At 67.0% G+C, this 57,671-nt stretch carries 29 protein-coding genes (1 of these 29 running past the window's edge); 12 read left to right on the forward strand and 17 right to left on the reverse strand.

Going from position 1 to position 57,671, the window contains the following annotated elements; genetic code table 11:
• Nucleotides 1-2,758: amino acid adenylation domain-containing protein (locus tag EGT50_RS10210; protein ID WP_235870684.1), on the reverse strand; the 2,758-nt coding region annotated here is incomplete at its 3' end.
• A 358-nt stretch (nt 2,759-3,116) separates the two neighbouring features.
• Here EGT50_RS10210 and EGT50_RS10220 point away from each other — a divergent pair.
• A complete protein-coding gene (locus tag EGT50_RS10220; protein WP_127953995.1) occupies nt 3,117-3,986 on the forward strand; it encodes a class II glutamine amidotransferase in 870 nt (289 codons plus the stop codon).
• A gap of 55 nt (nt 3,987-4,041) precedes the next feature.
• Here the strand turns inward: EGT50_RS10220 and shbA are convergent, their stop codons facing one another.
• Nucleotides 4,042-4,698, reverse strand: a complete 657-nt coding sequence (gene shbA / locus EGT50_RS10225) for an RNA polymerase sigma factor ShbA (RefSeq protein WP_328590643.1) — start codon at nt 4,696-4,698, stop codon at nt 4,042-4,044.
• A gap of 749 nt (nt 4,699-5,447) precedes the next feature.
• Here shbA and EGT50_RS10230 point away from each other — a divergent pair.
• Nucleotides 5,448-5,693, forward strand: coding sequence for a hypothetical protein (locus tag EGT50_RS10230; protein WP_127953998.1), 246 nt, complete (start codon nt 5,448-5,450; stop codon nt 5,691-5,693).
• A gap of 18 nt (nt 5,694-5,711) precedes the next feature.
• Here the strand turns inward: EGT50_RS10230 and EGT50_RS10235 are convergent, their stop codons facing one another.
• Nucleotides 5,712-5,999, reverse strand: coding sequence for a hypothetical protein (locus tag EGT50_RS10235; protein ID WP_164873386.1), 288 nt, complete (start codon nt 5,997-5,999; stop codon nt 5,712-5,714).
• 272 nt (nt 6,000-6,271) lie between these two features.
• On the opposite strand from EGT50_RS10235, the gene EGT50_RS10240 reads away from it, so the two are divergent.
• The 4 genes from EGT50_RS10240 to EGT50_RS10255 all read left to right on the forward strand — a co-directional run bounded on the left by EGT50_RS10240 (nt 6,272) and on the right by EGT50_RS10255 (nt 13,086).
• Complete coding sequence (locus EGT50_RS10240; RefSeq protein ID WP_127954001.1) at nt 6,272-7,186, forward strand: alpha/beta fold hydrolase; 915 nt, start codon at nt 6,272-6,274, stop codon at nt 7,184-7,186.
• Nucleotides 7,187-7,326: 140 nt separating this feature from the next.
• The gene (locus EGT50_RS10245; protein WP_235870685.1) at nt 7,327-9,873 is read left to right on the forward strand and encodes a LuxR C-terminal-related transcriptional regulator; all 2,547 of its coding nucleotides are present in this window, start codon (nt 7,327-7,329) and stop codon (nt 9,871-9,873) included.
• A 382-nt stretch (nt 9,874-10,255) separates the two neighbouring features.
• Entirely contained in the window at nt 10,256-11,020 is a 765-nt protein-coding gene (locus tag EGT50_RS10250; protein ID WP_127954004.1) for a pirin family protein, read from the forward strand.
• Between the two features lie 107 nt (nt 11,021-11,127).
• Nucleotides 11,128-13,086 carry a M13 family metallopeptidase gene (locus tag EGT50_RS10255; protein WP_127954008.1) on the forward strand — a complete coding sequence of 653 codons (1,959 nt, stop codon included), beginning with the start codon at nt 11,128-11,130 and terminating at the stop codon, nt 13,084-13,086.
• 79 nt (nt 13,087-13,165) lie between these two features.
• On the opposite strand, the gene EGT50_RS10260 is transcribed toward EGT50_RS10255, so the two are convergent.
• Complete coding sequence (locus EGT50_RS10260; RefSeq protein ID WP_127954011.1) at nt 13,166-13,540, reverse strand: nitroreductase family deazaflavin-dependent oxidoreductase; 375 nt, start codon at nt 13,538-13,540, stop codon at nt 13,166-13,168.
• Nucleotides 13,541-13,649: 109 nt separating this feature from the next.
• On the opposite strand from EGT50_RS10260, the gene EGT50_RS10265 reads away from it, so the two are divergent.
• Entirely contained in the window at nt 13,650-14,309 is a 660-nt protein-coding gene (locus EGT50_RS10265; protein WP_206615794.1) for a TetR/AcrR family transcriptional regulator, read from the forward strand.
• 46 nt (nt 14,310-14,355) lie between these two features.
• On the opposite strand, the gene EGT50_RS10270 is transcribed toward EGT50_RS10265, so the two are convergent.
• Both EGT50_RS10270 and EGT50_RS10275 read right to left on the reverse strand, forming a co-directional pair.
• Complete coding sequence (locus tag EGT50_RS10270; RefSeq protein ID WP_127954013.1) at nt 14,356-15,786, reverse strand: FAD-dependent oxidoreductase; 1,431 nt, start codon at nt 15,784-15,786, stop codon at nt 14,356-14,358.
• A 159-nt stretch (nt 15,787-15,945) separates the two neighbouring features.
• Nucleotides 15,946-16,536: a sigma-70 family RNA polymerase sigma factor gene (locus tag EGT50_RS10275; protein ID WP_127954016.1), complete on the reverse strand. Its 591-nt coding sequence runs from the start codon at nt 16,534-16,536 to the stop codon at nt 15,946-15,948.
• 117 nt (nt 16,537-16,653) lie between these two features.
• Between EGT50_RS10275 and EGT50_RS10280 the strand changes: the two genes are divergently transcribed.
• Nucleotides 16,654-17,946: an MFS transporter gene (locus EGT50_RS10280; RefSeq protein WP_127954018.1), complete on the forward strand. Its 1,293-nt coding sequence runs from the start codon at nt 16,654-16,656 to the stop codon at nt 17,944-17,946.
• Nucleotides 17,947-17,979: 33 nt separating this feature from the next.
• On the opposite strand, the gene EGT50_RS10285 is transcribed toward EGT50_RS10280, so the two are convergent.
• The 10 genes from EGT50_RS10285 to EGT50_RS10330 form a co-directional block, all read right to left on the reverse strand.
• Nucleotides 17,980-18,879, reverse strand: coding sequence for a L,D-transpeptidase (locus EGT50_RS10285; RefSeq protein WP_127954021.1), 900 nt, complete (start codon nt 18,877-18,879; stop codon nt 17,980-17,982).
• Nucleotides 18,880-18,980: 101 nt separating this feature from the next.
• On the reverse strand, nt 18,981-20,672 hold the full coding sequence (locus EGT50_RS10290) for an FAD-dependent oxidoreductase (RefSeq protein WP_164873388.1): 1,692 nt from the start codon (nt 20,670-20,672) through the stop codon (nt 18,981-18,983).
• A 122-nt stretch (nt 20,673-20,794) separates the two neighbouring features.
• The gene (locus tag EGT50_RS10295; RefSeq protein WP_127947684.1) at nt 20,795-21,001 is read right to left on the reverse strand and encodes a dodecin; all 207 of its coding nucleotides are present in this window, start codon (nt 20,999-21,001) and stop codon (nt 20,795-20,797) included.
• Between the two features lie 12 nt (nt 21,002-21,013).
• Nucleotides 21,014-22,159, reverse strand: coding sequence for a serine hydrolase domain-containing protein (locus EGT50_RS10300; RefSeq protein ID WP_235870720.1), 1,146 nt, complete (start codon nt 22,157-22,159; stop codon nt 21,014-21,016).
• 221 nt (nt 22,160-22,380) lie between these two features.
• Nucleotides 22,381-23,427: a DNA polymerase domain-containing protein gene (locus tag EGT50_RS10305; RefSeq protein ID WP_127954030.1), complete on the reverse strand. Its 1,047-nt coding sequence runs from the start codon at nt 23,425-23,427 to the stop codon at nt 22,381-22,383.
• A 2-nt stretch (nt 23,428-23,429) separates the two neighbouring features.
• A complete protein-coding gene (locus EGT50_RS10310; protein WP_127954871.1) occupies nt 23,430-24,503 on the reverse strand; it encodes an ATP-dependent DNA ligase in 1,074 nt (357 codons plus the stop codon).
• 212 nt (nt 24,504-24,715) lie between these two features.
• Nucleotides 24,716-25,249 (reverse strand): CAP domain-containing protein, encoded by a 534-nt coding sequence (locus tag EGT50_RS10315; RefSeq protein WP_127954034.1) that lies wholly within the window; start codon nt 25,247-25,249, stop codon nt 24,716-24,718.
• 172 nt (nt 25,250-25,421) lie between these two features.
• On the reverse strand, nt 25,422-26,492 hold the full coding sequence (locus EGT50_RS10320) for a magnesium and cobalt transport protein CorA (protein ID WP_408014636.1): 1,071 nt from the start codon (nt 26,490-26,492) through the stop codon (nt 25,422-25,424).
• Nucleotides 26,493-26,837: 345 nt separating this feature from the next.
• A complete protein-coding gene (locus tag EGT50_RS10325; RefSeq protein WP_206615795.1) occupies nt 26,838-51,305 on the reverse strand; it encodes a non-ribosomal peptide synthase/polyketide synthase in 24,468 nt (8,155 codons plus the stop codon).
• Nucleotides 51,306-51,657: 352 nt separating this feature from the next.
• Nucleotides 51,658-52,809 (reverse strand): RNA-guided endonuclease InsQ/TnpB family protein, encoded by a 1,152-nt coding sequence (locus EGT50_RS10330; RefSeq protein ID WP_127954043.1) that lies wholly within the window; start codon nt 52,807-52,809, stop codon nt 51,658-51,660.
• A gap of 115 nt (nt 52,810-52,924) precedes the next feature.
• On the opposite strand from EGT50_RS10330, the gene EGT50_RS10335 reads away from it, so the two are divergent.
• The 3 genes from EGT50_RS10335 (at nt 52,925) to EGT50_RS10345 (ending at nt 55,934) form a co-directional block, all read left to right on the forward strand.
• Nucleotides 52,925-53,653: a TetR family transcriptional regulator gene (locus EGT50_RS10335; RefSeq protein ID WP_127954046.1), complete on the forward strand. Its 729-nt coding sequence runs from the start codon at nt 52,925-52,927 to the stop codon at nt 53,651-53,653.
• A gap of 182 nt (nt 53,654-53,835) precedes the next feature.
• Nucleotides 53,836-54,993: an acyl-CoA dehydrogenase gene (locus EGT50_RS10340; protein WP_127954049.1), complete on the forward strand. Its 1,158-nt coding sequence runs from the start codon at nt 53,836-53,838 to the stop codon at nt 54,991-54,993.
• Between the two features lie 92 nt (nt 54,994-55,085).
• Entirely contained in the window at nt 55,086-55,934 is an 849-nt protein-coding gene (locus tag EGT50_RS10345) for a 3-hydroxybutyryl-CoA dehydrogenase (RefSeq protein ID WP_127954053.1), read from the forward strand.
• 282 nt (nt 55,935-56,216) lie between these two features.
• Here the strand turns inward: EGT50_RS10345 and EGT50_RS10350 are convergent, their stop codons facing one another.
• Entirely contained in the window at nt 56,217-57,092 is an 876-nt protein-coding gene (locus tag EGT50_RS10350; RefSeq protein ID WP_127954056.1) for a cyclopropane mycolic acid synthase family methyltransferase, read from the reverse strand.
• Nucleotides 57,093-57,469: 377 nt separating this feature from the next.
• Here EGT50_RS10350 and EGT50_RS10355 point away from each other — a divergent pair, with 377 nt between their 5' ends.
• Nucleotides 57,470-57,671 carry the 5' portion of an MFS transporter gene (locus EGT50_RS10355; RefSeq protein WP_127954059.1) on the forward strand. Its footprint extends 1,286 nt past the window's final position, so only the first 202 of its 1,488 coding nucleotides appear in the window; the start codon lies at nt 57,470-57,472; the stop codon falls past the right edge of the window.

The raw sequence follows: 57,671 nt of genomic DNA on the forward strand, positions 1-57,671 counted from the left end.
GACCCACCGTCACCGAAGACACCGCGAACTCGACACAACCACCCACACCCGACCGCACCGCAGGCCGCGGCCGATCCGTCGGCAACGCCAACACATCCGGCAACCCCGCCAACACACCCGCCCAATAGTCGGATCGGCCGATGAGCTCGAGCGAGTACCCCTCGGCGCCGAGCGAAGGGACCCAGCGCACCTCGTCACCAGTACGGTAGAGGCGCTGTCCCGGTTCCCCGAATGGGTTGGCTACGAAACGCTCCGCCGTCAACCCCCGACGGTCGTGATACCCGCGCGCCAGGCCCTGCCCGCCCAGGTAGAGTTCGCCCACGACCCCCGCCGGGACCGGCTGCAGCCTGCGGTCCAACACGACGGCGCTCACCCCCCGGAGGGGTCGGCCGACGGTAATCGGGCTACCCCGCGACAGCGGTTCGCCGACGGTCGCAACGATCGTCGTTTCGGTCGGCCCGTAGCTGTTGGTGAACCGGCACACCATTCCGAACCGGTCAACGAGATCTGGTGTGCACACATCCCCGCCCACCACCACCGCTTCGAGATGCTCGAGTGTCCGCGGGTCGACGGTGTTCAGCGCCGCAGGAGCCGAAATGATGTGTGTCACCATCTCGTTTCGCAGGAGGTCGATCAGTTCGTTCCCGCCGCGCACTTCCGGTGGGACAACGACCATGGTGGCACCGGCACTGAATGCCGGGATCATCTCGAACACAGAGGCATCGAAGCTCGCCGACGAGAAGCACAACACCCGCGATTGCGCGGTGACACCGAGTTCCGAGCGGGCGGCGGCCGCGAAATTCGCTAGCCCGGCGTGTGTGACCAGGACGCCTTTCGGGACACCGGTCGAGCCCGACGAGTAGATCAGGTACGCCGTGTTGTCCGGTCGCAACACCGAAGTGCGCTCCCCATCCATGATCTGCGCGTCCGTCAGACCCGCACACTGCCTGATAGTTGCATCGGCGTCGAGCGTGATCCAGTGTGTGGTATCGGGCAGATACGCGACCATCTCACTCAGCGTGATACCCACGAGCGCAACCGAATCGGAGAGTATGTGCGCGATCAGGTCGGTCGGCAGAGTCGGGTCGATCGGCACGAAGGCGGCGCCCGCCTTGGCAACTGCCCAGAACGCGACCAACGAATTCGTCGATCGCGGCAGGCTCAATGCGACAGAGGTCTCCGGGCCGGCACCACGCTCGATCAGCAACCGCGCCAATCGGTTGGAACGGGCGTCGAGATCCCGGTAAGTGATCTCGGTTCCCGATGCACGGATCGCGATACCGTCCGGGGCGGCGGCCACACCATCGGCCAGCAGATCGGGCATCAGACACACCGGTTCAGGCTCCGGCCCGTGCGCGGGGACCAGGTGCGCGACCTCATCCTCGTACAGGATCTCGAGGTCGACGACCCTACGATCGGGCGGAGCAACGGCGAAGGCGGCCAGGAATTCGAGGAATCGCTCGTGGTGTCCGCGCAACTGCTCCTCGGTGTACAGGTTCGGATTGGCCTCGAAGTCGATCTGCGCCACCCGGCCCGCGACGCTGGGGTACAGATTCACGGTCAGATCCTCGACAGGACCGGTGCCCAAAACGTTGTAGCGGCCGACCGAGTCACGGACCCGAAACTCGTTCTGGAACAGCATGATGTTGATCGACGGACCGAAGAGGCCCAGATGACCCCCGCCGATCCCGGCGTCCCGTCGAATGTCCTCGGACCGGTACCGCTGGTGGCGCAGCGCACCCGCCAACTCGAGTTGCGCAGACCGCATCAAGTCGGCAACGGTCGTCTCGTCCCGTACAGCTAGACGGACCGGCACGACGTTCGCAACCATGCCACCGGAGTTGCGCAGTCGCGCGGTGGTTCGGGCCGAGACCGGAAGACTCAGCACGACATCGTCCTCACCGGTCAGGCGGGACAAGAACGCCGCCACTGCGGCCACTGTCACGGCAGCGAACATCGAGCCCGGTTGCCTGGCCAGTAGCCGCTGCACCGCGACTTCGGTGGCGCGCGGCAGTGGTGCGCTGATCACCAGGGCAGGCAATCTGGGGGCTGCCGACCGTCCTGCAAGACTGCTCGGGTCCGGGAAGTCGCGGCTGCGCTCGGACCAATATCGGCGATCCTTCTCGAATCTGCTGGATGTGCGGTATCGAGCCTCGTCCTCGACGATTTCGCGGAGTGAACTTGCCAGGAACCTCGCCGGATCGCGTTCCTCTACCGTTGCCGCATACAGTTCCGCGGCCCGGTTCATGAACGTCATTGCGCCGAAGCCGTCGAGCGCGATGTGGTGGATCCGCGAGTACAAGTAGTAGTGGTTGTCGGCAAGGCGCAGCGTTGCGGCGCGGGCCAGCCGATCGCTCAGCAGGTCGATCGGGGTGCTGTTGTCGGCCCGCATCCAGGCGTGGGCGGCCGCGCGTGGATCTTCTTCGGCCCGGAAGTCGTGGTGAATCCACTCGAGGCCGAGCGACTCATCGATCAGCTGGAACGGTTCACCGTCTCTCTCGACGATCCGCAGCATGCCGGTTCCGAGTTCGCGCGCCGCGGTGAGCGCGCTCTCCACCAGCAAGTCGACGTCGAGATCGAGATCGGTGAACTCAATGTACTGGGAGATCAGGATCGGAACATCATCGAGGAGATGCTGAGCGAACCAGATACCGCGTTGAGCAGCAGAAAGAGGAAACAGACCTGACTGCGTCGGGATGTCAGCGCTCGACACTCCCCATAGGGCGTAGCCGAAATCGAGATCGTCCGACGATGACACTGATTTGTTCCCCACCGCTACGTATGCGCGAGCCTGGGAACCTGGGTTGTGCCCCGGCGGACCCAGTACCGCCTGATTTACTCGTGCGAGGACCTACACCTGCGTACCCCCTAGCCAAGCGAGATCGTTTTCAGGTCGGGGTGTAACAGAGCATACCAACTAGCCCCTTTGACGGTGCCGCCGCTCCGTCGTACGTGGACGAAGGCTCCGGCAGCCCCGAGCACGACTTTCCCAACCGCAACACGACTTTCATGACCTAGAATTCGATGCACACCGAATCCGATGCACACCGCTGCGATGTTGAAGAACGCAGGCGGGTCAGGCCAACCGTTGCTTCACCGATCGACGGGAAATTCACTTGTGCCGATTGTTCGGGCTGTCCGCCTCCCCGTACCGCGTCCGCGCGTCCTTCTGGCTGCTCGATGCACCGGACAGCCTGGTTGAGCAAAGTTGGCGAGAACCGGACGGAACGGGACTCGGGACGTTTGCGGCGGACGGAGCACCAGTGGTGGAGAAGCGACCACTCGCCGCGCACGAAGACAAGCAGTTTGCCACTGAGGCGAAAGATCGGTACTCGACGACGTTCGTCGCCCACATCCGGTTCGCGACAACAGGTGATCTGCGTCCACGAAACACCCATCCGTTCGCTCAGTGCGGCCGCCTCTTCGCCCACAACGGTGTCGTTCAGAACTTGCCCCGGCTCGAGGCCGAACTAGGGTCCGACCTCGGCCTGGTCCGAGGCGACACCGACTCCGAGCGCATCTTCGCCCTCATCACCCGACACATCGAGAGAAGCAGCGGCGACGTGACCGCAGGGATCACCGCGGCGGTTGACTGGTTGGCCGACAACGTGCCGACTCACGCCCTCAACTTCATCCTGACTACCCCTGACGAACTGTGGGCGCTGCGCTACCCGGATACACACGACCTGCTGTTTCTCGAACGTCACCCAGGCGGTCCGAGCGGCAGCCGTCATCTTCAGCAGACGAGCGGGACCGGTAGGATTCGCGCCCGGTCCGAAAACCTCGCTGAGCGCCCGGCGGTCGTGGTGGCAAGTGAGCAGATGGATGAGGACCCTGGGTGGACACCGTTGCGGTCAGGTGAACTCCTCCACGTCGATCGAGAACTCCGTACGAGCCGAGAAGTGATACTCGATCGCCCACCGCGCTACCCGATCCTCCTCGACGATCTGAGCGCACACGCGAAGGCTGCGGTGGCGCAAAAGTAGCGTTCCCTTGACCGTCACCGCCGAATGACACAGCGCTGCAGTCGAACTGAACGAGTCAGGCCGCGGCATCCGACGCCGGTCGCGCCCGGGTCCGCAACCGGCCGAGTGCACGATGCTGGGCGATCCGGACCGCACCCGGTGTCGTGCCGAGCGCGTCTGCCGTCTCGGCCGCGGACATCCCCCACGCCAACCGCATCACCACGATCTGCCGATGGCGCGGCGACAGGGACTCGACGAGTTCCCGCGCCTGCTCGCCGCTCTCGATCGCGATGGCCCGATCCTCCGGGCCAGAATTCGGGCAGACCGGCTCGCCGGCATCCTCGAGCGGCGCGCACGCGCGACGAGTCGCGCGCCGTGCGTCCACGACCTTGTGCCCGGCGATCGCGTACACGTAGGTCAGGAACGACGAACCCTGGTCGCTGTACCGAGGCAGTGCCGTCATCAAGGCAAGGCACGTTTCGTGGGCAACGTCCTCGGCGACGGACCGGAGCTCACCAGGCCCCAACCGCGCGAAACAGTAGCGCCGCACGAGCGGGTACACCAGGGCGAGAACCCTTTCGCTCGCGTCACGGTCACCCGCGACCGCTCGGGGCACCCATTCGTCGAGCACCTCCCGGGCGCGCGCCGGCGACATCTCGTCAGGTCGCGTTGCGGTGCACATGTTCCCGTACATGTCGGTCTCCTCGCCGGGCGGCACGCTCGGCCATCCCATTGACATCGATCCTCGGCCCGGATCGGAAGGTCCGCCAGGCACCCTCGGGTGGGTGACGCGCACCCCCGCGCCAGCCTCCTGCTTCTCCTAGCCGCCGCGTGCGCGAAGGTACGGTTGACGTTTTGCACGAATCTGCCGTCTTCACCGGGAGTCCGACAGTATGAGAAACACACTGCTATTGATCTGCCAACTTGCTGCATCCTTGATGTGTCTGCTGGGGATCATGACGTTCGTCTACGGGTTCTTCCCTGCAGGAAATTTCTATCGGGGATTGATCTACGGAGCGCTCTCCGTACTCTTCGGGATTGTTGCGATGAAGTGCGACGCTCGCCGGAAACTTGGTAATCGGCAACCACAATAGGCTGCACGGCCCGTTCCGAGGTGTCCTGCCGAGCGGCAGAAGGTTCTCGCGTACCCTCTCGACCTGGCCAACCAACCTTCAGATTTCAAAGCCAGAAGACGTCATCCGCCAGCTGGAACACCTCCGTGTGACGGCGATCGGCGCTCTCGGCAAGGAAGAGGTCCGAGCGTTGTGCACCATGCTGACCCTAGGGACGCCTCCATCTCTCTTGCGAAGTGTGGAACCCGTCGCTCCCGCACCGGCGTCGACTGTCGCCGCAAGATGACGTAACGACCCCGTCGAAGGTGCCTGCTTCAACAGGCGGTCCCCCCTCCGGCGAACGGCGTCCGAATCTGCCTCACGCCGATCAGGGGTAGGCACGCGGGCCGTCCGGTGGTGTCATTAACTCATGAGTGAGGACAAGCGACACTTCGTGGCGAGCCGCCTCGACGGACTCATCCACACGCTCGAACTGAACGCACCAACAGCGGACGAGCCGTCTCCGGTGCCCACCGCGCACGGGTTCACCGGTTCGCTCGCCGAGGCACAGCGGCACCGCGCCGAACTGGAGTCGGCGACGCCCGCCCGCATCGACGAGATCGCGGCGGGCTACCCGGAGATCGAGAAGGACTGGGCGCAGCGGCAACCGACCTGACGACCGGTCGCCGGGACGTCAGTGCCCGTACGGGTAGAGCACACCTGCGGCGTCCAGCCGCTTGACCCGGCGATGTTCGATGAGGACCCACGTGGTTCCCAGCACGAGGCTGACCGCGCAGATCACCCCGGTGATCAGTGCCCAGCCCCGGAACCCGTAGCCGGCCGCGACAAGTGTCATGCCAAGGGTCACGATCGCGATCCCGATCAGCCCGTACCCGGGCCAGTTACGGCTGTCTTCTATGGCCTCACCCGGATGGTCCCGCGGGATGTTGACCGGATGGTGTCCATCGTCGAAGTAGCTCACAAAAGCTCCCGGTTGATTCCGTTTGCGCTCTCGTCGTACTGCGTCGACTCGTCGCCAGACGAGACGGGCGACGGCCTCCTCCGCATTGTCTCCCACTGGGGGCTTTCCCGCACGTATATGGCATTCGCGTCGACCCCCTGGGGTGGCGAAATCAGCACCCTCGGTGATCTGCCGCGACTCCGTGGGGCGCTGGTGACGGGCTCCGCGGGCGACGAGATTGGGACGTGCGGTACCGAAACCGCACTTCCCGTCTCGATCACCTGGAGGGTGTCATGCCGACCACTGTGCGCATCCACCAGCAGGGCCGCCCCCGGGTGGTCGAGGCCGACGACGGTGTCACTCTGGCCGTCCGCGAGTACGGTGACCCTGACGCCTCGGTGACGGTGGTGTTCGTCCACGGTCACTGCCTGCACACCCACTCGTGGGCGCGATTGCGTTCGCACCTGACCCGCGAGTGGGGGCCGTCGATCCGGATGGTGTTCTACGACCACCGTGGGCACGGCGAATCCGACAGCGCGCCCGCGCACACGTACACGATCGACCAATTGGGCCGCGACCTCGACACCGTCATCCAGGCGGTCGCACCCGACGGACCGATAGTTCTCGTCGGGCACTCGATGGGTGGCATGGCCACACTGGCCTACACGCGTCAGCATCCCGAGGTCGTCGGCAACCGCGTCGTGGGAGTGGGTCTGCTGTCCACGGCCGCGAGCGGCATTACCCGCTCGGGGCTCGGCCGGTTCCTCCGACATCCCCTCGTCTCGGCGCTGCGGTTCGGCGCCGAGCGCATGCCTCGATTCGCTCAGCGCGTCGCCTCGATTGCGCTCGACAATCACACGTCCGTGGTCACGATGTACGGATTCCTCCGGTCGCTCGCCGGGTTCGACGAGTCCGAGTCGCTCGCCGCACTCGGCGACATCCCGTCCCTCGTACTTGGCGGCACCGCCGACCTGCTGACGCCGTTCGAACACTCCGTCGCGATCGCGGCCAACCTGCACTCCGCCGAATTGGTCCGTCTCCACGACGCCGGGCACTCGGTGATCCTGGACCAGGCAGCCGAGGTGGCGCACGCGTTGGTGCGTCTCGTCACCCGAGCCGGCCTCCACCACCCGATCGCGTCGACGACCGACCCGGTCTCGGAGGTCGCACAGCTGCGGGCCGACAATCTCGGATACGCCCTCGCATAGTCCGCAAATGCCCCTCGCACGACATGGATGTTGTGCCAGACTTTGCTGTTCGTGCACGTGACCTCAGTGAGTCACGATGTGCGCCGGGGTTTCATGGGGCAGTACCGCCTAGGCCGACGGTGTCGGTGGACGAGGGGAGCGTGGTTGTGGAGCCTGACCGGGGACCCGAACGCGATGGCCCGCCAGCGAGCAGGCGCCGAAAACTGTTCGACCGGCCGAGACTGTTCGCGATGCTGTCCGAGTGCGCTGCACTCACCGTCATTCGAGGGCCTCGGGGTTCCGGCAAGACCAGCCTGCTCAGGACGTGGATCGCGTCGGCCCGGGGAGGACCGGAACCGATCGTCACGATGCCGACACCGCAGCCGACCTCCGATTCGGACTCCTACTGGGCCGAGGTGGAAAGGCGGATCGATGCCGCCCTCACGTCGCCCGGCGAACGCGCGGTCGTGACCCTCGACGACGTCGACCGGTTGGGTGATCCCACGACCGAGGAACGCATCCTCGCATCTCTGCACCATCACGAACGTCTGCACGTGGTCGTCACCACCCGTTCCGCCGAGGTGTTCAGCGGCACGGGACTGCTCGACCTCGATCACGTGGCCGTCCCTCCCGACGATTTGCTGTTCACGGCCCAGGAGTGCCGAGCGGCACTGCTCGCACGCGGCATCGAGCTACCGCCACATCTGTGGAAGACCGTGCACGACGTCACCTCTGGTTTCCCGCCCATGGTTCAGGCGGCGATCGCCGTCATCCGTTCGTTCGGCGAACTCGACCACGGCCAGGAACTGACACGCCCCGCTCTCGAAAGGGCCATCGATCGCTACGTCGAGCACGCGATCCTGGACGATCCGGAACTCACCGATCTACGAGAGTTCATCCACACGATCGCCGCAGCCCGTACCGTCACCGCCACAGCCGCCGAGGTGCTGACCAGCGCCGACGATGTCGCGCGGCTGCGTGAACTCGAGACCGCGGGTGTGCTGATCAGGTCGCCGTGGCCCAGGGACGACGAGTGGACCTTCGTTGCGCCAGTCCGCGACTCGCTGATGCGCGCGGTTCGCCGCGCCGCACCGGAAGGACCCCTGCGGGCTTCGAGTGACCTCGCGAAGTGGTTCCGCGACGGGGGGAACCCCACCGCCGCGCTCGAGCACGCGGTCGAGGCACAGGACTGGGATCTGGCGGTCGGGATTCTCAAGGCGAATTGGGTGGAGTTGGTCGCGCGCCGGTTTCACCTCGTCCGCGAAACCCTCACCTCGATCCCCGCGGCCGCGGCCGAAGCGGACCTGTCGATCCGAGCCGGGCGCGAACTCTTCCTCCGGCTCGGTTCCGATGCGACACAGCTCCCCGATCCGGTACCGCTGCCGGTGACCGGTGCACGGTCTTCCGACCCAGGCGGGGCCGCCGACGCGCTGGCGGTCGGCACCGTTCAGTCGCTGATTCAGCGCGTCGACGGTAACTACGCGGACGCCGCGGACATCAGCTCGAGGATGTCGGCGCTGGGTGACCGTTTGATGGCGACACAGTACGACGAGGTCGCCTGGTGCCTCCCACTGCTGCGCGTGCAGTGGGGAGTCACCCACCAGTTGCACGGCGACCTGGGAGGTGCGTCCGTACAGTTCCGCCGCGCCTTCAACAGCAACCGGTCGATTGGATCGGACTTCGTCGCACGAAACGCCGCGGGAAACCTGGCATTGAACTACGCCCTGTCCGGCGAACTGGGCCATGCCGAAGCCTGGCTCGACAAGGAACGCCGGTACAACGACGAGTCCGCCTGGGTCACCAAGATGGTCCGCGTCGGCGGTCTTGTGGCGTCCGCCCTGGTCGCGATCGACCGTATGGAGCTCGACGCCGCTGCGAAAGTCCTCGCCGTGCTCGGCGACCTGCCCGACGACGAGGAGTTGTGGGCGTTCGCGCTTTACGCGCAGTGCCAGTTGGCACTCGTCACCTGCCAGCCCGAGACGGGGCTGGACAGAATCCGTCGGACGACCGCGGTATACGACCGCTGGCTCACCACGAGTTCGCTTGCGGCACCACTGCTCGCTGCCGCCGAGGCCGAGCTGCACTTGGCCCTCGGTCACGGCAACGAGACATGGATGACGCTCGAGAACGCGCGGGGACGCGGCCCGTGGACGACGATCGCCCACGCACGTATGGAACTGTCGAGCGATCGTCCCAACGAGGTGCTTGCGGACTGCGCACGTCCGGCTGTCTCGGAGTGCCCGTACCCGCACATCCGAATGGAGTCCGCACTGCTCCAGGCCGCCGCACACCTTCATCTCACGAACGAGATACAGGCACGGACCATGCTGCGCCGGGCCGTCGCGTTGTTCGACCAGACCGGGATGGTCCGCCCGTTCGTGTCGATGCCCGCCGGTTGGATAGCCCGACTGTCGGAGTTGGATGTCGAACTCCCTCCCGCCTGGACGTCAGCGGTGCCTGCTCCCGGCGCGGCGGTGTATCCGGACCGGATTCAGCTCGTCAACCTCAGCGACCGAGAATCGGCGGTGCTGGATGCTCTCGTGGCGACCCCGTCAGTTGCCGCGATCGCGGAGCAACTCTTCGTTTCCCAGAACACGGTCAAGACTCAGCTTCGTAGTCTCTATCGCAAGCTGGGGGTCCATTCGCGGGCGGACGCGCTGCTCACGGCCACTCATTTGGGTTTGATCACTCGGGAACCGGAGGCTTGACGACACGGAACCGGATGGGGCGGGAATAGGTTCGCGCGCCTCGCGTTGACTACGGTAGCTTTGATTGAATTCTCAACTAGTTGGATGATCGGGAGAACCCCATGCCCGACTCGACCGTAGACAACGCACAGGTGTCCGGCCCGGACGGCTTCGTCGGCCCGAGCGTCAGCCGACGCCGACTGGCCAGACCGCGGTGTTCGCCCGCGGCGGTACGATCGCTGTCGCGGCCGCGGACAATCAGAAATCGCGCACCGAGTCGGTCGATCCCCGCTGCGCACGATGTACTCGGCTGATGTCGATGTCGTTGCCGGACAACCGATCGCATCTGTATTTGGACGGCGATGCGGACACCCTGCCCGCGACTGCCACCGAGGAGGACCACATGCCAGCTCTCACCACCCCGCACATCGACATCCACCGTGCCGGCGACCGATTGAAGACCCGGATCCAGTGGCTGGATTCGAAGCACTCGTTCTCGTTCGGTCACAACTACGACCCGGACAACACTCACCACGGACTGCTGCTGGTGAACAACGACGACATCGTCCAGCCGGGTCAGGGCTTCGACACCCACCCCCACAAGGACATGGAAATCGTCACCTGGGTGCTGCGCGGGTCCCTTGTGCATCAGGACTCCATCGGCCACTCCGGCGTCATCTATCCGGGACTCGCTCAACGGATGAGTGCCGGCACCGGGATCCTTCACTCCGAGAAGAACGACTCGTGGCGTATGCAGGGCGACGAGCATCGTGACCCTGTCCGCTTCATCCAGATGTGGGTGATGCCTGACGAGGCCGGCATCACCCCCGGATACGAGCAGCTCGAGATCGAGGACGAACTACTGGCCGGCGGGCTGGTTCCGGTCGCGTCGGGCATGGCGGAGCACCGGGATCACGCCGCCATCCGCATCAAGAACAAGTACGCGTCGCTGCACGCGGCACGCCTACAGCCAGGCAAAGCGGTGCAGATCCCCGAGGCGCCGTTCGTGCACGTGTTCCTCGCTCGAGGCAGCGCCGAGATGGCAGGCGTCGGAACCCTGTACGAGGGGGATGCGGTCCGGTTGAGCGCTTCGGGCGGCCAGACGATCACCTCCGAGACCGGCGCCGAAATCCTCATCTGGGAGATGCACGCACGGCTCGGGGGGTGAGGTCCGAATCGGAGTGAACCGGTTCCTCGGGTTCGGGCCCCGCTCGGCATCCGAGACGAGATTTCGAGGACGGGCCCGCGCCGCCGAGTCGGTGTAAAGATGGAACGATGACGACTGCGCAGCATTCCGGCATCGACCTCACCCATCTCGATCCGGGCACCCGACCACAGGATGATCTGTTCGTACACGTCAACGGCCAGTGGCTCGACGAGTACGAGATCCCCGCCGACCGTGCGGTGGACGGTGCGTTCCGGACCCTGTACGACAAAGCCGAGGAGGACGTCAAGACGCTCATCCAGGAGGCGGCCCGGTCCGGCGCGGCCCACGGTACGGACGCGCAGAAGATCGGCGACCTGTACTCGAGTTTCATGGACGCGGACGCGGTCGAGACGGCGGGACTGTCCCCGATCGCCGAGGAACTGTCGGCGATCGCGAACGCCGCGGACCTGACCGTGCTCGCCGAGATCATGGGGCGTCTGCAGCGCACCGGTGTCGGCGGCGCGGTCGGCCAGTACGTCGACACCGACGCCAAGAATTCGGCGCGCTATCTGGTGCACTTCACACAGTCCGGGATCGGCCTGCCCGACGAGTCGTACTACCGCGAGGACGAGTACGCCGGGATCCGCGAGGCGTACATCACGCACATCCGCAACATGTTCGAACTGGCAGGAATCCGCTACGACGCCCAGCGCGTGTTCGACCTCGAGACCGCGGTCGCCGCGGGCCACTGGGACGTCGTCAAGCGCCGCGACGCGGAGCTGAGTTACAACCTGACAACGCTCGACGACCTGCAATCGCGTCACACCGGGTTCGACTGGGCTGCCTGGATTTCCGGCCTGCAGGCCACGGAGGAGCAGCTGGCCGAGATCGTCGTGCGTCAGCCGAGCTTCGTCGAGTCGTTCACGCAGCTGTGGACCTCGCGTCCGATCGAGGACTGGAAGGCGTGGGCCACGTGGCGGATCCTGCACGCTCGGGCCCCGTATCTGACGGAGGCGATCGTCGCCGAGGACTTCGCGTTCTACGGCAAGACCCTCAGCGGTACCGAGAAGAACCGGGAGCGGTGGAAGCGGGGGGTCTCGCTGGTGCAAGACCTGCTGGGCGAGGCGGTCGGCAAGCTGTACGTCGATCGGCACTTCCCGCCGGAGTCCAAGGCACGTATGCAGGTGCTGGTTGCGAACCTGCAGGAGGCGTACCGGCGCAACATCTCTGACCTCGAGTGGATGAGCCCACAGACCAGACAGGCCGCCCTGGCGAAGCTCGAGAAGTTCACCCCGAAGATCGGCTACCCGGACAAGTGGCGTGACTACTCGGCCGTCGTGATCGACCCGACCGACGTGGTGGGCAACTATCGCAGCGGCTACGCCGCCGAGCACGACCGCGACATCGCCAAGCTCGGCGGCCCGGTCGACCGCGATGAGTGGTTCATGACCCCGCAGACGGTCAATGCCTACTACAACCCGGGTATGAACGAGATCGTCTTCCCCGCAGCGATTCTGCAGCCGCCCTTCTTCGACCCGGACGCCGACGACGCCGCCAACTACGGTGGTATCGGCGCGGTCATCGGCCACGAGATCGGGCACGGCTTCGACGATCAGGGCGCCAAGTACGACGGCGACGGCAACATGGTCGACTGGTGGACAGACGACGACCGCACCGAGTTCGGCAAGCGCACCAAGGCCCTGATCGAGCAGTACAACGAGTTCGAGCCCAAGGACCTGCCGGGCCATCACGTCAACGGCGAGTTCACGATCGGCGAGAACATCGGCGACCTGGGTGGGTTGTCGATCGCACTCGAGGCCTACCGCATCGCCACCGATGACACCGAGGCCCCGGTACTCGACGAGTTGACCGGCCTGCAGCGGGTCTTCTTCGGCTGGGCTCAGGTGTGGCGGACGAAGGCACGCAAGGAAGAAGCACTGCGGCGATTGGCGGTCGACCCGCACTCACCGCCGGAGTTCCGGTGCAACGGCGTGATCCGCAATCTCGACAGCTTCCACGAGGCCTTCGGGGTCGAGCCGGGTGACACCCTGTACCTGGAGCCGGAGAAGCGCGTCAAGATCTGGTAGTGACGACCGGGCGGTTCGCCGGTCCCACAGCCGGCGAACCGCCCAAGTGCCGAAGGGTGCCGCGCCGGCCGTCCGATCGTCAGCCAGCGACCAGATCCATCCGGAGGAACTCGTTGACGCGAAGCAGTTTCGGCGGAAGTGTCACATCGTCCGGGAGGGCCTCGACCGCCTCGCTCCTTCCGACCACGCGTGGGGCCGCGAGTTCGACCTCTCGCCCGTCGACGCGTAGCCGTGCACTGCCGGCCGCCAGGACGTTCTGCACCCAGTCCGCGCCTGATCCGTACACCAGCACGAACATGTAGCCGGCGTCGACTGGATGCACCCCGAGCGGAGTGTGGTACGTCGCGCCGGACGCGCGACCGACGTGGATGAGCACAGGCCATTTCCCGCCCGCGATCGCGCGATTGTTGAATACCCGCTTGTTCACGTGTCCCCACCACTTCGGCATGGCCATCACGGTCTCCTTCCGTCACCTGAACTCCCTTACACCGGTAAGGTTGTCTTACGGATGTAAGTTTGTCAATGGGTCAGCATCTTTGTCAGCACGTCCATAGGGGAGCCCTGTGTCACCATCACAGCCGCCACGACCGCCACTGAGCAGGGATCGCGTGCTCGCGGCCGCGATCGAGGTCGCAGATCGTGGCGGCGTGGAGGCGATCACGATGCGCAAGGTGGCGCAGGAACTCGGCGTCGAAGCGATGTCGCTCTATCACCACGTACCGAACAAGGACGCGATCCTCGATGGTGTGGTCGACGCGGTGTTCGCGGCAATCGAGCTGCCCAGCCCGGGGTGCGACGACTGGCGTGATGCGATACGCACCCGCGCTTCCTCCGCGCGCGCAGTGCTGTCGCAGCACCGTTGGGCCCTCGGGCTCATGGACTCCCGTCGCAACCCGGGACCGGCGACGCTGCGCCACCACAACGCCGCCCTCGGAGTCCTCCGAGAGGCCGGATTCCCACTGTCGATGGCCGCGCACGCAGTTTCGCTCATCGACAGCTACATCAGCGGGTTCGTCCTCCAGGAAGCAAACCTCCCGGTGACGACACCGGACGATGTCGAGGAGCTGGCCGGTGACATCCTCGAGCAGCTACCGGCGAACGAGTTGCCGTACCTCCGTGAGTTGATCACCGACCACGCCCTGCGACCCGGCTACGACCACACCGGCGAGTTCGGCTACGGCCTGGACGTGATCCTCGACGCGCTCGAAGCTCGCCGCACCTAGAGCCCGTAGCCGATCAGGGTCGAATATGCCGGTAGGAGTGCAGCTATCAGCAGCAGCTGGCGGCGGCCGCGGCTGTCGCCCCCGCTGGGGCGGTACCGCAGCAAGCACTTGCCGTCTCGGCGACCTTTGCGGGGACGCCACAACCACCTAGGTCGACGTCGTCGAAGAGCTCGATCTCGCTGGGGCCGCCACTGCTGGACTCGACTCGAGGGGCCTCGCCGACGGACGTGCTGGAGCAGACGCCTGTTTCGGGCAAAATCAACTCGATGCGTCGAGCGCCCTCGTGGTCGCCCGCGATCTCTGCCACGACGGAGCGGGCCTGCTCGTAGCCAGTCATCAGCAGGAACGTCGGGGCCCGCCCGTAGGACTTCATGCCGATCGGGTAGTAACCAGTGTCAGGATGGGCAAGCTCGTCGACGCCGTGGGGCCGGACGCTGCCGCAAGAGTGGATGTTCGGATCGATGAGCGGCGCCATCGTGGTCGTGGACTCGATGCCGGCATCGATGTCCAATCGCAGCTCGCGTGAAATCGCGAAGTCCGGTCGGGCGCCGGTATTGGCGACGATGTAGTCGAATGGGCCGGCCTTCACGCCATCGGTCGATATCAAATAGACGCCGTCGCCCTTGTTGATCACTTCCTCGACTCGGAACCCGGTCACGAAGTCGACCGCTCCGCCGGTCGCGAGTCGTTCGGCGTCGGCACCGAGAGCGCCGCGGGCAGCTAGTTGGTCACTCGAGCCGCCACCGAACATCTGACCAGCCTCGGCCCGGCGAACCAGCCAAGTCGTCCGGGTGTCCGGAGCTTCCGTTCCGAGAGTGGCGAGATCGCGAACAACGTTCTGAGCCGAATGGCCCGAGCCGATCACGGCAACTCGTTTGTTGGCGAACTTCGCCTTGTCAGAACCCAACAGGTCCGGCATGCCGTAGCGGATCGCGCCGTCAGTCGCGGCTCGTTCCTCGCCAACGGCGGGAACTCCACCAGCACCGATCGGGTTCGGCTGATTCCAGGTGCCGCTGGCATCAACCACGGCCTGGGCGACGAAACGGACCTCTCCGTCAGGGGTGTCAGCGACAACGACGAACGGACGACCGTCTCGACCGTCGCTCTTGACCTTGTCCACGCCCTGGCGGGTCACGTGCTTCACCCGGTGGCTGAATCGAATCACTTCAGCCATCTGAGGTAACTCGGCGAGCGGCTCGAGGAACTCCTCGATGAGTTCTCCGCCAGTTGGGTGCCCGCCGTCGGCGGGACGCTTCCAACCAGCTGCGTCGAGCATCTTTTCAGCGACTGGGTCGACCAGGTACCGCCAGGGTGAGAACAACCGCACGTGAGCCCAGTCCCGGATGTTCGCTGCGATCGCGTCGCCTGCTTCCAGGACGATCGGGGTCATGCCCTGATCGAGAACGTTTGCTGCGGCTGAGAGTCCGATCGGACCGGCGCCGACTACTACTACCGGAAGATTGCTGTTCTGTTCCATGGTGTGGTTCCTTGCGTCACTCGTGAGGTTCTCGTCTCTACAGACGACGCTCACCGAACATGGACGCAGAATCTTCCGAGGAATCTTCGAGGCGGTCCCGGCGCGGCTTCGGGATCTGACGGCTATGGCGCTGAGATTACGTCTTCGGGTCAGTAAGAGTCAGCACGGAGACTCGCCATCGGGACGACGAGTCATCCCGATCGGACGGCCCCTGGCGTCAATCTCGATCTCGCAGCATTCTTCGAGGGCGCTCAACATCTTTCGGCGGGCGCGCTGGACCCGAGACTTCATCCCCGACACGCTCAACCCCAGCTCGCCCGCAACCTCGGTCTGTGAGTGACCTTGCATGTCAACCAACGACACGGCCTCGCGATCGGCATCGCTCAGGCCGCTCAGGAGCGGGTCCACACAGGCCACGAACTCCTGCCATACATCATCGTCGTTGGTTGCGTCGTCCAACTCGGGCAACAGATCGATTGTCACCGCCGGATCGGACGGGACCTCGCGGCGGCGTGGTGCAGATCGGTAGAAGTCGATGATCGAGTTTCGCGCAACCCTGTAGATCCAACGAGCGGGGTCGTCGATGTCGTCGATCTTTGCGTGCAGCCGGAGAAAGGTCTCCTGCACGATCTCATCGACATCGTCGGCGTTGTTGACGCGGCGGGCCACGAACTGGCGTAGAGAAGCCCCGAAATCGCGCCACAGATCCCCGGCAGTCGCCTTCCCGTCTGCCGAACCGTTCGACACCACGCGCTGACCTTATCAAGAAGCGACCAACGAACGATCAGCAAAATCTGTGCGTCCAACGGCCGACTGCTACGTCAAAAGAAAAAAGACATCGCCCATCCGCTACCCCGGTTGGAGACCATGACGACCAACGCACCTACCCCTGCCGTCAACGGCGAACACAATGACGGCTCGTGGCGACGAACCACCTCAGTCCTGTCGGTCAGCCAACTCATCACCTGGGGCATTCTGTACTACTCCTTCGCCGTATACATGCCCCAAATGCATGCCGACCTCGGCTGGTCCATCCCGGCCATTTCCGCTGGCTTCGCGATCGCCACCCTCGTCTCAGGCATCACCGCTCCGCTCGTCGGCCGTATCATCGATCGCTCGGGTTCGCGGACAATCATGGCTCTCGGCGCCGCGGTCGGCATCGCCGGGCTTGGCCTCTGGTCAGCAGCTCATCATCTCGCGGTTTTCTACCTGGCACTCGCCATCATCGGCCTTGCCCAGGCCGCCACCCTCTACGCCCCGGCGTTCGCCACCGTCATTCGCCATCACCCCACGAACAGCCGCTCGGCAATCATCACCATCACCCTCGCGGGCGGACTGGCCTCGACCATATTCTCGCCGCTCGCCCAGATCCTGTCCGATCAAGGCACCTGGCGTACTGGGCTTTTCGTTCTCACCATCGGCTTCGCGCTCACCGTCCTCCCCCTGAATTACAGCCTCCCCCAGGATGACAACCGCGACGCCACCGCAACGAACAACGAACCAGCCGCCAAACGAACGGGCAACGCCCAGCAGCGCCCGGCAGCGCTCTGGTGGGTCGCAGTCGTTTGGACACTCACCTCGGGCGTCTCCACGGCCTTCGCCGTCCACATCGTCGCGTTCCTGATCGACAATGGCCATGGTGCCGCTGCCGCAGCCTCTATCGCCGGCGCAGCGGGCATCGGCAAAGTCGCGGGCCGCGTATTGATCGCGGCAGGAAGCCGGCTCAGCTCGACAACGATGCTGCGCATCAGTCTCGGGATCCAAGCCGTAGCCCTTACCGTCCCCTTGGTTTGGAACACGACGCTTGCCTCGCTGCTCATGGTCACCGTGTTCGGCGCCACCGCCGGCTCGCTCACTGTGCTCCGCCCCATTCTGCTGGCCGAATTGTTCGGCAAGGAGGGCTTCGCAACGAAGAACGGCGAAGTTCAGCTGATCACAACGATCTCCAAAGCATCGACCCCAGTCCTGGCAGGCATCGCCGTGGCCGCAGTGGGGTACACGAACACCTGGCTCGGCCTCGCCCTGATCGTCACCGTCGCCATCGCTATCACGTTCCGCGCCCTCGGCACCAAGCCCTCGCGGACGCCCACCGTCCTGGCGATCGATTGCCAGGCAGGAGAATCAAGTCGTGACGCACTCCTCATCAAGCCACAACGCTGAGTTCAGCTGCCTTCTCGAAATCAAGCACCCGGGTCAGCGATTCCAGTCGCCGAGCCCGTCGTAGCCGCTGAGGGTGCCGCCGGCGGTGTTCACCACGATCACCGGGTCGCCCTTCTTCGCGTTGTCGTAGAACCACTTGCCGTCCGCCGTGCTGACGTTGAGGCAGCCGTGGCTGACGTTCCGGTGCCCCTGCGCGTCCACCGACCACGGGGCGGCGTGCACGAAAATGCCGCTGTAGGAGATGCGCGTGGCGTACTCGACGTACGTCCGGTATCCCTCCGGCGCGTCGACTGGCACGCCGTACGTCGACGAATCCATGTACATATCGCGGTGCTTCTCGCCGACGATGTAGGTGCCGTTCGGGGTCTCGTAGCCGGGCTTGCCGAGCGATGTCGGCATCGTCTTGACCACCTCGCCGTTGCGGGTGACGGTGATTTGCTTGGTGTTGTCGTCGGCGACGGCGACGAGCGCGTCACCGATCGAGAACGTGGAGTGCGAGTCGCCGGCGTCGACGCTGACCCGGATGTTGGCCGGCCAGAACTCGTTGGGCTTCCATCGGACCTGGTTGTCGGCCGGCCAGTAGAAGTGCCCGGCGACCGGAGGGTCGGTCGCGACGCGAATGGCACGTTCGGCGACCGCACGGTCCGTGATGTTCTCGTTGAAGCTGATGATGACCGGCTGGGCGATGCCCACAACCTCGCCCGGTGCCGGGTTCAGCGACGGAGCCGAGAAGTTCGCCGGCACGATCGCAGGCGTGGCCGATCCGGCTGGCATGGCGGTCTCGGGGACCTGCGAGCCACCGGAGAATAGCGGCGCGGCCTGAGCCGGGGCCGCAAGAACGGCCCCGACCGCGGCGGCGGTGACGACGAGGGCGGCGGCACGGGCGAATCGACGGCGGGGCCTACCGGCCTCTGCGATCGACGTCTCGGTCATGTTGCGGTACTCCCCAGCTCGACGACGCCCCGCGGGCAGAGCCCGGTCACCCCATTAGGACATAGAAGGATGCGACGGACAACACCCGCCCGTCCCCGAACTCAGCCGGCTTCGCCGCGCGCCGCCTCGAGCATCGCTGCCACGTCGACGATCTTGGTACGCGCACGCCCGCTCTCGGAGCCGAGCACACGCTCCTTCTTGTCGATGCGCTGCCACCCCTGGAAGTCGATGGCGTCCGGCTGGCGCTCACCGATCAGCGCGGTCAAGTGCTCCTGGTCGCGACCGGGCTGAGTGAGCAGGCCGCTCGCGAAGTCGGACAGCAGCAGGTCCACGGTGGCCGCGGAACAGTGCTTGTTGGTGCCGATGACACCGGTGGGTCCGCGCTTGATCCAGCCCGCGACGTAGACGCCGTGGATGGGGGAGCCGGTCTCGGGATCGATGACGCGGCCGTTCTCGTTCGGGACGACGCCTCGGCGGTCGTCGAACGGCAGATCCGCCACCGGCAGGCCCTTGTACCCGATCGACCGCAACACCAGCCCTGCCTCGAGGGCCTCGGTGTGATCGGTGGGGCGCGCGCTGAGCCTGGCCGGGTTGTCGGCGTCGGCGACGAGTTCGTTGCGCACGAGACGGATGCCCTCGACGCGCCCGTCACCGAGGATCTCCTCGGGCGAGCTGAGGTAGCGCAGCACGATCCGCTTGCGGCCGTCCGAGCTTGTTCGCTTCGCGAACTCCTCGACCTGGCGAACCTTGAGCTTCTCGGAAGGCTCCGAATCCGGGCCGTCGATCCAGGATCGGCTGGCCGAGTCGAGGACTACCTCGTCCGGGTCGACGACGATGTCGATGTCAGCCATCTGGCCGAGGGCGATGAGCTCGGGGTTGGTGTACGCGGCCTGTGCCGGACCGCGTCGTCCGACGATGACGACCTCACGGATGTTGCTGTGACGCAGCGCCTCGAGGGCATGCTCGGCCATGTCTGTCTTGGCGAGCTCGTCCGGGTCGGTGACGAGGATGCGGGCAACATCCAGGGCGACGTTGCCGTTGCCGATGATGACCGCGCGCTCACCGGAGAGGTCGAATGCGTGGTCGACGTAATCCGGGTGGCCGTTGTACCAGGCGACGAATTCGGTGGCGGCGTGCGATCCGGGCAGATCCTCGCCGGGCACACCGAGACGCCGATCGCTGGCCGCACCGACGGCGTAGATGACCGCGTGGTGGTGTTCGAGCAGCTCCTCGTGGCTGACGTGCTGACCGACGTCGACGTTGAAGTGGCAGTGCACCGAGCGCTTGCTCAGGGCCGAGCGGAAGACGTCGGCGACCCCCTTGGTACCGGGGTGGTCGGGCGCGACACCGGCGCGGACGAGCCCGTACGGCGTCGGGAGGCGGTCGAACATGTCGACCTCGACCCGCGGGCGCGAGGTGAGTTCGATCGCGGCGTAGCACGCGGCTGGACCCGAGCCTACGATCGCGACTCGCAGGGTTCCCAGGTCGGCGCTGAGCGAGCGCGGCTCGGGCAGCTCGGGCCAGTCGGGGCCGATCGGATGCTTCTCGTAGTAGCTCGCGTTGATATCGGCGTAGACCGCATCGGCCTCGCTGAGTTCGTTGTCGCCGAAGATCGCGTCAACGGGGCATTCGTCGACGCAGGCGCCGCAGTCGATGCACGTCTGCGGATCGATGTAGAGCATCTCCGTGGTCGCGAACTCCGGCTCGTCCGGTGTCGGATGAATGCAATTCACGGGACAAACGTCCACACACGATGCATCGTTGCAGCACGCCTGCGTAATCACATAAGCCACAGTTCTTCCCTACCTGTACCCGACCGAAACTGTCGTACTCGCCCAGACTATAACGTGTTTCAGTTTCGGTCGAGATTGCCTGTGACGGGCACGTGATCCGGTGGGCTACACCGCCGTCCCCGCTACTCGAGCCGGAACCCGACCTCGAGGGTCACCTGTGTGTGAGCGATCGATCCATTCTCGATGTGGCCGCGAGTTTCCACCACCTCGAACCAGTCGAGATTTCGCATCGTCGCGCTAACGCGGTCGATCGCGTTGGCGATCGCCGCGTCTACGCCGTCGGGCGACGACCCGACCACCTTGATCACCCGATAGACATGGCTACTCATCGGCGGACCTCCTCACGAACGCATGATTGCCTGGGCCTCGGCACCCAGCCGAGCCAGCCGCAGGTCACCGAAGGCGGTGACAGCGTTGCCGAGCCTGTTGGTCACGAACGCGAGCGCGAGGCCCGTCTCCGGGTCCGCGTACGCGCCGGACCCACCGACCCCGTAGTGGCCGAGCCCTCGGGTCGGCTGGGCTCGGCTGGCCAGAATCGGCGGGTGATAGCCGAGACGCCACGCCAGCTTGATGCCCAGCACGTAGTCCCGGTCGCAGGTCTGCACCTCACCCATCTGTTCGAGGGTCTCGGGCTGCAGGAAGCGGGTGCCGTCGATGACACCGTCGTTCGCGATCGCGGCGTACATGCGAGCGAGGGACCGGGCACTGAACACGCCGTTCCATCCGGGCATGACCGCGTCATGGACGAGGGGGTTGCGGATTAGTTCGTCGAACCCGTCGGGCATCGCGGCCTCCGCGAGCCCGCGCAGCGGTCCCATGCGGGACATCAGGGACGACGTCAGTCGCCAGTCGACGCCAGGATTGATGTTCGGAAACAGCTTCGCGATCCGCGGCTTCTGATCGGCCGGCACCTGATACCAGAACTCGTCCACCCCGAGCGGTTCGGCGATCTCTTCGCGGACGATTTCGGTGAAGGGCTTGCCGGTGGCACGCGACATCGTCTCGGCAACGAGCCAGCCGAACGTGACGGCGTGATAGCCCGGCCCACGGTGTCGGCGTCGGTCCGGAACGGATGCGGCCAGCGCCTCGATGACGGTGTCGTAGTCCAGAAGTCCGAGCCGACCCGGCACGAGACCGCGGACCTTGTGCAGGCCCGTTCGATGCGTGAGCACGTCGCGAATCGTGATCGATTCCTTGCCGGCGGCCGCGAACTCCGGCCAGTACGTGGCGACCGGCGCGTCGTAGTCGACGATGCCGCGCTCGGCCAGGCGGTGGACGATCGTGCTGGCGACGCCCTTGCCGGTCGAGAACGACAGCGCGACCGTGTCGCGGTCCCACCGACGGTCGCGGTCGGCGTAGCCGGCCCAGATGTCGATGACCTTCTCTCCGTGCACGTAGGCGGCGAGCGCACCGCCGCCGTTCTGCGGCCGGCGGTACATCGAGAAGAAGCGGTCCGCGAGCGAGAGGAATCGGGGGTCGACCAGCATCTCTGTGCGCGCCGGTGTGATCGGTGCCCCTACGTGCGGCTGCGCGGGCGCCGCCGCCCGCAACTCGAGTCCACGCTCCACCTGGATCGTCATCGCGACCTCCGATTCCGCTCCTGAGACCATTGTGATTGGCGCAGCTTACGGGTGGAAGAGCCCCCGGGCGAGCCAAACGGACAAACAGGATCAGTGGGACCGGCATCCAACCTGGTCACACGATTCGATCAGTTCTCCTTCCGGTCGCGGTCACGGCTCGGCTGCACCCTTTTGGGCTCGCCGGGCATCTTGGGATGGTTCGGCGGATAGGGCAGATCCCCCAGTCCGGCGGCCGCATCCCGCTCGGCCATCTCGAGCAGACCGTCGAGCGAATGCGCGACGTCGTCGAGCGTCGCCATCGGATCGCCGCGGCCGGCGAGCAGAGCCGGGACCGTTGCGATCGTGAAGTCGTCGGGCTCGACCGATGCCAGCTCCGCCCAGGTCACCGGGGTGGAGACGGTCGCAACCCGGGTGCGGCGCACCGAGTACGCCGAGGCGATGGTCTTGTCGCGGGCGTTCTGGTTGAAGTCGAGAAAGATGCGTTTGCCGCGTTCCTCCTTCCACCAGGCCGTCGTCGCTCTGTCGTCACTGCGTCGCGCGATCTCCCGACACAGCGCGATGCCGGCGCGGCGCACCTCGACGAAGTCCCATCGCGGCTCGATGCGGATGTAGACGTGCAGCCCACGACCACCCGAGGTCTTCGGGAACCCGACAAGCCCCAGTTCGTCGAGCAGCGGCTGCAGGATGTCGAGCGCGACCCCGCGGGCGTCGTCGAAGTCGGTGCCCGGTTGCGGATCCAGGTCGATCCGCAGTTCGTCTGGATGCTCGACGTCCGCGCAGCGCACGGCCCACGGGTGGAACGTGATCGTGCCCAGATTCGCCGCCCAGACGATGTCGGCGGCGCTGCGTACTCGCAGGACGTCGGCGGTGCGCCCCGACGGGAACGTGACCACGCACGACGCGACGTGCTCGGGACGCTTGGCCGGCACCCGCTTCTGGTAGATCTGCTCACCCTCGACGCCGTCCGGGTACCGCTCCAGATGCGTCGGTCGGTCCCGCAGGGCGCGCAGCAGCTCGCCACCGGTGGCCACTTTGCGGTAGTACTCGACCAGGTGCCGCTTGGTTCCGCCCCCGGCCCCGAGCCGTGGAAAGTAGATCTTGTCCGGATTCGACAATCGCACGGCGATACCGTCGACGTCGAGTTCCTCCGTGCTGCCACGGTTGGCGCCGGCCATGGTCAGCGCTCTCTCGCCAGCACGTCGGCGAGGTCGTATCGCAGCGGGACCTCGAGTTGCTCGAACGTGCACGACTCCGGCGCCCGGTCCGGCCGCCAACGCAAGAATCGCGCCGCGTGCCGAAAGCGCACGCCCACCTGGCTCCCGACCTCCCCGAGCTCTCCTTCCATCTGGTCGTACGCGACCTCGAGAACTCGCTGGGGCCGCAATGGAATCCAGCTGCGGTCGGCGCTCGACCGCCACCGGGTCGCCTCTCCCTCCGCGACCACGTCGTCGCCTACCCGCAGGGGTTCGAGTTCGGCGAGCAGTTCGACGCGACGCTTCGCGGTGAAGGCCGACGCACCCCCGACCATGCGGAGTTCGCCACCGTCGTACAGGCCCAACAGGATTGACCCTATGCCTGGCTGACTCTTGTGCGGTCGGTAGCCGATCGCCACTACATCCGCGGTGCGAGAATGCTTGACCTTCAACATCTCCCGCTTGTTCGGACGGTATCGGCCATCGAGTCGTTTGGCGACGACACCGTCCAATCCGGCGCCCTCGAACGTCTCGAACCAGCGCTGCGCGGTCGCGGCGTCGCGGGTGGCGGCCGTGACGTGGCAACGGGTCCCACCTCCGACGGTTCCGAGCAGCGCGGTGCGGCGGTCGGAGAACGGGAGTGACGTCAGATCCTCGTCGCCGAGCGCCAGCAGATCGAATCCGACGAACTGCGCCGGGCTCTTCTTCGCGAGCAACCGCACACGACTGTCGGCGGGGTGGATTCGCTCGGACAGCGCCCCCCAGTCCAGCCGGGTCCGACCACCGATCTCGCGCGGCACCACCAGTTCGCCGTCGACGACGCAGCGCGGCGGCAGTTCGGCGCGAACCGCGTCGACCATTTCGGGGAAGTAGCGTGCCAGGTCCTTGCCGCCGCGCGAACCGAACGCCACCTCCCCGCCGTCCCGGAACACGATGGCACGGAAGCCGTCCCACTTCGGTTCGTACGACCACACGAGCTCGCCGACAGGCTGCTCGGGCACACCGGATGCGGCCTTGGCCAGCATCGGTTGCAGGGGTGGCGCGATCGGCAGGTCCACGGGGTCCATAGTGACACCCGACACCGACTTCGCACCGATTCCGTCCCGCGTGTCCCGCGTGTCGGCGCTACCCGGGTCAAAGATGCAGGTAGGCGGCCTGCCTCCGCCGTCGGCAAGGCGGCTGAGTGCACGGGACCGCACCTCGACAAACTATCGGCGAGGTGCGGTTCCCGTGAACACCATTCGTTCAGCCCTGATCAGTGGATCGGGTTTCAGTAGGTGCCGAAATTCTGAGTGGCGAAGTGGCGGCCGTCACGCCCGGAGATCGCGTAGCCGACTCCGAGGTGAGTGAAATCCGGATTGAGGATGTTGGCACGGTGTCCGGGGCTGTTCATCCACCGCCTGACCAGGTCAGTACCAGATTCGGGAGGCCGTCCGTTGATGATGTTCTCGGCCGCCCGGGTCCATCCAGGCCGCATCTCCCGCGTGTACGACGGGTTGTGGCGGAAATTGCCTGTTGTCGCCATCGTGTTCGACCACCTCTGCGCGACCCCGGTGAGAACAGAATCGTAGGCGAGTGGCCGCAGCCCGCGGATGCGGCGTTCGGCATTGGTGGCCGAGACGATCTGTTGAACAACCGTGGCATCCACCGTAGCGGTGGATCCGCCTCCAGCCGATCCCGAAAACAGCAGATCGAAGGGAGATGACGCGGCGGCCGCGGTGGCGGTGCCGGCCGATAAGGCGAGGGAACAAGCCAGAGCGAGCGTCGCAGTGACGCGCTTGGATACAGCAACGGTACGTGACATCGGGTTACAGAACTCCTAGAGATGAGCGATGGGACTCCACTTTGGAGACATGTGAACCCGAGCAGCCTAACGAACAATTGGACCCGATGCCGACTGAATCAAGGACTACCTGGTCGAGCAGGCCATAACTTGTGAATCTCTGGCGATCTGCGTCTGCGAGTCTCCTAGGGCCCTACAGCCATCCACGCCTCTTGAAGACCGTGTAGAGGATCAAGCAGGTAAGCCCCATCGCTGCGAGTGCAATCAGATAGCCACCCGCCCACTCCAATTCGGGCATGTTCTCGAAATTCATGCCGTACACAGTGCCGATGAGTGTGGGCGCGAACAGGATTGCCGCCCACGAGGAGACCTTCTTGAGCTGCTCGTTCTCCGCGATGCTGGCATGTGTGAGCTTGCGCATCTCCTCGTTCTGCTCCTGCGAGATCAGCGTCGCGTTGACGGCGAGAATGTTGGCGAGCAGGTCCCGGAAGCCGTCGATCCGCTCCACGACGTTCGTCGCGTGATCGCTGACGTCGCGCAGGTACCTCTGTAGTTCGTCGTCGGTGTGATACTTCTCGAACCCCGCCGACAGTGCCCGGAGCATGCCGAGCAGCGGCTTCGTCGCACGCTGGAACTCGATGACCTCGCGAGAGAGCTCGTAGATGCGCCGCGAGACCATCGGGTCGCCGCCGAACACCTCGGTCTCGATCTCGTCGATGTCGTTCTGCAGGCCGTCGACGACTGGGACGTAACCATCGACGACGGCGTCGAGGATCGCATAGAGCACGGCCTCGGGGCCGAGCTTCAACAGTTCCGGTTCGCTCTCCAGGCGCTCACGGACGCTCGACAGCTCCGGTGACTCACTGTGCCGGACCGTCAGCACGAACGTCGGGCCGCAGAAGATGTGGAGTTCGCCGAAGTCGACGGTCTCCGACTCGTCGTGGTAGCGCGCCGAACGCAGCACGACGAACAACGTATCCCCGTAGCGTTCGAGCTTGGGCCGCTGGTGCCGGTGGATCGCGTCCTCGACCGCCAGTTCGTGCAGATCGAACTGACTTGCTGCAGCATGCAGTTGCGCTTCGTCCGGGCGGTACAGCCCGATCCAGGCCATCGACGAGGCGTCGGGGAGGTGCGCGAGCGCCTCCGCCGGCGTCGCAGGCGTAGCGATACGCCGGCCGTCGCGGTAGACGGCGCTGTTCACAACGCTCGATTCGACGGCACTGGCCTGCGGCGCGGCGCCCTGACCGGGGTGACGTGGAGCCATCGAGTGCTCCGGTGAGACCGTGTCGTTGGCGGTGCCGGCGTCGCGGCGGGGCAGGATCGAACGAATGGGACGCTTCTGAGGCATGGCAAATACGGCTTTCGGGAAGGTTCGCAGGCAGGACATAAAGGCCATCGGCCTTCAGACAGGCCTTCAGACACCAGTCGAACGCCACCCGCTCGGATGGCGTGGACAGCCTTGTTCAGCTGGCTCTCGGAGGTTGGCCACTCATCGCTGGCCTCACCTCCTCTTCCTCGAAGCCCGTAAACGGGCGCGGACCGACGAACGCCGCCACCCTACTCCGACACGCCGACGGCGACAACCCGAGCACGGGCCGCGGCCCCACGGTTACCCCTGTTCGAGGTAGGCCGCGAGAACGCTGCCGATCACCTCGAGAGAGTCCGGCTCGATCATGTCGTTGTGATCGCAGTCGACGGGGCACTCGTCGATGCCACCGGTGACGATCGGACGCCACTCCTGCGGGGAGCGGCGCGCGCCCTCTGGGGCACCGACCGCCGGAAAGACCAACAGGTCGCCGTCGAAGACTTCGGGCACGAAGCGATGCACCAGCAGTCGGGAGTTCGCGTATCCGTCATTGATCCGCTCGAGGTGTTCGGCGGTGACCCCGTCCGTCAGCCCCAGCCGATCGTTGAGCGCCCGAGCCGCGGTCTCGTACGTGAGATCCTCGGTCGCTACCTCGTCCAGCCCGAGTCCGCGCAGCAACTCGGCCAGTTCGAGCCCGCCGAGGAGCGCGTCCGAACCGTCGTCGGGATATGCGTCCATGACTGCGAGCGTCGCAACCTTCCGTCCCCGACGTTGCAGTTCGACGGCCATCGCATGCGCGAGGACCCCGCCGAGCGACCAGCCGAGCAGGTCATACGGTCCGTCGGGTGCTACGGCCGTCATCTCGTCGACGTACCTGCCGGCGAGGTCCTCGATCGAGGAGTACCGGGGTCCGCCGGCGATCGACGGTAGCTGGAGCCCGTACACGGGGCGATCCTCCGGGAGATGGCGCACCAGTCCGGCATACCCCCAGGACAGACCTATCCCGGGATGCACGCAGAACAGCGGTCTACCCGAGCCGTTCGCGCGCAAGTCGATCCGTACGGCCAGTGCCTCGTCGATGCTGCCAATCCCCACCGAGGTGATCCTCCGCGCCATTCCGGCTGGAGTCGGGGCCAGGAACAACGCCTGCAGCGGAACTGTCGTGCCGAGCCGTTCGCGGAGGTCGGTCACCACCTTCGTCGCGAGCAACGAGGTGCCGCCGAGGTCGAAGAAGTTCTCGTCCACCCCCACCCGGCCGACTCCGAGCACGTCGGCGAAGGACTGCACCACCGCCGACTCCACCGGTCCGGCGGGCTCGCGGTGCTCCGCCGACACGGACAGGAACGCCGGTTCCGGCAGTGCGTCCCGGTCGAGTTTGCCGGTCGGTGTCAGCGGGATCTGATCGAGGACGGTGACCGACGCGGGAACCATGTACGCCGGCAGGTGCCGCACGGCCGCGCGACGGAGGTCGTCAGGACCGACGTCGGTGTGCTCGACCGGACGTACGTACGAGCAGAGCAGCGTGTTGCCCGCGGGACCCGGACGCGCGAGGGTCACCGAGAACCCGACGTTCGGCTGGGCGGCGAGCACCGCGTCGATCTCGCCCGGCTCGATCCGGAACCCACGCACCTTGACCTGGAAGTCGCTGCGCCCGATGTACTCGAGGGTGTTGTCGGAGCGCCACCGCACCAGGTCTCCGGTGCGGTAGAGGCGGTCGCCCCCCCGACCCCACGGGTCGGCGACGAATCGGGACGCGGTCAGGGCCGGGCGCTCGTGGTATCCCCGGGCCAGGGCGGGCCCGCCGATGTACAACTCCCCGACCACGCCGCGCGGCACCGGATGCAGACGCGAATCCAACACGAGCTCGGTGACGCCGCGGATCGGGCCGCCGAGGGTGACCGGTTCCCCGGGACGCATCGGAGCACTGACGTTCGCCATGATCGTCGTCTCGGTGGGTCCGTACGCGTTGAGCATCGTGCGGCCGCGCGCCCAGCGAGCCACCAGTTCCGGCGGGCACGGCTCACCCGCCACCACCAGCGTCCGGAGCTCGTCCAGCCCCGTCGGGTCCACCGACGCGAGGGCGGTAGGAGTCACGAATCCGTGCGTCACCCGCTCTGATTCGAGCAACGAAGCGAGCTCGGTACCTCCGTAGACGTGCGGTGGAACCACGACCATCGTGGCACCCGCGCACAGCGCCATCACTGTCTCGAACACGGAGGCGTCGAAGCTCGGAGACGCGAAGTGAAGGGTGCGCGCCCGCGGGGTCACCTGCAGGTGGTCGCGCTCCTCGGCGGCCAGGTTCGCCAATCCGTGATGGGTCAGCACGACCCCCTTGGGGGTTCCGGTCGAGCCCGACGTGTAGATGAGGTACGCCGGATTGTCCGCCCGGACGGGGCGGATCAGCTCGGACGCATCGATCGGGGCGGGTGATGTCGCGGTGATCGCTGCGGCCGTCGCCGCGTCGTCGAGCTCCAACCAGTCGACTGTGTCGGGCAGCCGCTCGCGCCCCAAACTGGCCGTCAGCCCGAGGGCCGCGCCCGAGTCGGTCAACATCCACGAGATCCGCGCCGCCGGATAGTCGGGGTCGACGGGAAGAAAGGCCGCGCCGGTCTTCGCGACCGCCCACACCGCCGTCACCGAATCCGGCGAGCGTGACAGGCCGAGGGCGACGTACGTCTCGGGCCCCGCGCCCCGACCGATCAGATAGCGCGCCAGCTGGTTCGACCGTCCGTCGAGTTCTCGGTAGGACAGGTCGGCACCGGCGAACGTGACCGCCTCCGCCGCGGGATTCCGCGCGGCCGCGGATGCGAGCAGGTCCGCCAAGCTGATCGGCGGAGCGTCGGGTCCGCCGCGCGCAGGCGCGAGACCGCTCAGCTCACTCGCGTCGAGCATCTCGAGGTCCCCGACGGCCCGTCCCGGATCGGCGAGCGCGGAGTCGAGGATTCGGACGAACCGTTCGGCGAAGCCGTGCACCGTCCCCGGATCGAACAGATCGGTGGCGAAGATGATGCCGCCGTCCATTCCGGCGGGTTCTCCGGCGTCGTCGAACTGCTCACCCAGGACGAACTCGAGGTCCTCCTTGACCACCTCGACGCCGTCGGCCAGAGCGTCGAGCGTCAGGCCGGGCAATTCGAGTCGCGCACCGGTGCCGTCCTGGAACTCGAGGGCCACCTGGAACAGCGGCGAGTAGGCGGTCGAACGCGCCGGATCGAGCTCCTCGACGACGCGCTCGAACGGGACGTCGGCGTGCGCGAAGGCTCCGAGGTCGACCTCCCGTGCCAGGTCCACCAGTTGCCAGAAAGACTGCCTGGCATCGACTCTTGTCCGCAGCGCCAGCGTGCCGACGAACATGCCGACCAGATCGTCGAGCACCCGCTCGCCGCGACCGGCAATCGGCGTCCCGATCACGATGTCGTCGGTGTCGCCGAGACGGCTGAGCAGAACCGCGAGCGCGGCGTGGATCGTCATGAACAGACTCGCACCGCGATCTCTCGCGAACGACCGCAGTCGGCGGTGCAGATCGGCGTCGATCGTGAATTCAACCTGCCCGCCACGGAAGGACTGCTGGACCGGACGAGGCCGGTCGGCGGGCAGCCCCAACAGGTCCGGCGCTCCGGACAGAGTCCGGCGCCAATACGCCAGCTGCCGGGCGAGCAGTGAGTGCGGATCGTCGCCGTCGCCGAGGAGTTCCCGCTGCCACACCGTGTAGTCGACGTATTGCACGGGCAACGGCGCCCAGTCCGGTGCGTGCCCGGCAACCCGCGCCGCGTACGCACGCATCAGGTCCTGGGCGAGCGGCCCGCTGGAGTATCCGTCGATGACGATGTGATGGGCCACGAACGCCAGGACGTGTTCGTCCGGGCCGACCGAGAACAGCGCGCCGCGAATCGGGATCTGCTCGGTCACATCGAATCCCGCCGTGACGACCGCACGCACGCGGTCCCGGAGCTCGGACTCGTCCGGCACGCGGATCGGTGTGAGCTCGATCGCCGCATCGGCGGCCGCGCGGACGTCCTGCACCGGCCCGTCATCGCCGATCGGGAAGACGGTGCGCAGCGACTCGTGCCGATTCACGACATCGTCGACCGCGGCTGCGAGAGCCGCGGTGTCCAGCGCTCCGCTGAGCCGAACCACCATCGGCACGTTGTATGCCGGCGACGACGGGTCGTACTGGTTGATGAACCACATCCGCTGCTGCGCAGCCGACAACGGCACCTGGGATGGCCGCACGACCGGTTCGAGCGCCGGCCGGCCGGACGGTCCGGTGTCCTGGTGCTCGATCCGTTCTGCCAGTGCGGCAGGCGTGGGCTCCTCGAACAGTGCCCGGACACCGAGGTCGACACCGAGGGCCTCGTCGAGCCTGGCGACTGCCCGTGTTGCGGAGAGCGAGTTTCCGCCGAGATCGAAGAAGCTGTCGTCCACCCCTACCCGGCCGACGCCCAGAACATCGGCGAAGACCTCCGTGACGGCCTCCTCGATCGGGTCGGTGGGTGCCCGGAAGACCCGCGCCGGGGCGCCGAACTCGGGGTCGGGCAGTGCACGTCGATCGAGTTTGCCGACCGGAGTCAGCGGGACGCTGTCGAGCACCTCGATCGCCGCCGGCACCATGTAGTCCGGGAGCCGTCCGGTCAGGCGGGCGCGGAGTGCACCGACGTCGACCGTGCGCTGTGGCGCCGCCGCGACGTAGCTGACGAGCACGTTGTCGCCGCCCGGACCGCGGCGACCCAGCGTTGCGGCGAACCGGACATCGGGGTGCGCCGTGAGTACGGCGTCGATCTCTCCGAGTTCGACGCGGAAACCGCGGATCTGGACCTGGAAGTCGCTGCGCCCACGGTATTCGAGGCCGCCGTCGCTGGTCCATACACCGACGTCGCCAGTGCGGTACATCCGTTCGCCGGGAGCCCCGAACGGATTCGCGACGAACCTGGTGGCCGTGAGCCCGGGCCGACGGTGGTATCCGCGAGCCAACCCGGGGCCCGCGATGTACACATCGCCGGCGACCTCGGACGGTACCGGCTGCAGGCGCGCGTCGAGCACCGTCTCCGCGACCCCCGGGATGGGCCCACCCAGCGTCAGTCGTGGCCCGCCCGTGTATTCCTCGATGTTCACGACGATCGTGGTCTCGGTGGGGCCGTACACGTTGAGGACCCGGCACCGTGGCAGCCAGTCGGCAACGAGGTCGGGCTGCCAGGATTCGCCTCCGACGAGGATGCACTCGAGGTCGACGAGTCCTGCGGGATCGACCGACGCGAGCGCGGCCGGGGTGATGAATGCGTGGGTCACCCGCTGCTTCCGCAGCACAGCAGTGAGTTCGGTGCCGCCGTAGACCGAGCGCGGCACGATCACCATCGTCGCCCCGACCGCGAAGCACAGCAGGTATTCGAGGACCGACACGTCGAAACTGGGGGATGAGAAGTGCAGCGTCCGTGCCTCGGAGGTCACGCCGCTGCGCTCGCGCTGGATGTCGGCGTAGTTCGCCAGACCGCGGTGGGTGGCGACGACCGCCTTGGGGCGTCCGGTGGAGCCGGAGGTGTAGATCAGGTAGGCGGGAGCTTCGATGCGGACCGGAGCCGTCCGGTCCGCGTCGGTCACCGGCGCCGATGATCGCGCCTCGTACCCGCGCGTGAACTCGGGGTCGTCGAGCACCAACCAGCGCACCCCGCCGGGCAGGCGGGACCGATGCATCCGCGTGGTGACGCCGATCTCGGCGCCGGAGTCGGCGAGCATGTTCGCGACCCGCTCGGCCGGATAGTCCGGGTCTACGGGCACGAAGGCCGCTCCGGTCCGGGCCACCGCCCAGACCGCGAGGACCGACTCGACCGATCGTGCAATTCCCAGCACCACGAACGAATCGGGACCGATCCCCAGCTCGATCAGATGACGCGCGAGCCGGTTGGATCGACCGTCGAGCTCGCGGTAGGTCACCTGCTGGACCCCGTCGATGAGGGCCGTGGCGTCCGGATCCCGGGCTGCCGCCACGTCGAAGATCGCAGCGAGGGTGCGCGGCTGCGATCCCGGACCCGAACGCACCGGGGCCAATTCGCGCCGCTCGGCCACGGTGAGCAGGTCGAGATCCGCGAGTCGGCGGTCGGGCTCGTCGGCGAACAGGTGCAGTACCCGGAACAATCGATCGGCGATGTCGGAGACCCGATCCTCGTCCACCTGGTCGGGCCGGAACTTCAACGTCACCCGCAATCGGTCGGGGGCGGACGCAACGACGGTCAGGGGGTAGTGCGCGGAGTCACGGGCCTCGATGTCGACGATCCGCAGGCCGCCGATATCGATGTCGGTTCCGTCCCCGCGCACCGGGTACGACTCGAAGACGGTCAGCGTGTCGAATGCGGTAGCCGGACCCGCCGCCCTTTGGATGTCCGGGAGTCCGACATGGTGGTAGTCGAGCAACGCCGACTGCTCGGCCTGGATTCGGTCGAGCAACTCACCGAGAGTCTCGTACGGGTCCAGCCGAATCCGCACCGGCACGGTGTTGATGAACAGTCCGATGGCGGACTCGACGCCGGCGAGATGAGGTGGCCGGCCGGACACGGTAGACCCGAACACGACGTCCTCGCGGCCGGTCAGTATCCCGAGCACGATTCCCCAAGCAGCCTGGACGACCGTGCCCAGCGTGATGCCCCGGTCCCGGACCGCCGCGCGTAGCCGGTCACTCGTCTCGGCGTCGAGCTCACAACTCAGATCCCGGGATTCGGTGAATCGGGTCGGGCCCCCCGACCGCTCAGGCAGCAGCAACGTGGGGTCGTCGAGCCCGGAAACGGCCTGGGTCCACGCCCGGATCGCCTCCGACGAGTCCCGCCCGGCCAGCCACTCGAGGAACCTGCGGTACGAGCCCGACCCGGCAGGGACGGCCGATTCACCGTCGGTGGCATAGACCGCGAACAACTCCTCGAGCAGCAGTGGCGTAGACCAGCCGTCGAACAGGATGTGGTGGTTGGTGATCACCAGCTCGTGCCGTCCATCGGGCATGTGCAGCAGCATGATTCGCAACAGTGGTGGCCGGGCGATGTCGAACGGGGTCGCGCGGTCGGCGTCGAGGAGTTCGGCGAGTCGATCCTCCGCTGCCGATTCCCCGAGGGAGCCGAGGTCGAGTTCGGTCCACGGCACCTCGACCGCATCCTGCACCACCTGCAGGGCGTCGCCGCCTCGTCCACGGACGAATGCGACGCGCAGGTTCGGATGCCGGTCGAGCACCGCGCGCACTGCCCACTCCATCCGAGGCACGTCGACGGTCCCGCGCAGCGTCAGGATCAGCTGCACCATGTAGGCGTCCGCCGCATCCTCCACTGCTGCAGACAGTTCCGCGTGGAACATCATGCCCCGCTGCATCGGAGAGAGCGGCCACACGTCGGACAAGCCGGTGAATCGGTGCTCGAGTCCCTCGATAGTCTCCTGATCAAGCTCGACCAGGTTGAGATCGGACGGTGTCAGCCCGCCTGCTCCGGGGGTGGTCGCGTGTTCGACCAGGGCCCGCGCCGCTCGAATCCACCAATGCGTCAAGCGCTCCACCTCACCCGAGGTGAGGACTCCACGCGGGAAGTCCCATGTCGCGGCGATTCGCGGTCCGTCCGGACCGGCCACCGTCGCGGCGTTGACGTCGATCACCGACGTCACCGCCAGATCAGGCGTCACCACCCCGCGAAGTCCGGAATCTTCTACCGGCAGCCACGTTCCGCTCTCGCGATCCCTCGCAACGGTGTCGGTCCGACCGAGGTAATTGAAGCTGATCTCCGGCAGTGGCTGCGTGGACAGTTCGGGTCGGGTGTCGTCGTCGAGATAGCGGAGCAGACCGAACCCGATGCCGTGGTCAGGGATCGACCGCATCCGTTCCTTGACGGTCTTCACCACGGCGCCGGCCGGTGCGTCGGCTGCCATCGCGGCGTCGACGTCGATGTCCGACAGATCGAATCGCACGGGGAACAGCGATGTGAACCACCCGACGGTCCGGGACAGGTCAGCGCCGGGCACCACCTGCTCCTCCCGGCCGTGCCCCTCGGTCACGATCGACACGGCGTCGGCATCGGCACCGCGTTCGCGGCGCCACAGCGTGATCGCGAGGACGAGCGCGCTCAGCAGCCCGTCGTCGACGCCGCCGTGAAACGCTTGCGGGACCGCGGTCGTGAGCCCGCGAGTCACCTCACCCGGAAGTTCGACGGTGACGCGGTCCGTGGTGGCTCCGACATCGACTCGCGGATCCAGTTCGCGCGCACCGAGGCACGGACCCGACGGCTCGAGCATCGCCCGCCACAACCCGAGTTCGGAGCGACGGTCCCGACCGGCGGCCGCGAGGGAGTTCGCCCAAGTCCGCATCGACGTGCCGACCGGTTCGAGCACCGGGTCCTCGCCGGCCGCGGCCTGCCCGCACGCGGAGGCCAAATCGGGGACGAGGACGCGCCATGACACCCCATCGACGGCGAGATGATGAATGACGACGAGCAGCCGTGCACCGTCTGGGCCGGCGAAGTACACGACCTGGATCACCTTGCCCGAGAACGGGTCCAATCGATCCGCAGCCGCTTCCAGCTCGCGTCGGGCGAGTTGGGTGAATTCGGATCCCTGCACCGTCTCGACGGGGACCGACCGCACGACCTCCAACCCGTCGACCGTCCCGGGAGGTGAAACCGTGACGCGCCAGCCGTTACGGGAGCGGTCGTCGCGGCGCAGCGAGGCCCGGAGCATGTCGTGGTGGTCCAGCACCGCGGTCACTGCCCTTGACAGGACATCGGTGTCCAGGTCGATCGGCACGTCCAACAGGACCGATTGGGAGTATCGGCCGAAGTCTCCCGAACGCTCCGCGAGCCAGTTCACGATCGGGGTCGTCACAACATCGCCGACACCACCGCCGGGCAGTTCCGGCAGGGGCTCGTCGGCCCGCTCGATCCGCGCGACCTCGGCGAGTCGGGCGACGGTGCGGCGCTCGAACACCTCGCGCGGGGTGATCACCACACCGGCAGTCTTCGCGCGGGATACCAGCTGGATCGACATGATCGAGTCCCCGCCGAGTCCGAAGAACGAGTCGTCGGCGGCCACCGTCTCGACCCCGAGAACCTCACCGAACAGTGTGGCGAGGGTGCGTTCCAGGCCTGTCGCGGGACGTCGACCGGTCCCGCCGGCCACGCGCGGGTGCGGCAGGGCCGCACGGTCGATCTTTCCGTTCGGTGTCAGTGGGAACTCGTCGAGCACGGCGACTGCGGCCGGCACCATGTAGCTCGGTAGCTGCCCCGCAGCCTCGTCGATCACCGCGTCGGCCGCGACGTCCGCCCCGGGCTCGGGAACGACGTAGCCGAACAGTCGGGTCGTACCCGTGGAGGCGCCCGAGCCGTCGGGGCGGGCGAGCACCAGTGCCGAGGCGATGCCCGGCATCGAGGCCAGCACGGACTCGACCTCCCCGGGTTCGACCCGGAATCCGCGGACCTGTACCTGGAAATCCGTGCGTCCCAGGTACTCGAGTCCACCGCTTGGCGTGAGCCGGACCCGGTCACCTGAGCGGTACATCCGCTGCGAGGGTGCGAACGGGTCGGCCACGAACCGGGTAGCGGTCAGGCCCGGCTGTCGCCGATAGCCCCGCGCCAGCTGGGGGCCGAACACGTACAGCTCGCCCGCGACGCCGACGGGCACCGGATGCAGGCGATCGTCGAGGACACGGACGCCGATCCCGGGCAGTCCGGCCCCGATCGCCGACCCCGGAGTCGGAGAGGCAAGCACTTCCTCCGCGGTGATCCGATGCCATGTGACATGGACGCACGTCTCGGTGATGCCGTACATGTTCACGAGCGCCGGGCGGTGGGTGCCGCGACGGTCCACCCAGCCGGCCAGTCGCGGGGCGTCGAGCGCCTCACCGCCGAACACCACCCAGCGGAGGTCGAGTGCGCCCTCCGTCTCGGGATCGGCATCGGCATCGGCGTCGGCGAGTTGGTAGAAGGCCGACGGGGTCTGGCTGAGCATCGTCACCGACTCGGCCCGCAGCAGCTCCAGCATGTCCGACGGCGACCGTGCGGTGTGGTAGTCCACGACGACCACGCGACCCCCGAATCCGATGGCCCCCCACAACTCCCAGACAGCGAAGTCGAATGCGTACGAATGGAACATCGTCCACACGTCGCGCGCGCCGAAGCCGAGAACCTCGCACGCACCGGCGAGCAGTGTCCGCACGTTGCGGTGGGTCACCACGACCCCCTTGGGTCGCCCGGTCGATCCCGACGTGTAGATCAAGTAGGCGGGAGACTGCGGGCGCAGCGGACCGACGCGGTCGGCGTCGGTGACCGTCGACGCCGGCTGGGCGTCGATCCGTGCGCGGATGTCGGGCGCCTCGGTGCGGACGACCGGAACATCTTCCGGGAAGACCTCATCTGGAACGGAATCGTCGGCGAGGACACACACCGCCCCGGCATCCTCGACGACGAACCGGATGCGGTCGGTCGGATACCCCGGGTCCACCGGGAGGTAGGCCGCGCCCGCGCGCACGATGCCCACGAGGGTGGCCGCCAGGTCGACGGTCCGGTCCATCGCGACGGCGACCACCGACTCGGGGCCGAGCCCACGCTGGATCAGCCAGCGCGCCAGCCGGTTCGATCGCTCGTCGAGCTCCTGGTAGGTGAGGCGTGTTTCACCGCAGGTGACCGCCACGGCGCCGGGTGTCGCGGCGGCAGCTGAGCCGAACAGGTCCGCCAACGTGCCGTCCTGCTCGGTCGGCTCGGGACCAGCCTCGGGGCGCTCCGCCAACTCGATGTCGCCGACGGCGACCGAGGAGTCGGCCGCGGCCGCGGTGAGCAGCCGAGACAGCATCGCGGCGAGACGGGCGACGGTGGTGTCATCGAACACGTCTGTCGCGAAGACGATCTCACCGTTCAACCCAGCCGGCGCCCCGTCGTCGGTCCGGCTCTCACCGATCCCGAACTGCAGGTCGAACTTCGCTTCCCGGGTGTCGATGTCGAGGCCTTCGACGGTCAGGCCGGGCAGGTGCCCCTGCGGCCGGTCGACGTTGCGGAACTCGAGGAGGACCTGGAACAGCGGGGCGAACGACGTGTTGCGGGCGGCACCGGTGCGCGCCACCAAGCGCTCGAACGGTAGATCCGAGTGGGCGAAGGCGTCGATGTCGCTCTCCCGTACGGCGTCGAGCACACTCGAGAACGAGGCCGCCGGATCGATGTCGGTCCGGAGCACGAGCGTGTTCACGAACATGCCGACGACGTCGTCCAGTTCGGCCTCCCCACGCCCGGCGACAGGCGTACCTACAACCACGTCACGGGTCCCACCGACACGCGCAAGCAGTGCTGCCAGCCCGGCGTGCACCACCATGAAGAGCGTCGAATCATGTTGTTGTGCAATCTCGACCAGCGCTCGGTGCGCCTCCGCAGTAACCGCGAACGGAACCCGGCTACCGCGAGTGGTACGCCGGGCGCCCCGTGGACGATCCAGCGGTAGCGTCGTCACCGGCGGCGCACCCGACAGTCGGTCCAGCCAGTAGGACTCCTCCTGGACAAGATGCGAACTCGGATCGTCGGGGCTGCCCAGAATCTCCCGCTGCCACAGCGCGTAGTCGGCGTACTGCACCGGTAGCGGCGACCAGTCCGGTGCGCTGCCCGTCACGCGCGCCCGGTAGGCGGTCACGACATCACGCACGAGGGGCCCGATCGAGAACCCGTCGGCGGTGATGTGATGGAGTACCAGCACCAGAACGTGCTCGTCGGGCTGAAGTCGCAGCACCTGTAGCCGTACCGGGACGCTTTGCGCCACATCGAATCCCGCGCCGATCAGTTCCTCAACCCGGGCTTCGAGGCCACCGGGCTGCACCGACTCCGGCTCGAGGGCGCCCACCGCGTCCTCGGCTGCCACAACCATCTGGGTCGGCCCGGTCGGCGCCGACGGGTACACCGTCCGCAGCGACTCCTGCCGCCGCACCACGTCGATCAACGCCTCCCGCAACGCCGGCACGTCGAGGGTTCCCGACAACCGCAGCACCATCGGCACGTTGTAGGTGGCGGACTCGGGCTCGAACTGGTTCAGGAACCACATGCGTTCCTGCGCCCACGACAGCGGCACCCGATCCGGCCGGATGCCGGCACGCAGCCGTGGTGTGGACACCGTTCGCGTGTGATCGGCACGCGACGCGAGACGTCCTGCGGTTCCGCAGTCGAACAAGTCCCGGACGTCGAGGTCGGACCCGAGTGAACGGTTGATCCGCGCGACCGCCCGCGTCGCGCTGAGCGAGTTGCCACCGAGGTCGAAGAAGCTGTCATCGACCCCCACCCGTTCGACACCGGTGATGTCCGCGAAGACCGCCACTACCTCCTCCTCGGCGTGGGTCGTCGGGGCGCGGAACTGCGAGGTCGCGGAGGCGAGGTCGGGTGCCGGCAACCGGTCCCGATCGAACTTGCCGACCGGGGTGAGCGGGAGTTCGTCGAGGATCATGATCCTGTCGGGCAGCATGTAGCCAGGTAGTCTGCGAGCCGCGAAATCGGTCAGTTCGGCGTCCTCGACGCCACCGTCCGCCATCGGCACCACGTACGAGACGAGAAGCGAATCGCCCGCGTCACGCCGTCGCGCAACGGTGATCGCATGCGCCACCGCTGGGTGCGCCACCAACGCCGCGTCGATCTCACCGAGTTCGATCCGGAAGCCGCGCACCTTCACCTGGAAGTCGCTGCGTCCCAGATAGTCCAGCGCACCGTCGGACCGTCTGCGCACCACGTCACCGGTGCGGTACATGCGGTCGCCGGCCTTGCTGGAGGGGCACGCCACGAACCGTGCGGCGGTCAGCCCCGGCTGCCGGTGGTAGCCGCGGGCCATGCCCGCGCCCGCGATGTACAGCTCTCCCGGCACCCCCGGCGGAACGGGACGGAGCAACGGGTCGAGCACCACCAGTTCGGTACCCCTGACCGGGGTGCCGATCGGGGTGTCGGCGCCGGAAACCAGCTGCCCACTGATCGTCGACACCACGGTCGACTCCGTCGGGCCGTAGGCGTTCAGCATCGTACGACCCGGCGCCCACGCGGCGACGAGTTCGGGCCCGAGGATATCGCCCCCCACGACCAGGACCTCCAGCGCGTCGAGCGGCTCCGGTTCGACCGTCGCGAGCGCCGCGGGTGTGATGCAGACGTGCGTGATGCGCTTCCCGGCAAGCAGTTCGGCCAACGCCGGTCCCCCGTAGACGTCGGGGGGCGCCACCACGAGCGTCGCCCCGGCAGCAAGCGCAGGTAGCACCTCGAACAACGAGTAGTCGAAACTCGGAGTAAGGACGTGCAGGCATCGCGCCGAACTCGTGATCGGATACCGCTGCCGCTGATCGTCCAGCAGGCTCGCCAGCCCACGATGGGTGACGCTCACCCCCTTCGGCTGCCCCGTGGACCCTGACGTGTAGATCAGGTAGGCAATGTCGTCCACGTGCACCGAACGGGCGCGGTCCCGGCCGGTGAGTGCCGTCGTCGGGATCGAGGCCTCCACGACGTCCCGATCGTCGAGCACAAGCCAGTGCACCGTTTCTGGCAGGCCCTCGCGGGCCGCCGCGCAGGTGACGCCCACCGTCGCACCGGAGTCGCCGAGCATGTGCTCGATCCGCGCCGCCGGGTACGAGGGGTCGATGGGGACGAACGCCGCGCCGGTCTTTGTGACCGCCCACACCGCCAGTACCGAGGCCGCCGATCGTGGCACTGCGCATGCCACGACGGTGCCGGGGCCAGCTCCCACGCCGATCAGCTGTCGCGCCAACCTGTTCGACCGTGCGTCGAGGTCGCGGTACGACAGCTGCGCGTCGGGGGCGTCGACGGCAATACCGGTGGGGTTCGCGGCGGCCCCCTCGTCGAGGATCTCCGCAAGCAGCCGCGGCGCAGACGGCTCCCCGCCGTCCACGATGAACTCGGCGCGCTCACGTGTCGTCAGCAGGTCGATTTCGGCCACCGGCAACCCATGGTGGTGGCTCACGCGGTCCAGCGCCAGAAGCAGTCTCCGCCTGAGAGATTCGATCGTCGGGGCGTCGAACGCATCCGCTCGATACTTCAGCGTCAGGTGGAGGCGATCGGTCAGGCCGGCCAGCAGTGTCAGGGGGTAGTGCGTCGAGTCGAGCCCACGCACACCCGTCACCCGGAGCCCGGCAATGTCGGTGCCGCGTTCGAGCGCGGTCCGGTCGACCGGGTAGGACTCGAATACCGTCAGCGTGTCGAACACGGCACCGGCACCGGCCGCGTGCTGGATGTCGGCGAGCCCTGTGTGGTGGTGGTCGAGAAGCGTGGCCTGCTCGTGCTGCACACGGCGCAGCAGGTGCCCGAGAGTTTCCCGTGGATCCAGCCGCACCCGCACCGGCACGGTGTTGATGAACAGTCCGATCATCGACTCGATGCCTGAAACGTCGGGAGGCCGCCCCGACACCGTCGCGCCGAACACGACGTCCGTTCGTCCGGTGAAGACCGCGAGCACGAGGGCCCACGCCACCTGGACGACGGTGTTGGGCGTGACCCCGTGATCGCGGGCCACGCGCGTGAGCACCGCCGTCTCGGATTTGCTCAGCGCCAGTTCCACATCACGCGATTGTTCGTATTGCTCGTCCACGGCGGACGCGTCCGGTGCGGCGAGCAACGTCGGCTCGTCCGTTCCGGCGAGCGCCCGACCCCACGCCGCGATCGACGCGTCGCGGTCACGCCCCGCGAGCCACGCCAGGTAGTCGTGGTAGTCACCGGCGGGGGGAAGGGCGGCGGGATCTCGCACGGCGTAGAGCATCAGGAGCCGTTGCAGCAGAAGCGGTGTCGACCAGCCGTCCAGCAGGATGTGGTGGTGGGTCAGCACGAGCCGGTACGACCGGGGCCCCACGCACACGAGGGTGAACCGCAGCAGCGGTGGCCGGTCCATCGCGAACGGTGTCGCCCTGTCGTCGGCCATCAGGTTGCGCCACCGCCGCTCGCCGGTTTCCGCTCCGTCCCCGGACCGGTCGACCTCACGCAGGTCGACCTCGCGCCACGGCACCGGCACGTCGGACTCGATCACCTGGACCGTCTCGCCGCCGACATCATCGACGAAGCAGGCTCGCAGGTTGGGATGCAGGTCGAGCAGTTTGCTGACGGCGGAGCGCAGTCGCGCGCGATCGGGTTCGCCTCGCAACTCCACGACGAGCTGAACCAGGTAGGCGTCGAGCGCATCCGACGCCAGATGCGCGTGGAACAGCAGACCCGCCTGCAGCGGCGTCGTCGGCCACACGTCGACCAATCCGGGCCATCCGGCCTCGAGAACGTCGATCGCGTGCTGGTCGAGACGGACGAGGTCCAGATCGGACGGGGTGAGCCCGCCGGCTTCCGGGGTGCGCGCGTACGCGGCGAGGCCGCGCAGCGCGTCCAGCCACAGGTCCGCGAGCCGCACGACGTCGGCGCGGTGGAGAACTCCCGGGGCGAACGACCAGGACGCCTCCAGGACCGCCCCGTCGGGGTTGGCCTGCACCCCGGCGGAGATGTCGACGGGTGCCGTCACAGGCATGTCGGGATCGTGTGCGCCGCCGAGGGCGCCTGACGACACCGGCATCCACGGAGACGATTCCGAACCGCCGTCAGCGGCGACGGCGAGGCGGCCGAGGTAGTTCAGCACGATCTGAGGTGCGCTCCGCAGCAGACGTCCCTCGCCGCCGAGTTCGGTGAGCAGTCCGTACCCGATGCCGTGGTCGGGGATCGCCCGCAGGTGTTCCTTGACGAGTTTGACGACGGTCCCCGCAGTCGGTCCGCCGGCGTAGGCGTCGTCGAGGTCGATCCGGGACAGGTCGGGCCGCACGGGATGGATCGTGGTGAACCAGCCCACCGTTCGGCTCAGGTCGGCTCCGGGGACGACGCTGTCTTCGCGTCCGTGGCCTTCGAGCCCGATCATCGTGGCCCCGGGCATCGTGTCTGTGTCACCGTCGCGCTCGGCGCGCCAGCGCGCCACCGCCATCGCGAGCGCCGCCACCACGACGTCGAGGGCGCCACCGTGGACCGCGGTGGGCAGGTCCGTCAGCAACGTCGCGGTGTCCGCGGCCGACGCGGCGACACGGACCTCCTCCGCGGTCGCGTGGATATCTCGTTCCGGGTCGAGTGCCCGTCGCCCGATCGGGGGTTCGTCCTCATCGACGATGCTCTGCCACAGCGGCAGCTCCTCGGTCCGCGCGTCGGCGACGTCGTGCAGGGCGTGCGCCCAACGCCGCATCGAGGTGCCGACCGGATCGAGCTCGGGGATCCGCCCCTCGGCGGCCTGCGACCACGCGGACGCAAGGTCGGGCACGATGATCCGCCAGGACACCGCGTCGACAACCGTGTGGTGGGCAACGATCAGCAGCCGCCCGCTGTCATCGGGCCCGCGGAACCAAACGAACTGAACCATCCGCGCCGCGGCCGGATCCAACCGGTCCGCCGCCGCATCCAGTTCCTCCGCGACACGAGAGACCGCTGCGGCGTCGAACGCCGCCACGGCACACTGCGTGAGAGTTCCGTGAGCATCGACATCTCCCTCCGGGAGAACGTCCATCCGCCAACCGGATTCGTCATCGATGTCGTACCCGGATTCGTCACGGACCAGCCGTGCACGGAGCATGTCGTGCCGGTCCAGCACGGCCTGTATCGCGTCGACGAGGTCGCGTTCGCTCACGGCCACAGGCAGGTTCAGCTGCACCGCCTGGGAGAATCGGCCGATCTTCCGGCCGGCACGTCGCAACAGCCACGCCAGGATCGGGGTCGGCGGCACCTCCCCCACGCCACCACCGGTGAACTCCGGAAGCAGCTCTGCTGCCTCCGTGGTCGGGGTTGCGACCGCCGCCAATGCGGCGACGGTGCGGTGATCGAACACTTGACGGGGCGTTACGGACAGCCCCGCCGCTTTCGCGCGCGCGACCAACTGGATCGACATGATGCTGTCGCCACCGAGACCGAAGAAGGAGTCCTCCACACCGACCGTGTCCAGCCCCAGCACGTCCGCGAACACACCGGCGAGCGTCCGCTCGACGTCGGTGGCCGGAGCCCGTGCGGGCGAGACCTCGGCGGCGAAGTCCGGGTCCGGCAGCCTGTCACGATCGAGCTTGCCGTGCACGGTCATCGGGAGCTCGGAGAGCACGGTGATATGGGATGGCACCATGTACGACGGCAGCCGAGCGGCCACGGCCTCGTGCAGGTCCGCGGTGTCGACGTCGGCGCCGGCCGCCGGAACGACGTAGGCGACCAACCGTTCCCCGATCCGGCCCACCCGACGGATGTCCGCGACGGCGATCCCGACGTCCGGGTGCTGCGCCAACACCGCCTCGATCTCACCGAGTTCGATCCGGTACCCGTGAAGCTTGATCTGCCGGTCGATACGGCCCAGGTACTCGAGGGTTCCGGTCGCGATCCACCTCACTCGATCGCCTGTGCGGTACATGCGTCCGCCGGGTGCCGCGCTCGGATCGGCGACGAACCGTGACGCGGTGAGCGCGCGGCGCCGATGATAGCCGCGCGCCAGGGCGGGTCCGGCGAGGTACAACTCGCCGGGGGAACCGACCGGCACGGGCTGCAGCCGCGCGTCGAGGACCAGCGCGTGGAACCCCGGGGCGGGGCCTCCGATCGAGATCGTCTTGCCCGGAGTCAGAGCCGAGCTCATGGTCCCTACGACCGTCGTCTCGGTCGGGCCGTAGGCATTGAGCATCTTCCGGCCGGGTGCCCAACGGTCGACGACATCGGTCGGCACCGACTCGCCACCGGAAATCACGCACTCGAGGTCATCCAGACCATCGGGGTCCGTAGCCGCCAACGCCGACGGTGTAATGAGGCAGTGCGTCACATGCTCGGACGTCAACAACTCGCGCAGCTGCTCGCCGCCGTACACGGTGGGCGGGACGATCACCAACGTCGCGCCCGCCCCGACCGCGAGCGCGAGTTCGAGGATCGAGGCATCGAAGCTCGGCGATGCAAGCTGCAGAACTCTCGACTCCGGCACGGTCCCGCACCGATCGTGCATGTGTCCGACGAAATCGGCGAGCCCGCGGTGCGTGACGGAGACCCCCTTGGGGACACCTGTGGAGCCCGAGGTGTAGATGAGGTAGGCGGTCTCGTCGAGGCGCAGCGGCACCGTTCTTTCGTCGTCCCGGATGGGACGGTCGGACACGTCTGTGGTGGAACGTCTCTCGCCGAGTACCCAGCAGGGAATCTCTTCGGCGAACACGTCGAGGAACGGTCTCGTGGTAAGTCCCAGGCAGGCCCCGGAGTCGCTCAGCATCAGCGAGATCCGATCGGCCGGGTGGGCCGGGTCCACCGGGACGAATGCCGCACCGGTCTTCGCAACCGCCCACACCCCGGTGAGGTACTCGGGGCATCGGGCCATCCCCAACGCCACTACCGATCCCGGGCCGATGCCCGCGCCGATCATCTCGCGAGCCAACACAGTCGAGGCCCGATCCAGTTCGCCGTAGGTCGTGTCGGCTCCCTCGTACCGGATCGCGGCTCGCGTCGGGTCCGATTCGGCGGCCATGGTGAGGAGGTCAACCAGCGAGCACGGCTCGGTTCCCGGATCCCCGCGGACCGGGGTCAACGCGGAACGTTCTTCCGCACCCAGGAGCTCGATGTCCGTGACGAGCGTGTCGGGCGTTCTGGTGGCGGCCTGCAGGATACGCAAGAGACGGCCGGCAAGGCCGCGAACGGTTTCCGTTTCGAACATGTCGGTCGCGAAGACGAACCCAACGGACATCCCCGCGGGGGTACCGTCGTCGGCGAACTCTTCGGCCACTCTCAGTTGCAGGTCGAAATTGGCGACCTCGTCCCCGGCGTCGAGTCTCTCGACTCGCAGGCCTGGCATCTCCAAACGCGCAGGCGCGAGGGTGCGGAACTCGAGCATCACCTGGAACAGCGGCGAATGTGCGGTCGAACGAGGTGGATCCACCGCCTCCACAACACGTTCGAAGGGAACCTCGGCGTGCATGAATGCACCCAGATCAGTGTCGCGCACCTGCTCGAGCAACTCGGTGAACGAGCAGTGACCGACGTCGCACCGCAGCACGAGGGTGTTGACGAACATGCCGACCATGTCGTCGAGTGCCGCAGAGCCGCGACCCGCGATGGGGGTGCCGACCGTGATGTCATCGCCGCCGCCTAGGCGGGACAGCAGCACCGCGAGCGCTGCGTGCATCACCATGAAGACGCTCACGCCCTGGCTGCGAGCCAGCGCGACGATCTGCTCGTGCAGGTCGAGTGGGATCTCGAACTCGACCCGATCGCCACGCTGCGTACGCACGTTCGGGCGCGGGTGATCGGACGGAAGGTCGAGGGCTTCCGGCACACCCGCGAGAGTCTTTGTCCAGTAGTCGAGTTGCCGCGCCAGGGGAGAATCCGGGTCGTCTGCATCGCCCAGCCAGGCCGCCTGCCACAGCGCGTAGTCCGCGTACTGGACGGCGGATGCCGGCCATACCGGCGGCACTCCGTCCCGCCGGGCCACATAGGCGGCGGCGAGATCCCGCGCCAACGGGGCCAGCGAGAAGCCGTCGGCAAGGATGTGATGGAGCACCACCGTCAGTACGTGTTCCGTGTCGTTGATCCGGAACATCCTGGCACGCAACGGTATCCGTGCCGTGACATCGAATCCGACGGAAGTGACCTCGCGGACTCGGTGTCGTAGGTCGTTCTCGTCGTCGACCTGGACGATGTCGAGGGCCGCGTCCACCGATCCGACCGGCAGGATCTCCTGTCGCGGTCCGGCGTCATCGAGCGGGTAGACCGTCCGCAGCGATTCGTGCCGCGTGATGATGTCCGCCGCCGCGGCGCGCAGCGCGTCGACGTCGAGGTCCCCGGACAACCGGACCGACATCGAGATGTTGTACGTCGGCGACGCAGTGTCGAACTGGTTGACGAACCAAATGCGCTGCTGGGCAGGCGAGAGCGGAATACGATCGGGGCGCTCGCGGGCGACCAGTGGGGGCCGCGCCGGCTCACCGGCATGGGCTGCGCGCCGCGCTAGCCCGGAGACCGTGGGGTCGTCGAACACGTCCCGGACACCGAGCGCAACCCCGAGGGCATCACCGACCCTCGCCGCGAGCTGCGCTGCGACCAGGGAGTTGCCGCCGAGTGTGAAGAAGTCGTCGTCGGCACCGACGAATTCCAAGCCGAGCAGATCGGAGACTTCCGCGGCCACCGTCTGCTCGATCGGGTCGCGGACGGGGACGGGCCGCCGATCAACTTCGTCAGGCGTCGGCAACTCGGTGAGGTCGACCTTGCCGTGAACCGTTGTCGGCAACCGGTCGAGGACCACTACCGCAGAGGGCACCATGTAGCTCGGTAGCAGCCGTGCCGCAGTCTCCTTCACGTCGACCGGATCAACCGCTCCGGCTTCGGGCACGACATACCCGAAGATTCTGGTGCCGACCGGCCCCTCGTCGGTGACGGCGACAGCGGACCCCACCCCTGGCGTCGCAACCAGTGCAGACTCCACCTCGCCGAGTTCGACCCGGTACCCGCGTACCTGTACCTGGCGGTCGGCGCGGCCGAAGTAGCGGAGCGTGCCCTCCACAGTGAAGGTGCCCAGGTCCCCCGTTCGGTACATACGGGCACCCGGCTGGTACGGATCGGCCACGAAGCGCCCGGCCGTCAGGGCCGGTCGGTCGAGGTACCCACGCGACAACTGGATCCCCGCGACGTACAGCTCGCCCACCACGCCGGGCGGCACCGGGTGTAGCCGGGCGTCGAGAACCCGAACGGCCAGCCCCGGCAGGGGGGTCCCGATCGAATCCGCCGGGGGGCGCGCGACAGCGTCCGGACGGAGCGGGTCGTAGGTGACGTGGACGCAAGTCTCGGTGATCCCGTACATGTTCGTCAGCAGTGGCAGGGGACCGGAGTGCCGCTCGAACCACCCGGACAGCCGCGCCGAGTCGAGCGACTCACCACCGAAGATCACCTGCCGCAGCGCCGGCACCCCGTCGCCGCTGGTCTCCTGCCGATCCGCTTCGTCCAGTTGACCGAACGCGCTGGGGGTCTGGCTCAGCACCGTCACCCTCTCGCGGTGCAACAGTCCCAGCAGGTCCCCGGGCGACCGCGCGGTGTCACGACCGACGACCACGACAGTGCCGCCGTGCAGGAGCGCACCCCACAACTCCCACACCGCGAAGTCGAAGGCATACGAGTGGAACATCGTCCACACGTCGTCTTCGTCGAAACCGAACAGCGCTCGAGTGCGGTCCATCAGCGTCATGACGCTGCGGTGGGGCACGGCAACCCCTTTGGGACGGCCGGTCGAGCCAGACGTATAGATGACGTAGGCAGTCGAATCGGGACGCAGCGGTAGCCGCTCATGGTCGGCGACGGGGTCCGGCGACAGCCCGGCGACATCCGCTGCCACGGACGAGCTGTCCAGATCCACTACGGGGACATCGACCGCGACCGAGGCCAGCCGTGCCGCACCAGCGGCGTCGGCGAGCACACACACTGGTGCCGCGTCGGCGAGCACGAACGAAATCCGCTCGTCGGGGTACTCCACGTCCACGGGAACGTAGGCAGCTCCCGACCCCACCACCGCAGCGAGCACCACCGGCAGATCCACCGACCGGGTCATCGCGACCGCGATCCGGCTCTCCGGTCCCACACCACGCCCGATCAGCCACCGGGACAGACGATTCGAACGTTCCGCGAGGTCGCGGTAAGCGATACGTTCGGCACCGGCCACCACCGCGGTGGCGCCCGACCTCGCCGCGCACACTCGCGCGAGCCGATCCGGGAGGGTGTCCGCAATGCCGACCGGGTCCGCGCGCGTCTCGGACAGCGCGCGTTCCGACGCCTCGGTGACATCGATGTCCCCGACGACGGCGTCCCCGTTGGCGGTAACCACGGCCAGGACCCGTCCGAACCGCTCGACGAATCGAGCGACCGTCTCCCGATCTAACAGGTCGGTGGCGAAGTGCATCGCCGCCGACATGCCGGCCGGCTCACCCGCGTCGTCGACCCGCTCACGAAGGCTCAGCTGCAACTCGAACTTCGCGACCCCCGGATCAACTTCGCGTACTGCGACATCGAGCCCGGGGAGTTCCAGCGTCGCCGCCTCGGTGTTCTGCAACTCGAGCAGCACCTGGACGAGTGGCGCGTGTGCGGGCGACCGTTCGGTCGCCAACTCCTCCACGAGCCGTTCGAACGGCAGATCGGCGTTGGCGAGCGCACCCAGGTCGACCTCCCGCACGTGCGCGAGGAGGCCGACGAACGACACCGCGGGATCGACGTCGGTACGCAGGACGAGGGTGTTGACGAACATGCCTACGAGGTCGTCGAGTTCCGGCGTCGTGCGACCGGCAACTGGCGTGCCGATCACGACGTCTCGGCCGACTCCCAGCCTCGACAGCAGCGTGACGAAGGCGGCGTGCAGCACCATGAACAGCGTGCAGTCCCGCTCGCGCGCGAGCTCCACCAACCTGCGGTGCACGTCCGGGCCGATGTCGAACTCGACCCTTTCGCCCGTCGGAGACATTACGGGCGGCCGAGGCCGGTCGAGGGGAAGTGCGATCACCGGAGGCAGGTCCTCCAGACGAGACGTCCAGTACCTGAGCTCGCGTGCGGTAGGCGTGTCCTCCGCCCCTGGCGTGTCCGTCTGCTCCGACGTGCCCATCGTGTCTTGTTGCCACAGTGCGTAGTCCGCGTACTGGAGCTGGAGGGGAGCCCAACCTGGAGCCTGACCCGACCGGCGCGCAGCGTAAGCCACCATGATGTCCCGCGCAAGGGGCACCATCGATTGACCGTCCGCGGCAATGTGGTGGGCGACCACGGCCAGTACATGCACGTCCGGACCCATCCGGAACAGTCGCACACGCAGCGGAAGATCCTCGCGGACATCGAATCCTGTCGACGCCGCAGACCGTACGGCATCCGAAAGCTCGTCCGGATCGACGGCGACGGGCGCGAGATCCGGCAGAGCCGACTCAGTTGCAACGATCACCTGTCGCGGTCCGAGCGTGTCGGATGGGAACACGGTACGCAGGGCCTCGTGCCGGTCGACGACGTCGGCGAGTGCCGCCCGGAGCGCATGGAGGTCCAGTTCGCCGGTGAGGCTGACCGTGAAGGAAATGTTGTAAACCGGGGAAGCCGTATCGAGTTGGTTGACGAACCACATACGCTGCTGCGCCGGCGAGAGCAGGATCCGGTCGGGGCGTTCGTGCGTGGTTGGCGGCACGAGAGGCGGCGGCGGGGATCCGCCGTCGACGAGCGAGGCCTCGACGTGGCGCGCCAGGCTCCGCACAGTCGGGCTCTCGAACAGATCGCGCACGGTCAATGCCGTTGCCAGGGCCGCGTTCAACCGGGCGATCACCTTCGTGGCCACCAGGGAATCCCCGCCCAGATCGAAGAAACTGTCCCACGGCTCGACGGTCCGCCCTGGGGCGAGTACGGTCACGAACGCGTCCGCGATCGCCATCTCGACGGCGGAGTCCGGGCGCTCCTCTGCTGCGCCCGAAACGGATTCGATATCGGATTTGCCGATCGTCATCGCAGGTTCCGGGGCTGCGTGCAAAGCCGGCGGCGCCTCAGCGCCGCGCAAGTCACCGAGCGGCATGTTCGGGTCGGCGGTGACGAACTCCTCGAGCAGCTCGAGAAACAGCCGGTGGTAGGCCCCTTGCTCGTCCGCCTGATATCGAAACGGATTCGCGCGGAAGTCGACGAAAGTCTTCACCGGAGTACCGGATTGGTAGACATTGACCAGAAGGTCTTCCACGGGGCCGGAAGTCAGGATACAGAACTCCGTCTGCAGATCCCCCATCACGATCTCGGGATGGAAGAACATCACGTTGACGATCGGCGCGGCCAGTTCACTACCGACATCACGCCGGATGTCCGCGCGGCTGCAACGTTGATGCCGCAGGGCCGCAAGGAGCTCGAGCTGGACCCGCTCGACCAGCGTACCGACGGTGTCGTCGTCACAGACCTCGACCGCCAGCGGTAGGAGATTGACCGTCATGCCACCGGAGCGGCGCAGCACCGCGGTGGTGCGCGCCGAGACCGGGATGTTGACCAGCACATCCCGTCTCCCGGTCATCCGACCGAGATAGCACGCGAACGCGGCGACGATTCGTGCGGCCGCGGAAGCTCCGCCCCCGCCGGGTTCCTCATCACGCTCGAGCGCCTCAACGGTCTCGGCCGACAATACTCCACTCGCGAGCCGACTCTCCGCGACCGCGGGTGCCACCGAGCCCGCCAGCGTGATCCCGCTCAGCCCGGACAGCTTTTGCGACCAGTACTCCCGGTCCTCATCGTGACGTTTCGATCCCCGATAACGTTCATCGATTTCGAGGAGTGCACGCAGGTCCGCCGCCCGTGGTGGATCCGGCTCTTGTCCTCGGACCGCCGCAGTGTACAGGTCGGCGATACGGTAGAGCATCGTCGCGGCACCGAACCCGTCGAGGGCGATGTGGTGACTTCTGCTGTACCAGAAGAAATGTCGATCACCGACCTGAAGGATCACAGTTTGGACGAGCCGGTCGACGGACAGGTCGATCGGGGTCGCGAAATCACGGTTCATCCACTCGTGGGCAGCTGCCGACGGGTCGCGCTCGGCGCGTAGGTCCACGAGCGCAATCGAGGTGTCCCGCCCTGGATCCACGTACTGCAGAGGCTCATCGCCTGTCGTGATGACCCTCAGGAAAGGGGATTGGAATTCGCGGGCCGCGCGCACATTTGCGTCGCGGAGCAGGCCGATGTCGAGGGGGCCCTCTATGTCCACGTACTGCGCGATGAACAGCGGGACGTCGGGCGCGAGTTGCTGCGCGAACCACAGTGCACGCTGCGCCTCAGACAACTGGAAGCGGGATCCGACCGAGCGCGACTCCATCGAGGGCGATTCGGCCTCAGTCGATCCGGAACAGGCCGATCCGGTATTGGGCGATTCGGGCAAAGGGTCGGCGGAGTCCATGTATCACCCCCAAGGAGGTTGGTTCGCCAGCGGCATGTCACGCCACCGCCGTTGAACGAGCACTTCCCTCGATGAGCCGGTCCCGACGACGAGCGCTTACGTGAAGTATCCGCCAGAGGTGCAATACGGTCCAGATTGGCAGGTCAGACAAACGCGGGCAAGGTGGAGAGGTGCAAGAGGACGATCGAACAGGCGGGATCGGGCGGGGCGTGGGGCGTGGATACTGACACCCCTAACGGTTCCCCACGGCCGAAGCCGGGGGATTTCCAACTCAGACCGCACACACAACCGACCCGGGGGAAGGCCGCGCATGTCTGACGTCGTCGACGCTGGTGTGGCCCCGTTCTGCCACAGCCAGGATCACTCTGGCGGCGTTCCGGTCCCGACCACCGGTGTGTCCGCAGGTCTGGCACCGGAAGGTGCGTTCGTCGAGTCCGAGTCGCTGCTTGGCTCTCGCGAAGCAACTCGAGCACGTCATCGTCGTGTACGCGGGCGCGACGATCACCACCTTCCGGCCGGCCCGCCTGCCGCGGTCGATCAGTTCTCGTTTCGCCGCCCCGATGGCCGCGTCGGCGGCCTTGCGGGCCATCGTCGAACGGGCCAGGAACTTCGGTGTGAAGTCCTCCACCGCGATCAACTGATGGTTGTCGACGACCTTCTTGGCCCAGACGCGCGAATCGTGCCGGTTCTGCCGGGCCGCTTTCTTGTGGAGCTTCGCGGCCTGCCTGCGGGCACGCCGGTAGCCGTTCGACGGCGGGCCACCCTTGCGGTGGCGGCGCGCCATGCGGCGTTGCGCCTTCGCCAGCTCGGCGGCGCACCGTCTCCGGTGGCCGAGATACGGCAGGTCGTGGTGTGCGTCGGTGGTGGTCGCCGTGGTCGTGACACCCCAGTCGACACCGATTCCGCCGTCCACGTCCGGAGCGGTTCGGGCTTCACGGCGTACGACGAACGAGGCGTACCAGTGCCCCAGACTGTCCCGGTACACCCGGACCGAAGTGGGCGCGGACGGCAGCTCCCGCGACCACACCACCGGCACGCTCACCCCCTTCGGCAGCACCAAGCATCGGTCCCGGATCGAGAACCCACGGGTGGTGTATTCGAGCGACGGCAGCGTCTTCTTCCGAGCCTTGAACGCCGGCCGGCCACGGCCCTTCACCGTGAACGAGTGGTCCAGGGCCAGGCCGTAGGTGCGGAGCGTCTGCTGCTGGGCGACCTGGGAACCCGACCGCAGCCACGTGTTCGAGCTGCGGGCGGCGGTGAGGAGTCTCGACAGCTTCCCGAACGTCGGCCTCTGCCCGGACTTGTGGTGGTGGACGGCCTTGTTCCACAGGAACCGGCAGCGATGCCACTCGTCGAGCAACGCCCGCTCGGCCCCCGCGCCGGGGCGCAGCCGATACGTGTACCGCACCACCTCTGCCCCCACGACCGGAAACCTAGCCGACCCCACCGACAGAACAGGAGCAGCCGCATGTTGGACGCACAACCTGACCGCCCTCCCTCCCCACGGCTGAAGCCGGGGGCTTCCCGGGCGGTGCCCGATGAGTGAGCGAGCCGAGGGGATCGGGCCCGACAGCAACGGCGATGCGGCGGACTTCCGGGTACATGTCGCGACGCAAGCCATCCGCCTGTTCGCCGAACGCGGCTACGAGGCGACGACCGTCGACGAAATCGCGGCGGCTGCCGGGGTCTCGCGACGCACGTTCTTCCGACAGTTCCGGTCAAAAGAGGACGTGATCTTCGCCGATCACGAGTCGCTGCTCGAACAGGCGTCGGCGTACCTCGCGACCGCGACCCAGGAGCCGTGGGAGGCGGTGTGCGCGGCCGCCCATCTGGTGTTCGACCGCTTTCGGGAGAACCGTGAACTGTCGGTGCGGCGGTACCAGGTGGTCCAGCGGGTGCCGGCGCTGCGTGACCGCGAATTGGTCACCGGATACCGCTACGAGCGACTGTTCACCGACTATCTGCGGAGTGCGGTGCCGTCGGCCAAAGCCCTGGACATCGTAGGTTTCGCCGCCTCCGTGACGGCGTGCCACAACTACCTGCTGCGCGCGATGATCCGCGGCGACGAGAGCGCGACGCCGACCGAACTCGAGCGGACCCTGGTCGAGATCCGACGCAGGTTCGGGGTGGCCGCTCGAGAGGCCCCGGCCGCGGCACCGGGCAGCTCAGCCGTGGCGGTCGTGACCTACCCGGCCGGAACACCCGTGGACGAGGTGGTCCGGAGGGTGCGCACGCAGCTCGAGGCGTTCGACCAACCCGATCCATGACCGGCACTTAGTGCCTCGCCTTATTGGGACTGTTCGCGAACTGGCATGCACAAGCGGCGGAAACATGCCGCGCAGGTACACTGGTGCACGACCGAATTCGGTGGCACTGAGTGCCTAGAACTTGCTGTCATCAGACCGTTTGCAAAACACTTGACCGTCGCGTACACCCGAGGAGCGTTTCCATGGCCGGCAACCCCGATTTCCCCCTCTTCCAACTGAATGAGGAGCACGAAGAGCTGCGGGCCGCGATCCGCGCACTCTCGGAGAAGGAGATCGCGCCGCACGCGAAGGATGTCGACGAGCAGGCGCGGTTCCCCGAAGAGGCTCTGTCGGCACTCCTTGCATCGGGCTTCAACGCCATCCACGTGCCCGAGGCGTACGACGGCCAGGGCGCGGACTCGGTCGCCGCATGCATCGTGATCGAGGAAGTCGCTCGCGTGTGCGGTTCGTCCTCGCTCATCCCAGCCGTCAACAAGCTCGGGACGATGGGACTCATCCTCAACGGTTCCGAGGACTTGAAGAAGAAGGTGCTGCCCGAGATCGCCGGTGGCGCGATGGCGTCGTACGCGCTCTCCGAGCGCGAGGCCGGCTCCGACGCCGCGAGCATGCGCACCCGCGCGAAGGCCGACGGTGACGACTGGATCTTGAACGGTTCCAAGTGCTGGATCACCAACGGCGGCCGTTCCACTTGGTACACCGTCATGGCCGTGACCGACCCCGACAAGGGCGCCAACGGCATCTCCGCGTTCATGGTCCACAAGGACGACGAGGGCTTCATCGTCGGTCCGCTCGAGCACAAGCTCGGCATCAAGGGCTCCCCGACCGCCGAACTGTACTTCGAGAACTGCCGCATCCCGGGCGACCGCATCATCGGCGCGCCCGGCACCGGCTTCAAGACCGCCCTCGAGACCCTCGACCACACCCGCCCCACCATCGGTGCCCAGGCACTCGGTCTTGCGCAGGGCGCGTTCGACGCGGCCGTCGCCTACACCAAGGACCGCAAGCAGTTCGGCAAGTCGATCGCCGAGTTCCAGAACACCCAGTTCATGCTCGCCGACATGGCGATGAAGATCGAGTCGGCCCGCCTCATGGTCTACACGGCCGCAGCTCGCGCCGAGCGCGGCGAGAAGAACCTCGGCTTCATCTCCGCCGCTGCGAAGTGCCTGGCCTCGGACGTCGCGATGGAGGTCACAACCAACGCTGTCCAGCTGTTCGGCGGCGCCGGCTACACCACGGACTTCCCGGTGGAGCGCATGATGCGTGACGCCAAGATCACCCAGATCTACGAGGGCACCAACCAGATCCAGCGCGTAGTCATGTCGCGGGCGCTCCTGAAGTAATCCTGCACAGCAGTCCTGCTCGAGTAGAAATCTGACCAAAGACAGCACTTCGCCCGACAGGCGAGGTGAAGAGACGACAGTGGAGAATCACCGTGGAGCTAGTTGGCGTGATCGGTGGCGGCACGATGGGTGCCGGCATCGCTGAGGTGTGTGCCAAGGCCGGAAGCGACGTCCTGGTCCTCGAGACCACGCAGGAGTTCGCCGACGCCGCACAGGCGCGCATCGCTAATTCGATCGGCAAGGGCGTCGCCCGCGGCAAGATCACGCAGGAGGAGGCGGACGCCGCCGTCGCCCGTGTTCGCGTGACCCTCGATATCAATGAGTTTGCCGACCGCGACCTGGTCATCGAGGCCGCTCCGGAGATCGAGGCGCTCAAGGCAGACATCTTCGGCCGGCTCGACAAGATCGTGAAGCCGTCCGGGATCCTGGCGACCAACACGTCGTCGATCCCGGTCATCAAGATCGCGAACGCGACCCAGCGTCCGTCGCAGGTCGTTGGTGTCCACTTCTTCAACCCGGTGCCGGTCATGCCGCTGGTGGAGATCGTGGTCAGCCTGGTCACGTCGGAGGAGACGGTCAAGGCCGTCACCGACTACGCGCGTGAGACCCTCGGCAAGAAGGCCGTCCGTGCCGGCGACCGCGCCGGCTTCATTGTCAACGCGCTGCTCATCCCCTACCTGTGCGACGCGGTCCGGATGCTCGAGTCCGGGTATGCGACGGCCGAGGACATCGACGAGGCCATGAAGGGCGGGTGCGGCTACCCCATGGGGCCGTTGACGCTGCTCGACACCGTCGGCCTCGACGTCGCGCTCGCGGCCGCCGAGTCGCTGCACGCCGAGTTCGGTCAACCGCACTACTCGCCGCCGGCCCTGCTCCGCCGCAAGGTCGACGCCGGGCATCTCGGCCGCAAGACCGGCCAGGGCTTCTACAGCTACAAGTAGTCCCGTACAACAGTGCCCCACCGTCTTCGAAGACGGTGGGGCACTGTCACCCTCCCCGGGGCAGCCGGGCCCGGACAGGCTACGGCCCAGATCCCGACGTAGTCGCCTGCGGCACCGACAGCAAGCGGTCTGGACTACGCGTCCGTCAAGCGCACGGCGCTCACGGAGAACGCAAATTCACCTCGGCAGAGATTCTGCGGGACAGTCGATTTCGCTCCCCGGCACCCGAACCTCTACGAGTTATGTTCGCGTGACCCGGCAACGACTCGAGGATGTCGCGGCTTACGCCGACCCCTTCTTGACCAGGGAGAACTGCATAACGTCGACACGTCCGCTGCGGAACTGTTCCGCAGAGCCCGTCAGGTATTTCATGTACCGCTCATAGGTCTCTTCCGAGGCGATCCGGACGGCGTCGTCATGATGGGCAGCGAGCGCGGCGGCCCACAGGTCCAATGTGCGGGCATAGTGCGGCTGCAGGGGCTGAATCCGATCGACAGCGAACCCCGCTCGCTCGGCCGGGGCGGTAACCCATTGCGGTTCGGGTAGCTGACCACCGCGAAAAATCTCTCGAACGATGAAAACGGCGAAGCGAATGTAGTCCTCGGTGACGGGGATGCCCATCTTCTCGAGGGATCCTCGCTGGTAGGCGACGATCGAGTGCAGCAACATGCGCCCATCCGGGGGAAGGAGGTCCCGGCACCTGCCGAAGAACGTGTCGTACCGGTGGCGCCGGAAGTGCTCGAATGCGCCGATGCTGATGATGCGGTCCACGGGCTCGTGGAATTCCTCCCAGCCCTGCAGTCGGACCTCCGCGGTCCGCGGAGCGCGCGGGTTGGAGCGGAGGAGGCTCTTTGTGTGCCGGTACTGGTTTTCGCTGAGGGTGAGGCCGATGACGTTGACATCGTATTTCTCGAGAGCACGCAGCATCGTCGAGCCCCAGCCGCAGCCGATGTCCAGCAACGTCATGCCCGGATGCAGGTCGCACTTGCCGAGCGAGAGATCGATCTTGGCCAGCTGCGCTTGCTCGAGTGTCATGTCCTCACGCTCGAAGTAAGCGCAGCTGTAGGTCATGCTCGGATCGAGGAACAGCTGGAAGAAGTCATCGGCCAGGTCATAGTGGGACTGCACTTGCTTGAAATAGGGCTTGAAATCAGGCATCCGGAGATCCTTACTTCGACCCATCGGGTCAGCTCACGGTCTCCTCGCCAGGGGAGACGACGCTCTCGAACGTACCTGAGCACGACGCCCAGCAGCGCGGCGCAGTCACGATTCTTGGGCGATCTGGCGCAGCATGTCGACCCCTGCGCAAGCACCTCGTAGAAGACCATTTGGCCTGCCAAGCTCGATGTGATGACTCAACGGGGCCGAGGATATGAGCCATCTCTTCTCCCTGGTGATCGCTATTCGGTAGTGCTTGCCTTTTCGGTGTCTTACCACGGAGAGAATGCGTTCTGATTCAACAGACATAACCAAGACAGCTCGATTCGGACAAACCAACTTTGCCTAAGTGGCCGGTTGCGCGCACGATTTATGACATGACCGCTTCAGCGCTCGCGTTGAGCTCGCCACGTGGCCGGTGGGTCGTGGCTGCGACGGTCCTGGGTTCGTCGCTCGCGATGCTCGATGGCACTGTCGTCAACGTCGCGCTGCCCCGCATCGGCAGTGATCTCGGTGCCGAGGTGTCGGGCCTGCAGTGGACGCTGAGTGGTTACACGCTGACCCTGGCGTCGTTCATCC

Origin of the sequence: Rhodococcus xishaensis, from assembly GCF_004011825.1 — a bacterium.
Taxonomy (GTDB): domain Bacteria; phylum Actinomycetota; class Actinomycetes; order Mycobacteriales; family Mycobacteriaceae; genus Prescottella; species Prescottella xishaensis.

Excerpts from the sequence above, each read along its gene's own strand:
- shbA (WP_328590643.1), bottom strand. The coding sequence starts at position 4,698 with ATGGGATGGCCGAGCGTGCCGCCCGGCGAGGAGACCGACATGTACGGG.
- EGT50_RS10230 (WP_127953998.1), top strand. The coding sequence starts at position 5,448 with ATGAGTGAGGACAAGCGACACTTCGTGGCGAGCCGCCTCGACGGACTC.
- EGT50_RS10240 (WP_127954001.1), top strand. The coding sequence starts at position 6,272 with ATGCCGACCACTGTGCGCATCCACCAGCAGGGCCGCCCCCGGGTGGTC.
- EGT50_RS10250 (WP_127954004.1), top strand. The coding sequence starts at position 10,256 with ATGCCAGCTCTCACCACCCCGCACATCGACATCCACCGTGCCGGCGAC.
- EGT50_RS10255 (WP_127954008.1), top strand. The coding sequence starts at position 11,128 with ATGACGACTGCGCAGCATTCCGGCATCGACCTCACCCATCTCGATCCG.
- EGT50_RS10260 (WP_127954011.1), bottom strand. The coding sequence starts at position 13,540 with ATGGCCATGCCGAAGTGGTGGGGACACGTGAACAAGCGGGTATTCAAC.
- EGT50_RS10270 (WP_127954013.1), bottom strand. The coding sequence starts at position 15,786 with ATGGAACAGAACAGCAATCTTCCGGTAGTAGTAGTCGGCGCCGGTCCG.
- EGT50_RS10280 (WP_127954018.1), top strand. The coding sequence starts at position 16,654 with ATGACGACCAACGCACCTACCCCTGCCGTCAACGGCGAACACAATGAC.
- EGT50_RS10285 (WP_127954021.1), bottom strand. The coding sequence starts at position 18,879 with ATGACCGAGACGTCGATCGCAGAGGCCGGTAGGCCCCGCCGTCGATTC.
- EGT50_RS10295 (WP_127947684.1), bottom strand. The coding sequence starts at position 21,001 with ATGAGTAGCCATGTCTATCGGGTGATCAAGGTGGTCGGGTCGTCGCCC.
- EGT50_RS10300 (WP_235870720.1), bottom strand. The coding sequence starts at position 22,159 with ATGCTGGTCGACCCCCGATTCCTCTCGCTCGCGGACCGCTTCTTCTCG.
- EGT50_RS10305 (WP_127954030.1), bottom strand. The coding sequence starts at position 23,427 with ATGGCCGGCGCCAACCGTGGCAGCACGGAGGAACTCGACGTCGACGGT.
- EGT50_RS10315 (WP_127954034.1), bottom strand. The coding sequence starts at position 25,249 with ATGTCACGTACCGTTGCTGTATCCAAGCGCGTCACTGCGACGCTCGCT.
- EGT50_RS10320 (WP_408014636.1), bottom strand. The coding sequence starts at position 26,492 with ATGGCTCCACGTCACCCCGGTCAGGGCGCCGCGCCGCAGGCCAGTGCC.
- EGT50_RS10325 (WP_206615795.1), bottom strand. The coding sequence starts at position 51,305 with ATGGAGTCGCGCTCGGTCGGATCCCGCTTCCAGTTGTCTGAGGCGCAG.
- EGT50_RS10335 (WP_127954046.1), top strand. The coding sequence starts at position 52,925 with ATGAGTGAGCGAGCCGAGGGGATCGGGCCCGACAGCAACGGCGATGCG.
- EGT50_RS10340 (WP_127954049.1), top strand. The coding sequence starts at position 53,836 with ATGGCCGGCAACCCCGATTTCCCCCTCTTCCAACTGAATGAGGAGCAC.
- EGT50_RS10350 (WP_127954056.1), bottom strand. The coding sequence starts at position 57,092 with ATGCCTGATTTCAAGCCCTATTTCAAGCAAGTGCAGTCCCACTATGAC.